Here is a 57671-nt window from a genome sequence, read left to right on the forward strand (position 1 = left end):
TGTGTTGTTCTGTTTGTCAACAACTTTTTTATTTTATTTTGGAAGTTTTTCCAAAATGAGGTTGTCCGCTGTAAGATTATGTCACATCTTGCGGTCAGCTTGACTATAATATCATCTGTCTCTTTTTCTGTCAACTCTTTTTTTATATTTTTTCATCTAAAAAATTTGCAGCCTGATTTAAATGCATTCATACACTTAAATCAGGCTGTAATCACTTCACTGCTTTTTACTTCAGTATCGCATCCATCGCATCTTTTACTGATCTGACACCGGTCAGGCGGATTCCTTTCGGTACAGTTCCACTATCTTTCATGGAATCCAGGCTGACCTGTGGCAGGATACATTCATTAAATCCTAGTTTTTTCGCTTCTGTCACACGCTGCTCTGCCATGCTGACTGCACGCACTTCCCCACTCAGACCCACTTCTCCGAAACAGATTGTCTTTTCATCGATCGGTCTTTCACGGTAGCTTGAGATGATAGCAAGTACAATTCCTAAATCGATTGCCGGCTCATTCATTTTTACGCCGCCTGCAATATTAACATAAGCATCACAGTCTCCCAGTTTTAATCCCAGCCTTTTTTCAAGCACAGCCATCAGGAGATTTACCCTGTTAAAATCTGTACCTGCTGCAGTTCTCCGCGGAATGCCAAAATTACTGTGGCAGACTAACGCCTGTACCTCCACCAGAATCGGTCTGGTTCCTTCCATGGAACATGCAACCACAGAACCGGATGCACCTTCCGGTTTTCCACTCAGCATATATTCTGAAGGATTTTCCACTTCCATCAGTCCGTTCTGCCTCATTTCAAACACTCCGATTTCATTTGTTGAACCAAATCTGTTTTTGACGCCGCGCAGAATACGGTATGCCGCATGTCTGTCCCCTTCAAAATAAAGTACGGTATCCACCATATGTTCTAACACTCTTGGTCCTGCAACCACTCCTTCTTTTGTCACGTGACCAACGATAAAAATGGAAATCCCCATTCCCTTTGCGATCTGCATAAATACTCCCGTAGACTCACGCACCTGTGATACGCTGCCCGGCGCAGAGGAAACTTCCTCATTATACATAGTCTGTATGGAATCTATGATCACGATCTGCGGTTTTTCCCTGTCGATCACAGCCTTGATCGTGTCTAAGTTCGTTTCACATAAAAGTGTCAGCGAATCACCAAAGGTTCCGATACGTTCTGCCCTTATCTTGATCTGCTGCAGAGATTCCTCTCCTGATATATATAATACACGCACACCTTTCTCTGATAAATTCCGGCATACCTGTAAAAGCAGCGTTGATTTACCGATTCCCGGATCACCGCCTACCAGTACTAAAGAGCCCTGCACGATCCCACCTCCAAGCACACGGTCAAGTTCTTTCATGTCTGTCGACATACGCTTATCCTGTGTCATCTCGATCTGCGAGAGCGGAACTGTCTTCGCTTCCGTTGTTTTTGCTGCTACCCTGCCGCCTTTTGCTGCACTTTTTTTGTCGATCGTCTCTTCAACAAATGTATTCCATTCCCTGCATGCCGGGCACTGCCCCATCCATTTCGATGATTCGTAGCCACACTCCTGGCAAAAAAATACGGTTGTTTTTCCCTTTGGCATATTTCTTCTCCATCTCTTTTTATTGCTTATCAGTATACTTACTTTTGCAGTAAAAAGCAATGTTGATGATAAGGTTATTTTTTTACTTTGATCTTTACTGCAGAACTCTGAGTTTTAAAGTCTGCAAGCAATGCATTTTTACCATTTACAACTACTTTGTAATAGTATGTCTTTTTCTTCTTTGCTTTCTTATCTGCAAAAGTTGTTTTCTTTGTGGTTCCGATCAGCGTATATTTACCGTTCATTTTTTCTGCACGGTAGATCTGATATGTTTTTGCGCCTTTCACCTTATTGTAAGAAACTGTAACGGTTCCCTTTTTGTTGTTTTTCAGTTTTGCAGCAATTTTCACACCATACAGAATGGATGCAGGTTTACCGGAAGCATACTGGGTACCGCTTCCATAAGACATATAAGAAGCTATTCTTGTTCCCTTTTCTCCATATGCACAGACGGTATAGTAATAGGTCACTCCACTTTTCAACTGCGCCCTATCATATGCCGTTGTCTTTGTGACAGAACCGGTCTCTCCATAATAATCCGTATAACAAGCCTCATTTTCGTATCCTGTATCATCATTGGAATCTTTTGCGATCAGATTTCCTGACACTGCATATAGTTTTTCATCTGAGTTATATACCGGCATTGATATGGAACGGTATACTTTATAATATTTTGCACCTTTTACCTTTTTCCAGGTAATTTTTACTGCTTTCTTTTTCGTATCATAAACAGCTTTAATGGACTTTGCTGCCGCAAGTGAAGTAGATTCTTTTTCTGCTGTCCATTCGCTGTATATTTTTTTTGAGGTATAGGCTCTTACCGATACGTTTACATATTCCCCACCTGCTAACCCTTTGATGGTATATTTATTTTTCTTTGCCGTAACCACTTTCGGTGTAGCTGTTTTTTTCCGTCCATATTTATCATATATTACATATCTGACCTGATAACCTGCTGCAAACTTGTCTGCATCCCATTTTGCATTTACATTCTTTCCTTTATTCGTAAGAACTACATTTTTTGGTGCTTCTAACTGCATTTCAACACTCGCTGATCTGGAAATATATTTTAATGCTTTTCCATCCTTATAATATGCATTTACAATATAAGTATATTTCTCACCGGATTTTAGTTTTTTATCCGTATAACTTGTTGTTTTTGCATTTGTGATCGTTTTTACCAGTTCATATTTTGAGTTATATACATTGTTGGCAGAGTTTCCTGAATTTAAGGAGTTTTTAACTTCCGTCACATCCTTGTCAAGCTCAGAAGTTCTGTAAATCTCATATTTCGTTGCAAAAGAGACTTTTGTCCAGATAAGTTTTGCTGAATTTTTTGAACTTTTTACAACCTTTAATTCAATGTTATTTACACGGCTGGTACTTGCTGTAATGTTCTTATATTCACTGTAACTTTTTATTTTTCTGTCCGGATCATAATAATAAGAACGGATTTTATAAGTATATTTTGTATTTTGCTTTAAGTTCTGATCCGTATAGATACGGTCTGTAATCGTTGCTATTTTTTTATATTTCTTACCAGACAAACGATAAATCTCGTATCCTGTATTATTTCCTTTATCAAAAGATAATTTTATGCTGTTTTTTCCGGCTTTTGTGTATACATATGGCACACTTACTTTTTCGGTGCAGCTTACCATATTTGAAGCCGCACTCATTGCCATATAATAAGTCATTCCAACAGACATATCTTTATATATTTCATTTTTCTGATTATCTGTTATCTTTATTTTCTGGTTTATTGTATATACCGGTTTCTTCTGTACCTTGTAAAGTGAACTGTCTGTATCATACGTGTGTGCAACAAATGTATATTTTACTCCCGGCTTTAATGAACTGAAACTGTATGCGCCATAACTTCCTGTTGCTTTATAAGCATGTACATAACTTTTTATCTCTTTCCTCTGAAGTTCTGTCAAAATATCTTCTAAATAAAGTTTTTTCTGTGCCCCGTTACCATCCGTATAATATCCATACGCACTCAAAAGCTCATAATTATAGTATGCCGGTATCTTACCGTCTTCAAAAGCATAAATGATCACATCTGCATCTACCGGCGTCCATGAGAGCTGCCATCTTTGTCCATTTTCCGTCTTTTCTATCTTCAGATTTTTTACGACTGGTATGTTTCCATTTACATTACATGTTACGTTTGCTGCTTCTGAATAACTTCCGTCAGAATAATACCCATCTTCCGTGGCTCCTAATCTGACGCAGAAATAGTTATACGGTAATGCTGATTTTACTGTAAAATCACAATACGGTTTCACTGCATAGGTATAGTCTGTTTCAAAAGAATCATTTTCTCCCTTTGTATTGACATATGCATCATACAGCGAACCACCATGTTTGTAAAACTGTAAAAAACTGTCTGCATTTGTGATATTTAATGGTTTGCTGCTTTGTATATAAAACAACTGGTAATTACTTGCACCATTCTGTGGATTCCAGGAAACCGTTATTTTTTTGCCATTTACTGATGCCTTTACACCGGTTACTGCCGACAACTGTTTTACAACTTCATTCTTATAAGTATAAACATCTGACCACTGACCATACATGTCTGCTACATATTTCGTCTGTTTTGATTCTACAATGTATCTGCTGTTATCATCCCAGTTCTTATATTCTGCTTTCTTTATGTCCGTAACTTCATGGTAATATACGGCACGCACTTTTACATTTACCTGCTGTCCCTGGGAAAGGACAACATATGGAATTATTTCGTGATCTGACGGTGTCATTGCATGCAGTTTTCCTTCCGAAGCATCCAGAAACAGACCTGACATGCCGTAAACATTCGTATTGCCATCGCAGATCACCTCATATCCGACTTTCATCAGATCTCCGGCTTTATTTTTGAGTGTCGCCTTATCATTTGTAATCTCATTCCAGCTTATCTTTACATTTGATTTTTCAAATGAAATTTCATATCCTCTGCCTGCATATACAATATATTTATATGTTTTTGACTTTGAATCATATTTTCTAATAGATTGTAATTTTTTATAAAAGTGACCATTATAATTATAATAAATCACTTTATCGCCATCTTTTACCGCATAGCGGTCTATTACATTCTGACATTCTTCGTCCGAATCACACATACCGATCTCCGTAATCTCATCACCTTCCGTTATGTAATGATAACCGGTTCTATCGCATGTCTGCATATACAGATACGTCTTTCCATTGACCTTATACATACCATATGCATCTTTATACTGCTCTGTATTTCCTTTTATTATGGTCTCCGCCTTATAATACAGTCTTACGAATCCATCAATATCCGTGCTGCCACACTGTCCATAATAGTCATTGCCATACTTATATAATCCTACTGTCTTATCCCATAAACTGCTTCTTTTGACTATTTTATAATCAACTCTCTCATCCGGCGTACCTGCCACGATCACGCCATTCTGAAACTGATTTGCATAAACATATCTCAACAGCTTCCCGGACTGTGTGGTCAGGGTATAACAATTTCTTTCTCCGCTTACATTGATGACCTTTGACGGCTTATCGATTGCAGCCCGTTCTTCTTCTTCGGTTTCTTTTTCAGTTTCCTGTTCCGTTTCTGTCTCAGTCTCAATTTCCACAGATTCCGTCTCGTCATTATTCTCCGTATCTTCTGTTGTTTCTGTGTTATTCACGGTCTCAGTTGTTCCCTCAGTTTCCGTCTCGTCAACTTTTTCTGTTATCTCTGTAACTTCTGATACTTCTGCTGCCTCGCTCTCTTTCGTCTGCCCGTTGTCATTTTCCACAGACTCACTGTCTGCTTCACTTTCTGTCTGTTCCGTAGCCCCGACAGCTTCCATCGCATCTTCTGTCTGTGCTGCGGTTTCTGTGACTGTCTGTGGCACTACAGCAGCCCACACTGATGCACCATCTCCTATCGTCAGCGTTAGCGCCATCGCAAATGCCGCCATACGTTTCCAGCCCGTGAGCTTTTTTCTTTTCATAACCTTTTTCTCCTTCTAATTTATTACGCGTAATCACGCGCATTTTTTATGTTACTTTAACAGTTTTTGGCAGTCAATCGTACTTTCGTACCTGAGCGTACACACAACAATACGATACAGACTCTGTGGTCATTTTATGTAACAGGGAATTTCAACGAAATTTCCTATTACATAAAAAAAGAAGCTTACATGCCGCTTTGACACATAAGCCTCTTTTGATTTCATTTTCCGTTTCTAACACTTTGTAACTTTCACATCTACCGGATGGTCACCAAGCTCTACACTTAAACTTAATTTGCCGCCAAGATTGGTCTTCATCTTTCCTGCATCAGCACCATCGATCGTGATGTCGTACTCTGCCTCATCCTCAAGTTCCACTGTAATCTGTGCATCTCCCGGTCCCTCTACCTGAAATGTCAGGCCTGTATCTGTTGCATTCAGATTCATGACAGCCGTTCCCGGAACAGATTCATACACGAACATGCCATTGCGCTCTAACTTTGTGATCTCGGAAAATGTCTTCACTTTGTAGACATCTCCCTGATGCTCAAAATTATCAAGTTTCGCCTTTGCACCTAATGTGTAATCCCCAAAACTGATCGTTCCATCTGCTTCTGAACGAATTAATTCGCTGATCGTTGCCATTTTTTCCTCCTGTGATAAAATAGTTTTCTCTTTATCGTAAAATTTTGTGCCCTTATTATATAATATCCATGTTACGATTTCCAGTGCTTTCCCGGATATTTCAGTAAAAATTTATTTTGTTTCGAACACGATCTTTTCTTTGTGAATTGTCACGGTCACATCCATGTCTTTTTTCACTTTTCCAGATAAAATTTCTTCCGCCAGCTCATCCTCAATATCATTCTGAATCTGACGACGCAGCGGTCTTGCACCATATTTCGGGTTGTATGCCTTATTTACGATATACTTCTTAACGCTGCCACGTACGGTAAGGTGGATTCCCATCTGTTTTTCACAGCGTTCTGTAAGTTCTTTTAACATCAGGGTAACAATCTGCTCCATATCATCTTTATTCAATGAACGGAATACAATTGTCTCGTCAATACGATTCAAAAACTCCGGTTTAAAAATACGGCGCACCTCTTCCATAACACTGTTTTTCATCCGGTCGTAATTCTGTTTTTCATCATCTGAAGCTGCAAATCCAAGTTTTTTCGGCTCAACGATCGCCTGTGCTCCGGCATTTGAAGTCATAATGATGATCGTATTTTTAAAATCTACCTTGCGTCCCTGTGAATCTGTAATATGTCCATCATCAAGTACCTGAAGCAGAATATTAAATACATCCGGATGTGCCTTCTCGATCTCATCGAACAGGATCACAGAATATGGATTCCGGCGCACTTTTTCACTGAGCTGTCCGCCCTCCTCATGTCCTACATATCCTGGCGGTGATCCGATCATCTTTGATACACTGTGTTTTTCCATATATTCTGACATGTCAACGCGGATCATGGACTCTTCACTGCCAAACACCGCTTCCGCAAGTGCCTTTGATATCTCTGTTTTTCCGACACCGGTCGGTCCTAAAAACAGGAATGAACCAATCGGGCGCTTCGGATCCTTTAATCCTACACGGCCTCTGCGCACTGCTTTTGCCACCGCACTTACTGCATCCTCCTGACCGATGACACGTTTGTGTAAAGTAGCCTCTAATTTTCTTAAGCGCGCAGCCTCCCCTTCGGCAATTTTTCTCACCGGGATTTTTGTCCATCCGGATACCACATCTGCAATATCGTCTTCTGTCACTTTTAACTTTTTACTGCGGCCATCTTTCTTTGCCTTTGTCTGTATTTTGGTAAGCTGTTCTTCACACTCTTCTTTTTCATGTTTCTTCTGCTTTGCACCTTCCACATCACCGTCATGTAAAAATTCCAGCATTTCCTCTTCTAACATGTTAATGCGGTGTCGCAGTTCCACAACTTCTTCCGGTCTTCCACCTGCACGCAGACGTACTTTTGCTGCCGCCTCATCCATAAGATCGATTGCTTTATCCGGCAGGAAACGGTCGTTAATATAACGTGCCGACAGGCGAACTGCTGCTGATACTGCCTCATCCGTGATTTTTACCTGATGATGCTTTTCATACTGATCCCGCAGTCCCTCTAAGATCTGCACTGCCTCTTCTTCTGTTGGTTCTTCCACTGTAACCGGCTGGAATCTGCGCTCTAATGCAGCATCTTTTTCAATGTATTTGCGGTATTCATCAATCGTTGTTGCACCGATCAGCTGCAGTTCTCCACGTGCAAGTGCCGGTTTTAAAATATTAGATGCATCTATCGCACCTTCCGCTCCACCTGCCCCGATGATCGTATGCAGTTCATCGATAAAGAGCAGGATATTACCTGCTGCCCTTACTTCCTGAAGTACTTTTTTAATGCGTTCCTCAAACTCTCCACGATACTTTGAACCTGCAACGATCCCGGACATATCAAGGGATACAACTCTCTTTCCAGCAACGGTGTCCGGAACCATTCCGGTTGTGATACGCTCTGCAATTCCCTCAACGATCGCTGTCTTTCCTACTCCCGGTTCACCGATCAGGCAAGGGTTATTTTTTGTTCTTCTGCTTAGGATCTGTATTACACGGTCGATTTCGTCCTGTCTGCCAACCAGCGGATCTAATGCCCCCTCGGCTGCTAATGCAGTCAGATCTCTGGAGTACTGATTTAGTACCGGTGTATCCGATGCAGTTTTCTTCACCGGTTTTCCATTCATGAAATCTTCTTTATACAGGCTTGCATCTTCTCCCATGGCAATCAGGATATCCACATACATTTTCTGGATATTGACTGCTAACGTATTTAAAAGTCTCGATGCCACACACTCCGTCTCTTTCATCATTGCGATCAGAATATGCTCCGTTCCGATCTCCTCTGAATGAAAACGCGCTGCCTCTCTGGCTGCACCTTCTAACACCTGCAATACTCTTGGTGAATATTCTTTTGCCTCTGCCGTCAACACCTGTGCGTCCGGCGCAATGAGTTCTTCGATCAGCTGCATGACTTTGTCAAGCTCGACACCATTTTCAGTTAACACCTGTGCAGCAACACCTGTTCCTTCCTTTAAAAGTCCGATCAGGATATGTTCCGTTCCAATATAGTGGTGATGCAGTGATTTCGACATTTTTGAAGCCAGATCAATTGCTTTTTTTGCCTTTGTTGTATATCGTATCTGCATAGTCTCTCCATTCTGTTTCTATTTATAAATCATTTAAATCGATGATCTCTAAATCATCATCTTCCTCTTCTTCTCTCGGAATATGTTTTTTCTCCGGAGTATGTTTTCTTTCCGGCTGCTCTTTTCTCTCCGGGCGGTGTTTCTCCTCCGGCTGCTCTTTTTTCTCCGAACGGCGTTTCTCCTCCGGCTGCTCTTTTTTCTCCGGGCGGTGTTTCTCCTCCGGCTGCTCTTTTTTCTCCGGACGTTTCTTCTCTACCGGTGAGAACTCCTCATCATCATCCCAGTCCTCATCTTCAAGATCATCCGACATACCCCTTCCGAATAATCCTGCATGTACTTTGTGGATCTTTGACACGCCGATTTCGTTTTCTGTCTCGTCATCGTCCCTGTCTTCTGTTTCATCTGCCGTTTTTGTTTTTCTATGGAAGAAGCATCTTCTTTCCGGTTCAATATCATTTTCTTCTTCCATACTGCTGTTTTCTTCGAAATCAGCATCCTCTTGCTGCTCCTGATTCTCTACTTTCTTTGCAGATTTCCAGTCCCAGTCATCCTGATCTTCTTCATCATCCCAGTCATCTCTTTTGCTTCCTCTTAATAAGAGATTAACAATAATCACGACGAGTACTGCGATCACAAATGCCATGATTCCCATCATATTTCTGGAAAAGGATTTTTCCTTCGCATACTGTTCTGAGAGGTCATTGTATTCCTGCTGAAGATATTCCATATTATAAGTATCATCTTCTTCTGCTGTCTCAGTCTCCGCATTCTGTCCGTCCGTTCCATCTGCCGGCTGGTCTGTCGTCTGTCCATCTGACGGCTGATCTGCGGTCTGTCCATCCGCTGACTGGTCTGTCGTCTGTCCATCTGACGGCTGATCTGTGGTCTGCCCGTCCGTTCCATCTGCTGGCTGGTCTGTCGTCTGCCCGTCTGCTGCCTGTCCTTCTTCTCTTGTCAGCGTGATCGTATACTGGGCAAGTGCCCCGTTCTGTGCCTTTACGACAACTTTTATCGTATTGGTACCAACCTGAAGATTGTCATTTCCTGTGATCGACTGCACCGTCGCAAATTCATTGACCGGTGTCGCCGTCACCGTAACGCTTGTAACATCATTTGGTACGGTAGCTGTATATTGTACTGTCTTTCCTGTAAAATCCGGGGATAATGTTCCCGCAGAAAGTGATAAAACTTCCAGCGAATTATCCGCGGAAAGTGTTGTCTGTGCAGCAGCCACCTGAATCCCGGCAGCTTTTATATCTGTCGCAGGCTCTGCCACAATGCAGCCAATGCAGAAAAGTGCAGCGATAATTGCTATTTTTCTCTTCATTTGCTTCACACTCCCTTTATTACCATCATCACTATGGAATTATATGAGATATTCGAAAAAGCGTCAACCTCAAACTCCTTCATTGTCAAATTCAGGAATAAAACTTTCCTCAGCTGTCTCTCCATCCTGGATAAAACCATTTTCTATTCCTATATCAATCGCAAAATCGACAACTTCATTATATTCACGTTCCGTAATCCTTCGGTTTAATTCCGGATATTTTTTTACATTGGAAAGCGGCGTGAACTGATGCATGATACTGATATATATTTCATTGCCATAAGTTTCATGCAGATATGATAAAACTGCTTTGGAGTCTTTCGTACATCCCGGCAGAATCAGATGACGCACGATCGTCCCCCGCTTCATCAGAGAATCTTCCCCATTTTCAAAAACAGCTTCTCCCGTCTGACGCACCATCTCCTTTATCGCCTCCTTTGCCACAGAAGGATAATCCGGTGCATGGGAATATTTTGCACTTAAAGCGGCATCCTGATACTTAAAATCCGGAAGATAGATATCCACAATTCCCTCCAGAGAACGGATCGTATCCACATTTTCATAACTGCTTGTGTTATAAACTATCGGAATTGTTAAATTCTGGTCTCTGGCAAGCTCCACTGCTTTTATGATCTGTGGTGCAAACTGTCCCGGTGTTACAAGATTAATATTATTTGCGCCTTTCTCCTGAAGTTCCAGAAAAATTTCACACAGACGTGCGGTACTTATGACTTTCCCCGCCGTACCATTTGCAATATTTTCATTCTGGCAGAATACACAGTGCAGCGCGCAGCCCGAAAAAAAGACCGCCCCGGAACCTTTTTCACCCGATATACATGGTTCTTCCCAAAAATGCAGTGCGGCACGTGCCACCTTGATCTCATCTGTCTGTCCACAGATCCCGCGTTCTTTCGCTTCTCTGTTTACAGCACACATTCTAGGACACAATGTACATATTTTCATAGTATAACATCACTCTTTCTATTTAAATTAATGATTGCGCAACCGTGTCTTTTTTTGTATGATAGACATTGCAAAAAGAAGATCAAACACAAAGGAGTTTTTCTTATGAGTCCAAAAAACTGTATGGTAGCACAGTCAGGCGGTCCTACCGTTGCGATCAATGCCAGCCTTGCCGGTGTGATCGACGGTGTGATGCGTTCTGATATGTATGACACGGTTTATGGTTCCTTAAACGGAATCACAGGTATTTTAAACAATGATTTGATGAATCTTTCTGAATTAATGCAGCAGAATCCGGAATATCTCGACCGCTTAAAAGTCACTCCGGCAATGTATCTTGGCTCCTGCCGTTACAAACTGCCGAATTATTTAGATGATGATTCTTCCTATGTATTCATTTTCAAACAGTTTGAAACTTACCATATTGATGCATTCTTTTATATTGGCGGCAATGATTCCATGGACACCGTTTTAAAGCTCTCTGAATACGGTAAGCGGATCGGCAGCCCGGTGCGTATCATCGGTATTCCAAAAACCATCGACAATGATCTCTGCGAAACAGACCATACACCTGGATTTGGTTCTGCTGCAAAATATATCGCATCTTCTCTTTTAGAGATCGCACATGACACATTTATCTATGCAGTCAAGAGTGTGACAATCGTCGAGATCATGGGACGTGATGCCGGATGGCTGACTGCTGCATCTGCACTCGCAAGAAACGGTTATAATACAGCACCTCATCTGATTTATCTCCCGGAGGTTCCATTTGATAAAGAAGATTTTTTACTGGATGTAAAGCGTATGCTTTTTGAGCGTAACAACGTGATCGTTGCCGTATCCGAAGGTATCCGTGATGCTTCCGGCAACTATATCAGTGCTTCTGAGAGTTCTGTTGACACGTTCGGGCACAGCCAGTTAAGCGGCGCCGGAAAAACGCTTGAATTTTTAGTCAAGGAAAAACTTGGTGTCAAAGTCCGTTCCGTAGAAGTCAACGTATTACAGCGCTGCGCAGCACATCTCGCTTCAAAGACTGATCTTGATGAGGCATTTGCTCTCGGCAGAAAAGCTGTTGCACTTTCCGAAGAAGGGGTTACCGCTTCCATGGTAACAATGCGCCGTATCTCCGATGCTCCGTACGAAATCGCCTATGAGCATGCCGAGATCCGCCACATTGCAAATGAGGCAAAATCAATTCCGAGAGAATGGATCAACGATGCAGGCAATGATGTCACACAGCCACTGATCGATTACCTTTCACCTCTCATACTCGGTGAAGTTCCGGTAAAATACGAAAGCGGTATCCCTGTCTATATGGATGTCAGTCATTTAGCAAAACATCAATAAATTTACCGATCTCAACCCACGCTCTTTTAGATTCCGGCAGCATTTTTGCTGCCATCTGAAAGATGTGGAACATTCCTTCATAAATACTGATTCTTACTTTTACTCCCTGTTCTCTGGCTTTTGCAGCCACATCCACAGAATCCGAGAGCAGCATTTCATAAGAGCCGACCTGTATCAGCATCGGCGGAAATCCCCTGAAATCTCCATACAAAGGTGAAATATAAGCATTTAACGGATCGTTGTCTCCGATATAATCCTTATTATAGATAAGGCTGTCCCTTGTTTTTCCAAACAGAGGATCCTTCTCATAGTTTGTCTCATAAGACTCTCCACGCGCAGCAAGATCTGTCCAGGGTGACATCGCTACGATCCCGCATGGAAGCTGTTTTCCCTTATCTTTTAAATAATGACATAACGCCATTGCAAGACCACCCCCTGCAGAATCGCCCGCGATGATGATCTGCTCAGAAAACCACCCCTGCTCCAACAGATAACAATATGCTGCATAGGCATCCTCTAAAGCTGCCGGATACGGATGCTCCGGTGCCACACGGTAATCAGGGGTCAGCACGCTCATTCCATGACTGACTTCACAGTATAGTCCTGCGAACATGCGGTATGCATTCCGCATTGCTCCAACATATCCCCCTCCATGAAGCTGTAAAATGACCTTTTCTGTATTTGGATTTTCTTTTGACTGCAAATATTCCATGGAAAAGTTGTCCATTCCGATCACTTCTAATGAAAAACAGTCCGGGCATTTCCATGGCGGTTCAGAATCTCCGATCTTTTTTCTTAATTCTCCGTTTTTTATCTTCTTCCCAATCAGGTGATCATTTGTCACATGGGCGATCAGGTCCCTCATGACTTTTCCCCTGATGCTCGCTTCGTTTTCTCTCATCCGATTGCTCCTGTTCTTTTTATTCTAAATATAACTCAGCGGACATGAAATCTTCGTTTCAGTTCCACCCTTGCCCTGCGGTCTCCGATGATCAGTGTTCCAAGAAACAGAAACAGGGAAAACGCAAATGCGATCAGTGCAAAAAGCTGTGCCGTCACGATACCGGTAAAAATCAGTATTACCGGAACAATGCTGCATAAGATCATAAAAATCTGCCACATCATATAGCTCTGCCAGTTTCTGCGGTTTACGATCATACAGATGATAATACCAACATCGACTAAAATGATCGCCGACGGCAATGCATAATTGACAGACCATCCGCGGTAGCCGACCAGAAAATCGATTGCGATCACGATCAGTATCGCCATCAGCGTGAGTACCGTGATCTTGGCACGGTAACCTGTTTTTCCAAGGATTGCAAAGCGGATCAGCATATATCCGTAAAAGAATCCAAGCCCCGTGATCGCACTCCATGCAATCTGTGACTCGGTGACCACATTGATATAAATGAGCAGCACCTCAACCAAAAGTGCACAAAACAGATAGATTTTACTGATCATTGTCATTTTCCGGGTGTGCACTCTCACATCCGGGTACATATTCTCCACTTCACCTGTGTATTCTAACACGGATCCGCAGAGTGGACAGCGCTCTGTTTCATCTGATATTTCCACATTACAATTTCTGCATTTACTCATAATTTACTCCATTACTCTTTATTTCTACCGCAATCCCGTCCGAGGCTATTTTCCGGAAAAATCCACGCTGCACAGACGCATCGACAAGATCATAACTGAAACTGAATACAAGTGTATCCCCGTAAGAGCAGATCGTTCCTTTCAGATGCTGCCCCTTTGACATGGCAAGAAATGCATGAAACATTTCCACATAAGGGCGGTACTCTTCTGCCACGGAAATATTGCCGATATTTGTGATCGTCGCAGTATTGGCAAGTGCAGAAGTTGTATATACATACTTCATTGCAAGGTTTTTCAGGAAAAGCGGCACAACTCTTGCAATCAGCAGTTTTTCATTGGAAACGTTATAGGAAAACAGCTTTTCAAGATTTTCCCGGTTGATCTGGCTTCGCAGGCTTTCTTTCACGATTTCAGCCACCTCTGCAAACGTATAGGTCTCTTTGGTCGGATGAAATTCTGCGGACACCATGACAAAAAAGTTTTTCGTGGTAATAGAATTAAAATACGGCCGCAGATTAACCGGCACCGCAACACGGATCGGACACTTTGACGGCATGCCGTGCAGACATTCTGTATAAACGCTCCAGATGTACACACTTACCAGATATTCGTTGATACTGATTCCCATCGCATGACAGACCCTTTTCAACTCCGGTATTTTCATATAACCGTGCATCACGCCGAACTCGCCTGGTCTTAACTTTTCTCCACGGATCAGATATGCCTTTTTTGTCTGGTATCCTTTTGCGGAACTTTTTTTGTAATTTTTTAAGAAACTGTCTTCCCGGTTCAAAGACGTATCAACACTTAATGAATCTCCCAGCTTTTCCTGCAGGTCTTTATGTGCCAGACGCAGATACTGGTAAGTCAGCTCTTTTAAGAAATTGATTCCTCCCATTCCATCCGTCAAAACATGGAATACTTCCAGATTGATCCTGCATTTATAATAGGTCACACGGAACATATAACTGCGGTTTTTATTCTGCTGGATATATCTGCATGGAAAATTGTTCTCCATGCGAACCTTTGGCGCCGCTTTTCCGTTTTCCTCAAAATAATACCAGAACACCCCCTGCCGCAGTCTTAAGTTAAACCCGTCAAACTTCGGAAGCACCATATCAAGTGCCCTCTGCAGTAATTCCGGATTGATCTCCTCTTTCAGTGTAACACTGATCCTGTACACATTGCTCATGCTCTCCCCGGCAATGACCGGAAAAAGGTGTGCTGTATTATCAAGTCTGTCCCAACGGATATCACGGTTTGTCGGAACTCCTTTATTCTGTTTTTTCATATATTCCTCGCTTCTGCATACTCTGCATGCCGTTTTAATTTCTATTTTGTCTGTCCTTAGCCGGCTTATAAAATATGCAATCTATTGTATACAATTATAAAATAACATCACATAAAATACAAGTTTTGGCATATTGAAATTCTCTGATATATTTCTGTAATTTTTCTTATTTATTTCTTAAATTTACGATTGTATAAAATTTTTCTACATATTATAATATTTTTGTAACATTTATAAAATACTTATAAAAATGGAGGATTCACTTATGAAAATTTTCAAACGAACAGCAAGCTTGTTCTTAGCTTTCTGTCTCTGCGCCGGAATGCTCTTACTGCAGCCGCAGTCAACAGTATCCGCAGCCACCACAACCACACCAACCACCAAAGTACTGCGTATATACAGCAGATCACAGAGTAATTCAGATATCCATATCAATTTACCAAAAGGTAAAGTCTGCTATGTAAAAAATATCAAGACAAACAGCAAAAATCTGATTGCCAAAAACACCCGCTACTATACCAGCACTTCCACAGACGAATATACAAATCCTTACGCAGAAATCGGTCTTTATGCAAAGAAAGAAGGTACATACAAAGTAACCTACAACATCTGTGATAAAGCAGGTAAAAAACTTTCTTCCGGTAAAGTAACCGTATATGCAAAAAATGACTCACCGGTTAAATCTGCCAAGTTTGCAAACAAAGAAATTAACAGTGCTCTTACAGGCAAATCATCCGGCAAATTAAGCATCAGAATGAACAAAGGGTATAAGCTGAAAAAAATTACCGTTGCCACCTACGATAAGTCAGGTAAGGAAGTTGTTAAAAATTTCAAAAACAACAGTACATTAAAACTTGGTCAATATGCCTATATCAGCAGGAATACTTACTCTGACAGTTCCAGTTATTATACTTCACTTGCTGCCCGGACCACAATCACCGTCACTTATGTTGACAAATATACAAAACAGAAATGTCAGCTTGTTTATATAATCAGGCGTCTTGCAAAATAATCCAACAGGAGGAATATTTAATATGAAATCAATGAAACAGATTGTCTGCACCATTCTTACACTTTGCCTGTGTGTCGGATTATTCATGATCCCTTCCACTCCGGTATCCGCTGCAACCACACCAAGTGTGTCAAAAAATGTCGATGTTTACTATTATCCAAGCTACCCTGATGTCAATGATTATGCCATTAGTGTAAATCTTGGAACATACGGAAAAAACATTAAAAATATAAAAACAAACAGTAAAAATCTGAAAGCAAAATTAACAAGCCTGAATCTGAATACCACTCAGAACACTGGCTATATCGGTGTCTATGCAAAGAAAACCGGTAATTACAAAGTTACTTTTGATGTATACAATGCCAAAAACAAAAAAGTAAAATCACTCTCTGTAAAGGTAAGGGTACTAAGCGCAGTCTCTTCCAACAATTATCCTTTCAAGAGTTTAACTTTCGATGGGAAATATTATGATTATTCGACTCTTTACACCAAAGATTCTGTCAAGATCAATGTAAAAATGAACAAAGGATATAAATTAAAGAAAATTGAATACAGAACTTACAGTAAACCAACAGTAACCTATTCAACTTCTACCAGTAAATCCATCTCAAATACAGAGAAAACCACAAAAACCGCAAACGGAAAAGCTATTAAATTAGGACGTTATGCAAGCTATTCCGGATACAGCTATGTATATGAATCTACATACTCCCCTGATTATAATTATGAATCACATAATATGTATACAAGCCTGCTTGCGCCAACGACTGTAACAATTACTTATCAGGACAAGAAAAAACAGATCCGAACCATAAGCTATACACTCTTCCGTGTTGCAGATGATGTAAAATAGAAGGCTGTATTCTTTACAGATATATACTTATTATTACACCAAAAAGCGAGAAAACCATCAAAAACTGGTTTCCTCGCTTTTTGTTCTATCATATCAGAATATTGTTTGTATTCTTTTCTATCTCTCTAACGGATATTTCTCTGTCAGGGATTTTACGATTGCACGCGCTTTATCAGCTGCCGGTTCACCCTCCTTGATCATCATGGCGATCGCCTCTGCGATCTGATCCATATCCTCTGTATTAAGTCCACGGGAAGTAACTGCCGGTGTTCCAAGACGTACACCGCTTGTTACGAACGGAGATTTCGGATCGTTTGGGATCGTGTTCTTGTTGCAGGTGATATTGACAGAATCGAGAAGTTTCTCCACTGCCTTTCCTGTCTGATCATAATTGGTCAGATCAACTAACATCAAATGGTTGTCTGTACCGCCGGATACGATCTTAATATCCCTGCTTAACAATCCCTTGCAGAGTGCCTGCGCATTATCGATGATATTCTGCTGGTAAACTTTAAATTCCGGCTGAAGCGCTTCTTTAAAGCAGACAGCCTTTGCTGCGATCACATGCATCAGAGGTCCACCTTGGATTCCAGGGAAAATAGCTTTATTAAAGTTATATTTGTCCGCGATCTCCTGACTGGATAAGATCATACCTCCACGCGGTCCACGCAGCGTCTTATGAGTTGTAGTCGTAACAACATGCGCATACGGTATTGGGCTTGGATGAAGTCCTGCTGCAACAAGTCCTGCGATGTGTGCCATATCCACCATCAGGACTGCTCCGCATGCATCTGCGATCTCACGGAATCTCTTAAAGTCGATGGTTCTCGCATAAGCACTTGCACCTGCGATGATCATCTTCGGCTTGCACTCCATTGCGATCTCTTCTACTTTATCATAATCGATAAATCCCTCATCATTGACACCGTAAGGTACAATATGGAAATACGTACCGGAAAAGTTCACTGGGCTTCCGTGTGTCAAATGTCCGCCATGGTCTAAATTCATTCCCATCACTGTGTCACCCGGTTTTAAGATGGCAAACTGTACAGCCATATTCGCCTGTGCACCTGAATGTGGCTGTACGTTCGCATACTCACATCCAAAAAGCTCTTTCGCACGCTCTCTTGCAAGCTCCTCCACTACATCCACACATTCGCATCCACCGTAATATCTTTTTCCCGGATAACCCTCTGCATATTTATTCGTAAGAACGCTTCCCATTGCTGACATTACTGCCTTGCTCACCCAGTTCTCAGATGCGATCAGCTCAATATGGCTGTTCTGACGCTCAAATTCATCGGTAATGGCATTTGCCACTTCCATATCAACTGCCTGAATATCTTCCAGTGTATACATAATTGGTAATACTCCCTTCCTTTGCTGTTTGATCAATGTGTCTTTCTACCAAAAACACTTGTCTTTTATTTCTGTTTATCATTATATATGACTTCCCTTTTTTTGGCAATTCCAAATACCACAGCAGTTATATCAAATAATTATAAATGGTATAAGCCCTGTCGATAAAGCAGGATTGCTGCCACGATCTGCAAAGCCAGGATCAACGGCATTCCTATGACAAAATACCAGTGTCTCGTCTTATGGTGGAACACATACATTCCAGCCCATGTTCCGATACTGCCTCCTAAAATGCTGACCAGAAAAAGCATTCTCTCTGAAATACGCCACCGGTGCATTTTCGCACGTCTTTTATCATCTCCCATGATAAGGAATCCAGCCAGATTTAAAAATACCAGATAAGCTGTAATCGTTTCCATGATTTTCTCCTCTCACAAAAAAACCCCGGCAAAACTACCGGGGCTTTCATTCATAACAACAGTTTTTATTCTGTTACCTTATTTTTACCTACATGAATCTTCATCACATACCACAACTCTGTTGCAATACAGATAGATGAATAAGCACCGCAGATAAGACCTGCCATCAGAGGAAGTGCAAATTCACGGATGCTGGTCACACCGAGGATGAACAGCATAAATACCATAACAAAAGTCGTCCAGGAAGTATTGATGCTTCGTGACAACGTCTGTGTCAGGCTTCGGTTTGCAATTTCCATCAGAGACTCTTTCGTCTGCTTGCCATGTTTTGCTGCAAGGTTCTCACGGATACGGTCAAAGATAACGATCGTATCGTTGACGGAATAACCAATGATCGTCAGCATACATGCGATAAAGGTATTTCCGACAGAAATACGCATCAGGGCATATACGGTAAGTACGACTAAAACGTCATGAACCAGGGCAATGATCGCACTTGCACCAAAACGGATATCTTTGAAACGGAACCAGATATAGATCAACATGCAGATTGTTGAAATGATCACCGCTTTAAATGCATCCGCACGCATCTCGCCACTGACTGTGGAACTGATACTCTGGAATGTGATCGTAGATTCATCCACATCAAAATTGTCTGCAAGTGTTTGGTTCAATGTATCACGTTCTTCCTTAGACAAAGTTCTTGTCTTAATCGTGATCTGTGTTGTTCCCTCCACTTTGTTTGCCTGAATATTGCTGTCTCCGGTCACTTCTTTTACAGCCGGGATAATGTCTTTCTCAATGTCCTCAATGGTATATTCTTTACCAAAATCAGCAGTGGTGGAAGTTCCTCCCATGAAATCAAGTCCATAATTTAAGGAATTCTGACCGGATGCTTTATGTACTCCCATACCAATGAATCCGGCAGCAATAATTGCAAGAGAGATTCCAAAGAACACATATCTCTTCTGCAGGAAATTAATAGTCTTTCTCTCTTTGGCACGTCCGTAGAATTTCTCATCTCTAAGTCCTAACCAGTAGAAAGCATAAAGAATCCATCTTGTCACAACAAGTGCTGTAAACATGGAAAGGATAATACCGATCATAAGTGTATAAGCAAATCCTTTTACAGTACCGGAACCTAATGACATCAATACGACAGATGCGATCAAGGTTGTGATGTTACCATCTAAGATTGCGGACATTGCCTTATGGAAACCGGTTTTCATTGCAGTAATAACTGACTTATCAGCTGCGATCTCCTCACGGATACGTGCGAAGATGATAACGTTGGCATCTACCGCCATACCGATACTTAAGATGATACCGGCAATACCAGGTAATGTTAATGTGATTTCAAATAAGTATAAGGTTGCGATCACAAGTGCTGTATAGATCGCAAGTGCTAAAGTTGCTGCAACACCCGGAACTGCATATACGATGATCATAAAGATCATAACGATCACAAGACCGATCGCTGCCGCTTTTAAACTGGAGGAGATTGCCTGGCTTCCAAGCTGTGCCCCTACCACGCTGGACTCTAACTCTGATAACTGCAGGGAAAGAGAACCGATACGGATCTGTGTCGCTAAAGTCTGTGCCTCTTCAAAAGTACTCTGACCGGAAATCTGTGCTGTACCTCCGGTAATTGCCTCCTGTACGGTAGGATAACTGATGATCTCTCCATCATATACGATTGGAAGTGCTTTTCCGACATTTTCAGATGTAACATCTCCGAAAGTCTTTGCACCCTCATCCGTCAGGGTAAGCTGTACAACGTACTGTTTGTTACCATACTGGTCTGTGGTTGTTGCAGCCTGTGCATCTGCTACCTGATCACCTGTCATAAATACGGTACCATCAGAAAGCTGGAACTCTAAGGAACCCGGATTACCCAGTTCCTCTAATATCTTGCTCGCATCTGTAACACCAGGGATCTCAACGGCAATACGGTCATCTCCGACCTGATATACAGAAGCCTCTGTACTGTAACTTTCCACACGCTTCTGGAGTTTGTAGATCGTATCACTCATATCTTCTGCGCTTGGATTTTCATCCATGACCTGATAGGTAATCGATACACCACCGGACAGATCAAGTCCAAGCGGAATACTCATTTCCTCCCCAATACCGGTCGATGAAAGAATAATAGATGCATAATAGGCAAGTCCCGCAAATGCAGCGAGAATCGCAACTAATATGACTGCTGCTTTACTCTTTTTCATTTTCTTTTTCCTTCCTGTTTCTTTTTTATTCACAATCGGCTTCGGCAGCCTTGATCATGATTGCACATTCAATACGTTTTTTCTGCAGTTCACATCCGATATCATATGCTCCGCAGATATCACCGCTGAAATTATACGCATTTGCTGCACATCCGCCGCTGCAGTAGAACCTGGCAAAACATTTTCTGCATTTTTCTTTTGCATAGACGTTGCAGCACTTAAATTCATCACGGATCTCTGTATTTTTAATCCCATCATCCACATTGCCGAGCAGGAACTTCTCATTGCCTACAAACTGATGGCACGGATAAAAATCACCCCAAGGCGTTACCGCAAGGTACTCGGTTCCCGAACCACAGCCGGACAGACGTTTTGCCACACACGGACCACCTTCAAGATCGATCATAAAATGGAAGAAATTAAAATCATCTCCCTCTTTGTGACGTCTTACCATCTCTGCAGCAAGCTTGTCATATTCCTCAAACAGCTGTGGAAGATCTTCCTCTGTGATCGCATACGGTTCACTCGGTTCTGCAACTACTGGCTCCACGGAGATCTGTTTGAAACCAAGATCGGCAAGATGAAGTACATCTGCTGCAAAATCAGGATTGTAGTGTGTGAATGTACCACGCACATAATATTTGTCCTGATGTCTGCTCTCTGCAAATTTCTGGAACTTTGGAACGATCAGATCATAACTTCCTGCCCCTTTGCGGAACGGACGCATCTTATCATGAACTTCCTTTCTTCCATCGATACTTAAGACCACATTTGCCATCTCTTTATTACAGAATTCCATGATCTCGTCATTTAAAAGCACACCATTTGTGGTCAGTGTAAAACGGAAATTCTTGTCATGCAGCTTTTCCTGCTCTCTTCCATAAGCAACTAAGTCTTTTACGACCTGCCAGTTCATAAGCGGCTCGCCGCCAAAGAAATCCACCTCAAGATTTCGTCTGTTACCTGAATTGGCAATTAAGAAATCCAGTGCTTTCTTTCCAACTTCAAAGGACATCAGTGCCCTTCTTCCATGGTACTCTCCCTCCTCAGCAAAGCAGTACTGACATGCCAGGTTGCAGTCATGTGCAATATGCAGGCAGAGTGCCTTGACAACCGTCGGGCGTTTTTTGAAATCCATGATATAGTTTTCGTAAGTGTCCTTTGTAAAAAGCGACTCCTCATCGATCAATGTCTGGACTTCATCGATTGCTTCCTCCACTTCCTCTTTGCCGTATTTTCCGGACAGTGCAGATACGATCTCATCCCTTGCATACGATTCCGGCTGGCTCTGATCGATCATCTCAATGACATCATAAGTCACGTCATCCACCACATGAATCGCTCCGCTGTTTACATCTAAAACAATATCATAGCCGTTGTTCTTATACTGATGAACCACTATAATATTTCCTCTCTTTCTATCTGATTTTACAGCAAAACATTTAAAGTTTTCTGCAAATCAATGTATTTTTTTCAAGTATTACGGCATTTTAATGTTGCCGATAAAACGTACAAATGACCGCACGCTATGCGAACGGTCGTTTGCAGATTTCACTTATATCCGACCGTATGATTTTCATCGTTGTATCACACAGTCATTTTGTATCATGCCATGATGGCATATCCGGCACTCATATGCACAATTTTTACCATGCTATGCATGCCCGGCTGTACCAGTTCAAATCTTATTTGTGCTCGCAGCTCTGGTTTCCTACTGTACAGGATGTCTTGCATGCAGACTGGCAGGATGTCTGGCACTCGCCGCAGCCACCTTTTTTGATTGTGTTCTGTAATCTCTTGGTATTTAATGTCTTTACATGTTTCATGATGCTTCTCTCCTTTTTTGTAATTTCCGCACACATGGGATACGCCATTTGCCCGCTCCCCGTAATACTATGTATTTATTCGCTTTCGCGCGGAGCTCTGTTAACTTATACAGTATAACATAACTTTTTTCATATGGGAAGTTTTTTTTATACGTTATCCTTCGGCAATATGATATTAAAGATAATCGCCACAATGGCTGCCGGCACAATGCCGGAACCGCCAAAGATCAGCTGGATTCCCTGCGGCAGATGTGCAAGGATACCGCTGCTGGATCCAATTCCGTAACCGAGCCCTAATGCAACGGAAACGATCGTGATATTGCGCATTGTCATCGGCTCTTTTGTGATGAGCTGGATTCCACTGATCACGATGGATGAAAACATCATAACAGCCGCTCCGCCAAGTACACTCTGCGGCATGATCGAGATCAGCGCAGCAAGTTTCGGAAATAAACCGCAGAGGATCAAGAATACGGCTCCGGATGCAAGTGCCATACGGTTTACAATCTTTGTCATTGTGACAAGTCCTACATTCTGGCTGAAAGAAGTATTTGGCAGTACACCAAAAAGTGCAGCAAGGGAAGAACCGATTCCGTCACAGATAACACCACCGGAAAGTTCTTTATCCGTTGCTTCTCTGTCCATTCCACCTTCCATAACGCCGGAGATATCTCCAACCGTCTCAACTGCGGTAACAATAAACATGATCAAAACCGGTATGATCGCTCTCCAGTCAAATACCAGTTTGACCGGCATTAATTTCGGAACGGAAAACCACGCTGCATCCGCAACTTTATCCCAGTTTAATACCCAGGCTTTTGTATATTCCACACCGTCTGCATTGATCCCTGTTGTTGGCAGAACCAGCCCCATGACTGCTGCAATAATATAGCCTGCCACGATACCGATCAGAATTGATGAAGCGCTCGCCATGCCTTTCATCCAGTGTTTGACTGCTACGATGATCAGTAAAACGGCTGCACCAAGCAGTAAATTTTCAACAGAGCCAAAGTCATTTGCCGTATTGCCGCCGCCAAAAGAATTGACCCCAACTGCGATCAGGGATAATCCGATCGACAATACGACCGTTCCTGTAACAACCGCAGGGAAAAATCTGCGGAGCGGCTTTAACAGAAATCCAAGGATTCCCTCAAACAGACCACCAATGACGGATGCACACATAATGGCTCCATATGCAAGGATTCCTCCTCCCATTACCTGAACCACACTGTTAAACACACCGATAAATCCGGAACTCGTTCCCATGATGATCGGTACCTTTCCACCAACCGGTCCGATCGCAAATAACTGGATCAGTGTCACGATCCCGGCGATCAGCATCGCATTCTGCAGCAGATCGACCTGCAGACTGCCGAACTCCTCACCTGCAATACCACATGCCCCTGAGATGATCAGGATCGGTGTCAGGTTTCCCACAAACATTGCCAGCACATGCTGTAATCCTAGCGGGATTGCCTTTTTCAGTGGGAGTTTTCCGTAAAACTCGTACTCTGCTCCCTGTCTCTTCTGTCTTTCCATGTCTTCCTCCTCGTGCGTATCTTTTTCTGCATGAAACATTGATAATTTTTTTCATTCATGCACATTTTCTTTGAGTATAGCACGCCGCTGATATTCTGCGCAAGTCCTGTCTATATGCTAATTGGCACACTGACAGTAACCACTAACTTATCATTCCGCCCGCCATCCCGGATGCCGCACATAGAATAAATGTTGTCGCCACTTTCGGCAGTTCCATGGAGACTCCCTGTTTAACCAGCACTGATATCAGGAATAAAATGCAAAAATAAATGGCTCCCGCTGCAAATCCCCATAAAAATTTCTGTGTTTTCATGATCTTTCCCATGAAAAATCCACCGATCACTCCGGAGACGATATAAATGACAACGATTCCCACCTTTACTGCCGATTCACTCAGATCAAACTTATATAACAGTGCAGCCAACAGTAACAGGAACAGGCAGCTTAAAAGGAACATGACCAGCACGGACACCAATACCGCAGTGACCGGATTGTTTTTTGCATCTCTTGTTTTCATTTTTGACTGTATATTCATTGACCACTCCACAGGTTTTCGATTCTGTTTCACTATATGAAAAAAACGCAAAAGCTATGCTTTTTTTACATGCTTTTGCGTTTTTTATTTTTATGATCCACCTTTTGCTGACTCTATCTTACAGATATGCAATACTATAAGCTGCCTTGAATGTTCCGCCCTGCGGCAGCATGTTTTCGTAGTCGCGCTGCTGCAATGTGCCGGTAAAATCTGTGGCATCGCATCTTCCGTACCATGGTTCAATGCAGACGAAAGGTGCATTTTTTCCTTCCGGTGACCATACTGCAAATAGTGGAGTGTCAAATTTTACGGTTACATACGGGATGCCCTCACGGTCAAGCAGGGAAACCTCTCCGGTCTGTTTTCCTTCGACCATGTAAGTGCACTCATCAAAGAATCCTTCCGTAAATGTCACGCAGCCATCTTTCAGTGCCAGGACTTTATCCTCCATCACCGCCATACCGTCCGGTGTGTTTCCATGATGATGAATAGTATCTGCCAGGCCGCCAAATTTGAGACCATATCCGGTTTTATTTTCCTCTCCGTGAACCGGGCAGTTGAATGCCGGATGTGCACCGATGGAAAAATATAATTCTTTTGTGTCGGTGTTTTCCACAGTCCAGTTTACTTTCACCTCGTTTTTGCACAATTCATAACCAATGTGCAGCGCAAAATGAAATGGATATTTTTCACAGGTTTCCGCAGTATCGGTCAGTACAAATGAGATGTTTTCTTCCGTCTGTGCCTCTAATGTAAACTCCATATCTCTTGCAAATCCGTGCTGTCCCATCGTATAAGTTTTTCCGTCATAACGGTATTCTTTGTTTTTCGGCGCACCGACAAACGGAAATAATACAGGGGACGTTCTGCCCCAGTACTTTTTATCACCACACCACATATATTCAAAGTTATCTGATTTTCTTTTTACAGATTTGATCTCTGCTCCAAATGAGTCAATCTCCACTTTTAAATTTTCATTTTCCAACGTATATCTCATATCTGTCTCCTCTTCATACAGGCATTTCATTTCTCATCTGCCTGTCACTGCTCATTTTTCATTGCTGTTACATTATAACCTAACTTTTCCATAAAATCTATCCGGCAATCGTTTTATTTTTCACGCTACATACTGATACATGAATACAAAATGGCAGATGCTTCCAGCCATGACAAACAGATGAAATACTTCATGGGAGCCAAACTGACTGTGCTTCGCGTTGAACACCGGCAGTTTTAATGCATAGATCACACCGCCGACAGTATAGATCAGACCGCCTGCAAGCAGCCACAAAAATGCTGCCTGGGAAAGAGTGGCTAACAGTTCCCGGAATACAAACAGACACACCCATCCCATTGCGATATAGATCACGGATGAAAACCACTTCGGGCAGTTGATCCAGAGCACTTTTATCAGCATTCCTGCCGCCGCAATGCCCCACACTGCCGCAAGCAGCGTATAACCCGACTTCCCGCCAAGTACGATCAGACATACCGGCGTATAAGATCCGGCAATCAGGACAAATATCATCATATGGTCGAGTTTGCGGAATATCTTTAAAATTTTATCCCGGACAACAAGCGAATGGTACACCGTACTTGCACCATAAAGCAGCACCATGCTTCCCATAAACACGGCCATTGCCAGAATCGTTGTATGATTTCCATTCAGCGCAGCCTTGACTAACAACGGCGATGTGGCAAATATTGCCATCATCATAGCTATAAAATGTGTAATGGCGCTTCCCGGTTCACGAATCCCTATCTGTAACATAATATGACCTCCTTTTAGCAAAATAGTATTTATTATTTTTACATGTAGTATTTGTTACTATATCTTTTGTATTTTGATACTACTACTTATTATACATTATGTCAATTATATTTATGCTACATTTTTTCTCAATTTTTGCAGGTTTTTGGGAGGTTTACACAAATTTGCAGAACGCATTTTCCTATGAAGATTCGGATATCAAAAAACTGCCGCCCGCAGAATCTTATTCATCCGGGCGGCAGTCCTCTGTAACTCTATTCTTTTTTATAATTCGCAGTTATTTACGGTTCTTGGGAACGGAATAACATCACGGATGTTAGACATTCCTGTCAAGTACATAACGCAGCGCTCGAAACCGAGTCCGAATCCTGCATGTCTTGCAGAACCATATTTGCGGAGATCCAGATAAAACTGATAATCTTCTTCTTTTAAGCCGAGTTCATTGATTCTTGCAAGAAGTTTATCGTAATCATCCTCTCTCTGGCTTCCTCCGATGATCTCACCGATACCAGGTACCAGACAGTCAACGGCTGCTACGGTCTTTCCGTCATCATTCATCTTCATGTAGAATGCCTTGATCTCCTTCGGGTAATCGGTTACGAATACCGGACGTTTGAAGATCTCCTCGGTCAGATAACGCTCATGCTCCGTCTGAAGATCAGTTCCCCAGGAAACTTTATATTCAAACTTGTCATTGTGTTTCTCTAAGATCTCAACTGCCTCTGTGTATGTCACGCGGGCAAAATCGGAATTTGCCACATGCTGCAAGCGCTCTAAGAGTCCTTTGTCAATGAAGTTGTTGAAAAATGCCATCTCTTCCGGTGCATTCTCCAGTACATAGTTGATGATGTATTTTAACATGCTCTCGGCTAAGATCATGTCATCTTCCAGATCTGCAAATGCGATCTCCGGCTCGATCATCCAGAACTCTGCTGCATGTCTGGTCGTGTTGGAATTTTCTGCACGGAACGTCGGTCCAAATGTGTAGATGTTCTTAAATGCCATCGCATAAGTCTCACCGTTTAACTGTCCGCTTACGGTAAGGTTGGTCGGCTTATTAAAGAAATCTTTGGAATAATCCACGGTTCCGTCCGGATTTTTCGGAAGATTGTTCATATCCAGTGTTGTTACCTGGAACATCTCTCCGGCACCCTCACAGTCGCTTCCTGTAATCAGTGGTGTGTGTACATATACAAAATCTCTCTCCTGGAAAAATTTGTGAATTGCATATGCAATCAGGGAACGTACACGGAAAACTGCCTCAAACGTGTTTGTTCTTGGTCTTAAATGGGAGATCGTTCTTAAATACTCAAAACTGTGTTTCTTTTTCTGCAGCGGATAATCCGGTGTGGAAACACCCTCGATCTCGATTTTCTCTGCCTGGATCTCAAACGGCTGCTTGGTTCCAGGTGTTGCAACAAGCTTACCTGTCACGATGATCGCTGCACCGACATTTAACTTTTCAACATCATCAAAGTTCTCTAAAACATTGGAATATACGACCTGAACCGGTTCGAAAAATGTTCCGTCGTTCACCACGATAAATCCAAAATTTTTGGAGTTACGGATGCTTCGCACCCATCCGCCGATCGTCACGGTCTGATCCACATATTCTTCCTGTTTCCGGAATAAATCCCTTACATTTACCATATCCATAATTGAATCCTCCAATCCCCATCTCTTTGGTCTTCTTTTGGGATATTTATTTGATTAATTTGCTGTTTCTGTCTCGGCAGCGTCGACAGCTTCCTGCGGTTCTGCACTCTCTGTGCCCTCAGTACTCTCTGTCTCCGCCGGAGCTTCCACAGTTACATCCGCATTATCTTTGACAGACTGTAATGCAAGATTATCAACATAGACCTGTCTTAAATATTTTTCACCATAAGCTGCATCACCGTAGCCATAGTTCTTATATAAATCGTCTTCAGATGACAGACTGTTATTGCTCATCAGAGTCTGCACATAAGAAGAAAATCCGTCCTCGTCAAGCTCGGTGCCCTCTTTTGCTGCGATCGCACCTGTGATAAACTCCATGGAAATATTTTTCTCCATGCCTGATTTCCACTCCTGACGCACCTCATCAAGTGTCATGTTGTACTGGCTGCTGACGTAATCCTCAAGTTTGGATGCATCCCCATTACAGTAATTCTGTACATACTGTTTCTCATAATCATTGACACGGGCTGTCAGATAATCTTCCGGGATATCCACTTTACAGTTTTCTAACAGGTACTCCTGCACTGCTGTGTAAGTGTCACTGTCCTTATTGCTGCTGGCCTGATTTTCAAGGAATGATTTAATCTGTGCATACATATCATCTACTGTGTCAGCCTGAAACTGTTTCTGCGCAAAATCGTCATCCACATCATCGAGTGTCATCTCTTTCTGGATTGAGTTGACGGTAAATGTGAATACAACCTGTTTTCCGGCAAGGTCTGCATTGCCATAGTTATCCGGGAATGTCACATCGCTGTCAATAACATCACCGACAGATGCACCTTTCAGATCATCTGTAAAGCCGTCGATAAAGGAGCTTGACTGGCTTCCTGCGGAACAGTTATTGTCCACATCGATATTCTGATCCTCGGCACTTCCATTATCAAATGCCACTCCGTCTAATTTTCCAACATAGTCCACGTTTACGATATCACCATCTCCAACGGTTGTTTTGGTATCATCTGCAACGTAGAACGGTCCGTAATAAGAAAACATCTGCTCAAAATAATCTTTTGCATCCTGGTCATCCACATCATAATCGCCTGTGATCGTAACCGGAACCTTGCTGTAATCACAGAGTGTCACATAATCGGAAGGATCCAGATCATAAGAAGTACTCTCATATTCCACTGTTTCTGTTCCTTCTGCTGTTTCCGTGCTGTTTACTGATTCTGCAGCCTCTGTCCCCTCTGCGGTATCATTCTTCTTCCCGCCGCATCCGAGTGCAGTGACTGCCATCATCGTACAAAGCATTAATACTACTACTTTTTTCTTCATAATTATAATTACCTTTCTAATCCTTTAAGACAAGCTTTTCCGTCTAACTTTAATAACATACCACAATTTCTGCAAAAATAAAAGTATGTTTGACAAAAGTTATCGTATATGATAGTTTTTTGAAAAAGGGGAAGAAACTATGGGAAAAGCACTTATATTAGGAAAAGATACAAAACATCTCGACAAAGATATAGAGTTATGCCGCACAACCAATGAGCGGATCAGTGATCAGGCGGCACAGTTATTGATTGAAAATCAGATTCCATTTACGCGGAGTTTTATTAAGATACCATTTTTTCTGCGCGAAAAATACCGGGGTGCACACCAGTTTTATGTCATCCATACCAACCGCAACCGCTATTCCCAGGCAAGACATACACTCGATCATATGGATTCCGTGTTCCGGCGCAGACTGATCGTGAGTAACTATTAAAAGCCAGATACCCTTTTTCTTATATCTCACAGACTTTATACAGGTAACTATTCCCCTGTTTTCCCACTCTGTCCACGATTTCTAAATCTGTCAGAATCAGAAGCACAGTCTGTGCAAGCGACAACGGAATTTTTGCAGATTTTGAAAAATCTTTCGTAGTAAAAGGTTCCGGCAGGTCAAATGGGATAAACTGCATATAATCTTCCCGTCTCTCAATACAGACTTCCTCCACAAACTGCACCGGGATCCGGTCGTAGCGCTCACTGCCTTTCTTTTTATCTTTGCTCCAGCCGTTTAACAGGCGGTACTCCTCCATATCGATCAGTGCAAACCGAAATCTTAAGTTTTCATTTTTTAAAAACGGACGTATTTTATACAATTCTTTAAATGCCACATACGGATTTCCTTTTTTGGGGGACTTGCGCTTCGGTGACATCTCGCCACTCTCCTCATCGATCCACAAAAGCCATTTGACATGCGGGATCGGATAGACGATCGTGACCGGATAGATTTTTAAGAACGCATCCAGTTTTCTCCGCATAACCTGAAAGGAGCGTGTCTGTATCTCAATGATCTCGGTCCCCGTAAAAATGTCCGCCACAAAATTTTCGATTGGGATTTCGTGCATATCCGTATCCGGCGCATAATAATTTTTCAAAACGGCATGTACCGTTTTCTCTGAGAGCGTCCCGATTCCCTGACGCTCCCTGTTTATCCCGATCACTCTGTTTTTTGCAGCTTCAAACCTCAATTCATCAATACACATGACACACTCCTCTTGCAGAATGAAGTCTTATTTTCTCTCCGGATGCTTCATATCCTTTAAAATATCAAAGCAGTCAAAAGTTCTGAAGTAATCATCCGGTGTCTCTGCACGGCGGATCAGCTGGGTGGAACCATCCTCTTTTAACAATACCTCCGCGGAGCGCAGTTTTCCGTTATAGTTATATCCCATGGAGAAACCATGTGCTCCTGCATCGTGGATCACAAGCAGATCTCCCATATCGATCTTCGGCAGCATACGGTCAATGGCAAATTTATCACAGTTCTCGCAGAGGGAACCTGTCACATCATATTTGTGGTCGCAAGGCTCGTCCTCTTTTCCCATAACGGTGATGTGATGATATGCCCCGTAAATTGCCGGACGCATCAGGTTGACTGCACAGGCATCCACACCGATATACTCTTTATAGGTGTGTTTCTCATGGATTGCTTTCGTCACAAGGCAGCCGTAAGGTGCTAACATGAAACGTCCCATCTCTGTATAAATAGAGATATTTCCAAGTCCTGCCGGAACTAATATCTCCTCAAAAGCTTCCTTGACCCCCTGTCCGATCACGCGGATATCGTTCGGTGTCTGATCCGGTGTATAAGGCACACCGACACCGCCGGAAAGGTTGATAAACTGGATATCACATCCGGTCTTGTCACGCAGTTCCACAACCAGTTCGAACAACTGTCTTGCCAGTTTCGGGTAATATTCATTTGTCACGGTGTTGCTCGCTAAGAATGCATGTACGCCGAAATGTTTTGCGCCTTTTTCTTTTAAGATCTTAAATCCCTCGATGATCTGCTCATGTGTAAAACCATATTTGGCATCACCAGGATTATCCATGATGCCATTGCTCATCTTAAAGACTCCGCCCGGATTATAACGGCAGCTGATCGTCTCAGGAATTTTGCCGATCGTTTTCTCTAAAAAGTCAATGTGGGTAAAATCATCTAAGTTGATGATCGCACCAAGTTCATTGGCAAATTTAAACTCCTCGGCAGGTGTATCGTTTGAGGAAAACATGATGTGCTTTCCGTCAAATCCCTGAGAGTCTGCCAACATCAGTTCTGTTAAGGATGCACAGTCGCAGCCGCAGTCATATTCTTTTAGGATATCAAGGATGTACGGGTTTGGCGTTGCCTTTACCGCAAAATACTCACGAAATCCGGGATTCCAGGAAAATGCTTCCTTGACCGCCTTCGCATTTTCACGGATTCCTTTTTCATCGTAGAGATGAAACGGTGTCGGATATTTTTTTACGATCTCTTCGAGCTGTTCTTTGGTTACAAAAGGTTTCTTCTTCATAATATTCCTCCATTTTATTAAAATACAGCCTGTATCAGCACCATATAAAGCACTGTCCCGACGCCGATACTAAGCAGGTTGTTTCGTTTCCAGACATGAAGCAGTATCACTACTGCCACCGCTATAAACTCCGGTAATCCATATGGATAGGATGTGATACTTACCGCCTTTAAACAATAAATCACCAACATTCCGATGACTGCCGGCGGCAATACTTTTCCAAGATACTGTATCACCGGCGGGATCGGTTTTCCCGGCGGAAAGAATAAAAACGGGCAGAGTCTTGTAAAAAAGATCGTTCCCGCAACTGCTGCAATGATAACAAGTGAACGCGCCACACTAACCGGCATGATGCTCTACCTCCTTTTTCTGGTCTGTTTCTTTATCCAAAAACTTTCTGCACGGAAGCAGGATCAGCATAATACAGATCATGGTCGGCAGAATAAAATTGTCTGCGCCAAAGATCAGAAGACAAACCAGTCCGCATCCAAGTCCGATCCGTACGCTCGGACGGTTTTTTGACTCCATCCACTGCTCCACCATGATCACGACGAACAACGCCGTCATCGCAAAATCAATTCCTGTCGTGTCGATTGGAAGTACTGATCCAAGCAGTGCCCCGATTGCGGAACCGATGATCCAGTAAAGCTGGTCTAACAGTGCGATTGCAAATAAAAACTGTCCTTCTTCCACATCCTTTGGCACCTTCGTGACAAAAAATAAGGAATATGTTTCATCTGTCAGGGAAAAGATCATATACAGACGCTTCTTCCCCATCTTTGCAAAACGTTCTAATAACGACAGACCATAAAAAATATGCCGGATATTTAACATAAACTCCATGAAAATTACCTGTAAAAGACTCACGCCCGGCGCAAAAAAATTCACGGCGAGATACTGTCCACTCCCTGCATAACACAGGACGCTCATCAGTATTGCCCACAGAAAATTATACCCTTTTTCCTGAATCATCACTCCAAAAGCCATACCGATAAACAGATATCCCGTCATGACCGGTATTGTATATGGAAATGCAGCTTTAAACGCTTTTTCATAGGAAGCTTTTTTACTTACTTTGTTTTTTTCTATTTCACAATCCATTTCTTTTTTCTATCCCTGTTACTTTATCACTTTAGCTTGTCGCACTATGTACTCTACAACAATTTTTGTGATACATCAAGACAATTTTCAACAAAAACTTCACTATTGCAAAAACATGTGCTATACTCTTTTTAGTCGCGTTTTACACGAAAAGGAGTTATGAATGAGTATTACCGTTTTAAATTATATGGATCACGCATTAGTCAGCCGCATCAATGAACAGGCTGCAAAGCGTGCCGAAGCTGCAAAACAGTCTAATACGGATGATTTTGCGGCTGCGTTAGCTGACAGTACAAAAGCTTTGGAAAACAGCCAGAATACCTCACAGACCGGTACCACAGGCGCAGATACATCAGGGATATCCGCAGCCCAGACAACTGCATCCTCTGCAAATTCCTATACTTCAGGCGAACTTGACTCTATTTTTGAAGAGGCCGCCAATTCCTATGGTGTTTCTTCTATTATATTAAAATCGATCGCCAAAGCAGAATCCGGCTTCAATCCCTCTGCCGTGAGCAATGCAGGCGCTGTCGGGATCATGCAGTTAATGCCATCTACCGCTGCTGCTCTTGGTGTTTCCAATTCCTATGATGCAAGAGAAAATATCATGGGCGGTGCAAAATATATCAGCCAGTTATTATCCAATTATCAGGGAAATATCTCCCTTGCGCTCGCCGCTTACAATGCCGGCAGCGCGAATGTAGACAAATACGGCGGCATCCCGCCTTTTACCGAGACACAGAATTACGTCAAAAAAGTACTCTCTTATATGGAAGAATTTGGTTCTGCTGTTTCAAATACCGTATCTTCTGTTTCAGATCAGCTTTCTTCTATTTTCAACCTGACCGGAAGTGCGAGAGATGAGGCAAATCAGATGCTTGCTGATTTCTTCTCATCCAAAAATATCAGCAAAGATGCATTAGATATCTTAACTGCTATTTTAAAATTAAAAAATATGATATCTGGTCAGACAACATCAACAGATGTCTCTTCTGCTTTACAGAATACGGATACTACATCATCTGCTGTGGGAAGTACCTCTGAAACCCCATCCGACCGCACTGCAGTCCTTACTTCCATAAATTCTGATTCTGAAACAATTGAAGATATCACAAAAGACATCCCTGTACGCGTGATTCCTTCTGCAGAAACAGATACGGACGAAGATACTGATACTGAAACAAACACAGATATTGATGCAGCTGTCAGCACAGATACTAATGACGATGTCAGTACAGACACTGACAGTGAATCTTAAATATCCTGTTGCCTGCGGATTGCCCGCAGGCAATTTTTATGTCGATCCTATGGATCTCAAAACTTCTGTCTGATCCGTAACTGTTTCATACTTTCCTACATCGTTATGATAATTCTTCAATCTGTCCCTCTAAGTAGTGATTAAATTCTTTCATAAACTGATACACCGTCTTTACATCCTCTGTAGAATAATGGGACAAAAACTCCATATCCCTTTTTTCCCAGCGTTTGTGACGTTTTGCATGTTCCTCAAACAACATTTTTCCTAGATCCGTCAGTTTAAAATAGACTTCTTTTTTGTTCGATTCCAAAGTGTATTTTTCAATCAGACCTTTCGCTAACAGCTTCTTTGTCATTTTGCTGATCGCGCCTCTTGTCATCCCCATATGTTCTGCGATCTTTGTGACATTCGGCAGCTCTAACCTTCCGATATAATCAATACAGTGTGTCTCGGAATATCCATACTCATCGAGACATTTCCCTTCGGTCAGCTTCGAGAGCATGTCCTGCCGCTCTAACATCAGCGCAAGCTCTTTTAACAGAAGTTCCTGCTCTTTCATACATCCACTCCCTTACATAAAAGCAAATATTGTTTCCTTGTCAACAATTACTTCTGTTTTAATATAGCGCAAGTTTGTTTCCTTGTCAACAATGTATGACAAAGATTCTGGGGCAAAAAACAGAGGCGTCAAGATTCTTGTCTCTTGATGCCTCTGATGTTTTTACTGCTTACGCGTCAAAGTGAAATCCTGCCAGTAAAGAGCCCAGGCTGGTGCCTGTGGATTCTGTATCGGTATATTTTTCTAATTCTTCCTCTGCAACACCTTCGGTATCAACCATCTCTTCCTGCAGTGCTTTCATGCTGAGGCTGATCTTATTATCGTTGGTATTGACAACTTTTACTTTTACCTTCTGTCCCTCTTTTAACACTTCGGACGGCTTTTTGATACGGCGCTCACAGATCTGTGAAATATGTACCAGACCACTCAGTCCGTTTCCAAGGTTTATGAATGCACCATATGGCATCAGTGACTCAACAGTTCCTTCCATGACAGTGCCAGGCACGATCATGGAGATCTTGTGGTTACGTTCTTCGGCTTCTGCCTCTCTTGCTACTGCCTTGCCGGATAAAACAAGTTTTTCTTTTTCTGCATCCACAGTGATCACGCGTACCTCGATCTCTTTTCCGATCCACGCGTCAGTATCTTCCACATAGTCAAGTGTGATCTGGGATGCCGGGATAAATGCACGGATGCCTTCCAGATAGGTGACAACGCCGCTCGGTACGCTCTCTTTGATGCGGACTTTGACTGTTGTCTCATCTTCCATCATCTGTTTTAATTTATCCCATGCGAGTATATCGTTCGCTTCCTTTTTGGAAAGTACGATATTTCCGGCACCATCGTCCGTCTGTACCACAGTTGCCTCGATCACATCTCCCTTGTGTACCTGTTCCATGACATTAAAATCAGGATCATTGCTCAGATCAGCAACTTTGATGATTCCCTGCGCATAATATTTTAAATCCAGAGTCACTTCCTCTTCATTTACATCAATGACTGTACCGGAAATGATGTCTCCCTCGTTGATCCTGCGGAAAGAGGCTTCCAGTTCGTCTTTGTAGTCGTCCATTGTTTCCATTTTGTTATCCTCCCATTTGTTAATTCTAATACCTGCAAAACTCATCCACATTTTCTGAAATTGCGAGAGACTGACACATGAAACGAAGGCACGCTTCCGCTGCGTGTCGCTCGCAACGGATACTAAGTGACCAAAATACGGTCACTAAGTACCGGCGGCTCCCCAGCACCTTCTTATTCATTTGTCAGTCTCTCGCAATAGCTCCACATTTTGTTGAGTTTTGCAGAGATCTACATTTTCTAAACGGTATTATAACACACCCGTCCCTAAAACAAAATGACAACTTTGAACAGGTCCCCGTCGACCTCGACGTGGAATTCGCCGCCCTGGGCTTCGGTAAAACTTTTTGCGATCGCAAGACCAAGTCCGGAACCTTCTGTGTTTCTTGAACTGTCGCCACGCACAAATCGTTCCGTGATCTCATCACCGCTGATATGTATTTCCTCAGCAGACATATTTTTTAAGATGATCTCTACAAGGGATGCTTTCTTTCGCACCTCTAAATAAACCCTGCTGCCCTGCATTGCATATTTGACCACATTGACAAAGAGATTTTCAAAAATGCGGTAGGTTTTCTGGTTATCAAGCATTAACAGTACCTTTTCTTCCGGCACATTCCACTTAAGTTCGAGTCCCCGCTCTTTCATCTTATCCACATGTTCAATGCTGACCTGTTTGATCAGGTTTACAACGTCAAGTTCCATCTTATTAAGTACGATATTATTGCTGTTTGCCTTGCTGACTTCAAAAAGATCTTCGATCAGCACCTTAAGGCGCAGTGATTTACGCTCTAAAGTATCAATGTAAGAACGCCTTTCTTCCTCCGTGATGTCTTCTTTTTTCAGCAGTTCAATGTATGTCGTGATGGCAGTGAGCGGTGTTTTTAAGTCATGTGAAACATTTGTGATCAGTTCTGTTTTCATACGCTGGCTCTTTACCTCTTCCTCCACTGCTTTTTTCATACCGGTCTGGATCTGCGCAAGTTCGTCCCGGAACGGATTAAATATGCCAAAATCCCCCTGAATCTCCTGATCAAGATTACCTTCTGCGATCGTCTGCATGGCATCTAACATCGCATGATAATCTTTATTGATCTGCTCATAATGTTTCTTTATAATAAAAAACAGGACGATCGAATAGACAACTAATGCACCGATCCCAAAGAACCAGAACAAGGAACAGGCTGCAAGCACTGCAAAGTTTATAACGACAACTTTTAAGATCAGTTTTGTCGTTTCCTCACTGAAATCAATGTGTGTGATCTCCCCGGAGAGTGTGTTCCACCACTGTCTGATCCGGTTGCCTGTCTTTTTAAACTGTTTTTTTATCCATGGGAAGATCTGATAGACCAGACTGTATCTTTTAACATATTCCCATAGTCCGACTGAAAATACCGGTCTCAGCAGATATGCGGCTGCAAACCACATTGCATAGATCAGCCACAAAGTTCCAACTGCAGTAAGTACGCTGATCACAACATCATAAACCTGTCCACCCATCAGTTCATCTGCCGCATCCGAAAATGAATCAAATCCATATGACCAGATAAGTTCCATAAAGTAATTCTGCAGACACAGTCCGCAGATCACACCTGTGACTCCAAGTTCTGCCGCGTAAGCATGTACCTTTCCATCATTTAAGATATTGCCTCCGGCTTTTTTCCCTGTCATAAAAAACATAAATGCGATCACCGCTACAACAGATGCGCCATACAATGGAAGTGCCCCATTAATTTTATAGGCGGACAGCTTTTCAAAATAATCTTCTTCCTCATCACTGCCAGAATCATAAAGAATATTTTCAGATGCTTTCTCTTTGGAAATACCGATCACAAACTCTATATTTTCCGGTCCTTTGAGCACGGGCATGTCTGTTGGATTAAAATACTCTTCCAGATTAGTTTTTAACAGTTCACTGCGTTCCTGTGCCCCTAATGATTTTACTAAAAGATCGCCGCTATTTTCCCTGTCTGACAGCAGAGGAATTACTTCCATCGCCCCGACTTCATTAAATTTTACCGCAAACAATTCGCTGTAATATTGTGCCAGTTGTTCACTGACATCCTTTTCCTCTCCACCGAGTACGCTCTCTAAATTCTGCGTTGTATTTTTCAGTTTACTTCCATCTTCGGATTCCATGACGCAGTAATCAATCTGGGAACGGATTTTTTCAAACTGACTGCTCCATTCATCCATCACCGACAATACTTCATCATTGGTTACCTGCTCTAATTGTTCCTGTGACTCCCACCTGTCGGTTTCATCCGCTTTTGCATAAGATGCGATATAAAGATCTGTTGCTGACATCTCCGTCTCACTCTTCTGATTCTGATATTCCAGATCGAGCAGATAAAATCCCTCATACAGATTTTTCAGAAACTGTGTCCGAATCTGCGTATCACTGTCTGCACCTGTTTTTGCTGCTTCTGTCTTTTGCATCCAGTCTTTGCTTCTGCGATTGATTCCCGGATAGCATAAAAAATTGATAACTGCTAAAACAAGAAGAACCCCTGCTGTTATCACAATCCCCGCCTTACGGCTGTTTTTCCATTTTATATCCAACGCCCCACACCACCTTTAAATATTTTGGTTCTCTCGGATTGATCTCGATCTTATCCCTGATATTTCTCACATGCACCATAATCGTATCCGTATTGATCGCTTTTTCATTCCAGACACGCTCGTAAATCTCGTCCGCCGAATAAACTCTTCCCGGATTTTTCATCAGAAGTGCTAAGATTTTAAACTCAATCGGTGTCATTTTTACCGGTTTTCCATCCACAAATACTTCTACCGTATCTTCATTCAGCTCAATTCCGCCAATGATATGTACCCTGTCATTTTCCTTTTTCTCCTGACTTTTGTTGTTAAACTTTGTATAACGCCGGATCTGGGAATTGACGCGCGCCATCAATTCTAACGGCGTAAATGGTTTTGTCACATAATCGTCCGCTCCGATGTTCAGCCCGATCACTTTATCTGTCTCCTCTGATTTCGCCGAAAGCATAATTACAGGAAAATCATGATGTTCCCTGAGTTTTAATGTCATTGTTACCCCATCCATACGCGGCATCATGATATCAACGATCGCAAGATGTATCTCCTTACTCTCAATAATCTCTAAACCTTCTATACCATCTGCCGCCTTATAAACGTTATAATTCTGGCTTTTTAAAAATATCTCGATTCCATCACGGATCTCTTTGTCATCTTCTACGATTAAAATATTGTACTGTTCCATTATTTTTGTCTGTGTGAAAGATTTTCACACTTCTCCCCTTTTCTTTCTGTGCCGCAGATATTCCTTTTTGCCACACTTCCTATCAGTATATCATTTACCTTATCAAAATGAAACAAATCTTATGTTATTTCCGGCACACCTGAATTATTTCTGCTCTTACCCTCCTTTGAGTATTATCATACCTTCCGAATGCAAAGAACGCCCGCAGAAAAAAATAAAGATTTTTGAAAGATTCTCTTTATATTTTCCTTATTTCTGCAAAATTCTCTTTTTTTCTCTATATTTTTTGCATTTCACTGATAAGAGTGTTACAATACGAATGTTATTAAATTTTCGAGGAGGTTTACTTATGGACAAGAAAACAACAGGAATCGTTTCCTACATCACGCTTATCGGCTGGCTGATTGCATTCTGCGCCGGTGACAAAGAGGGTGCAAAATTTCATTTAAACCAGTCACTGGTGTTATACCTTGCATCACTGATCAACAGCATTATTATTTCGCGCATTCCGATCTGTGGATGGGCTGTCAGCGGCATTCTCTCCATTGTATTCTTTATTTTCTGGATCATGGGATTAGTATATGCCTGCAAAGATGAAGAAAAAGAGCTTCCACTTTTAGGAAGTATTAAGATTTTAAACTAAGATATTAAAAAAAACATTATTATGTAAAAACCCGGCTTTAAGGTACATGACCCCAAAGCCGGGTTTCTTTTTCTGTGCACAGACCTGCCTGCTAAAACAGGCAGTCTGCTATCTTATACGATTTTCTTATACCTCTACGGTAATTTTGTCTAAGTGCCAGATATCATCTACATATTCCTGGATCGTACGGTCAGATGAGAATTTACCGGCATGTGCGATATTTAAGATTGCACTCTTTGCCCAGCCTTCCTCATCTTTGTATGCTTCCATGACGCGTTTCTGTGCATCTGCATAGGAATGGAAATCTTTTAAGATGAAATAGGTATCTGCAAACTGTGTACACTGTGTATTGAGCAGTGAGTTGTAAAGGTCACGGAACAGCTCAGGATCGTTCGGTGAATAGAATCCGTTGATCAGCTGCATCAATACCTTGCGGATATCCTGATCCGTATTAAAGATCTGCATTGGATCATAATCACGGTTTCTCTCATGCGCAATGACTTCATCGGAACTCATACCGAAAATAAATGCATTTTCTTTACCGACTTCCTCGACGATCTCAACATTGGCACCATCCATCGTTCCGAGTGTCAGTGCACCGTTTAACATGAATTTCATGTTACCGGTTCCGGATGCCTCTTTACTAGCTGTGGAGATCTGCTCGCTGACATCTGCTGCCGCAAAGATCCACTCTGCGATCGATACGCGGTAATCTTCAATAAATACGACTTTGATCTTGCCGTTAATGCTTCTGTCATTGTTGATAACGTCCGCCACATTGTTGATCAGTTTGATCGTAAGTTTTGCGTTCTTGTAGCCTGCTGCTGCCTTTGCACCAAAAATAAAGGTTCTCGGATAGAAATCCATATCCGGGTGCTCTTTTAATTCATTATACAGATACATGACATGTAAAATATTCAGCAACTGACGTTTGTATTCATGCAGACGTTTTACCTGCGCATCAAAGATGGAACGCGGATCTACTTCGATGCCGTTGTGCTCTTTGATGTATTTTGCAAGACGCAGTTTGTTCTGATATTTGATATTCATGAACTCCTGCTGTGCTTTTTTATCGGTTGCATAGATCGCCATCTTCTCAATATGGGAAAGATTTGTGATCCAGTCGTCACCGATATGTTCACTTACCCAGTCTGCAAGAAGCGGATCGCCATGCATCAGGAATCTACGCTGTGTGATTCCATTCGTCTTGTTGTTGAATTTCTGTGGGAACAGCTCATAGAAATCGTGAAGCTGCTCGTTCTTTAAGATCTCCGTGTGAAGTTTTGCCACACCATTTACGGAATATCCTGCTGCGATCGCAAGATGTGCCATTTTTACCTGACCATCGTAAACGATTGCCATACGTGCAACTTTACCGTTATCTCCCGGAAACTCTGCCTGGATCTGTAAAATAAATCTGCGGTTGATCTCCTCAACGATCTGATAGATACGCGGAAGCAGTCTTGAGAAGATCTCGATCGGCCATTTTTCAAGTGCTTCTGCCATGATCGTGTGGTTGGTATATGCACAGGTCTTTGTCGTGATCTCCCATGCCTCATCCCAGCTTAATCCCTCTTCGTCAAGTAAAATACGCATCAGCTCTGCCACTGCAACGGTCGGATGTGTATCATTTAACTGGAATGTCACTTTCTCCGGCAGCTTATGGATATCGTCATGATGCTTTTTGTAACGTGCTAATGCACGCTGTACACTTGCAGATACGAAGAAATACTGCTGTTTTAAACGAAGTTCTTTTCCCGCGATATGGTTATCATTCGGATAAAGTACCTCGACTAAGTTGCGGGCAAGATTTTCCTGCTCCACGGCTTTGTGATAATCACCTTTATCAAAGGAGTCTAATTCAAAGCACTCCATCGGCTCTGCATCCCAGATCATTAAGGTATCTACCACATGATTGCCGTAACCTACGATCGGCATATCATAAGGTACTGCTAAAACAGACTGGTAATTTTCCTGTACGAAACGTGTCTTGCCTTCCTCCGTCACTTCCGCACGGACATAACCGCCGAATTTAACCTCATAGGAATACTCCGGACGACGAAGTTCAAACGGATATCCGTTCTTTAACCAGTTATCCGGCACTTCCACCTGAAAACCGTCTTTGATCTTCTGTTTGAACATTCCGTAACGGTAACGGATACCGCAGCCGTAAGCTGCGTATCCAAGTGTTGCCAGTGATTCCATAAAGCAGGCTGCAAGACGGCCAAGTCCACCGTTTCCAAGTGCCGGATCCGGCTCCTGATCCTCGATCTCATCAAGGTTTAAACCGATCTCCCCGAGTGCCTCTTTTACCTCTTTGTACATTTTTAAATTGATCATGTTGTTGCCAAGCGCACGGCCCATCAAAAATTCCATGGACATATAATAGACCATCTTTGGATCCTGTTTGTCAAACGCTTTCTGTGTGGCAAGCCAGTCATCAATAATGACATCTTTTACCGTGTAGGAAACTGCCTGAAAAATCTCCTGCTGTGAAGCTTCCTCTAATGTTTTGCGGTAAAGATTTTTTACATTTTCCTTTACGTCCTCAATAAATTTTTCCTTGTTGAAAACATTTTCCTTCATCTAGTTTTCTCCTTTTTTGACTCCAAGCAATACTTTTTCCCCATTGATGTTCCATTCCTTGCAGTAAATTCCGTTTTCTCCGGAGTCAAAAGAATCAGCTTCTGCTACAACTTCAGTACCTAAAACATCACCCATGATGTCATTTCCGTACTTATGAAAGATATCGGCTACTTTTTCATCTGCATGATAGTAAATGGAGATTTTATCCATAACCTCAAATCCGGCTTCCTTACGCATTGTCTGGATCTTACTGATCAGCTCACGGACAAATCCTTCCTCTACCAGTTCCGGTGTCAGGTTGGTATCAAGCACAACGGTTACGGTATTATCACCTTCCGTTACATAACCTTCCATCTGTGTCATTGTGATCAGAAGGTCTTCTTCGGATAATTTTACATCATCACTGACTGTCGGCAATGCAAGCACACCGTCTGCTTTTAATTCAGCCATTGCTTTGTTTCCGTCTAACTCTGCAAGTGCTTTCTGGATCTGTCCTAAGAACTTGCCGTATTTCGGTCCGACGGTACGAAGCTGCGGTTTGAAGGTATAGCTTGTGTATGCACTGACATCCTCTGTAAAGTTTACTTTCTTCACATTCAGCTCATCCTCGATGATCTCTACAAAGTACTCAGATAAAACATTCGGTGCTTTGACATACATATTTCCGATTGGCTGGCGGTTCTTGATATTCGCTGAGTTACGGCATGCACGGCCCATAACAACGATCTTTAAGACCTCATCCATATTTTTCTCTAATTCTTTGTCGATCCATGCCTCATTGACAGCCGGGAAGTCGCACAGATGGATACTCTCCGGTGCCTCTGTATTGATGGAACGTACCAGATTCTGATAAATCTCCTCTGTCATGAACGGAATCATCGGTGCGGCAGCTTTGCAGATCTCAACCAATGCAGTATAAAGTGTCATATATGCGTTGATCTTATCCTGCTCCATGCCTTTTGCCCAGAAACGGTCACGGCTTCTTCTGACATACCAGTTACTCATGTCATCCACGAACTCATCAAGTACCTTTGCAGCTTCCGGAATGCGGTAATTTGCAAGGTTCTCATCCGTTCCCTTGATTGCGGAATTCAATTTTGACAGCAGCCACTTATCCATAACGGATAATTTTTCATAATCTAAGGTATATTTTGTTGCATCAAACTGGTCGATGTTTGCATACAGCACGAAGAATGCATAAGTATTCCACAGGGTACCCATGAATTTACGCTGTCCTTCCTGTACCAGCTTGCCACTGAAACGCTTCGGGATCCATGGTGCACTGCTTGTATAGAAATACCAGCGGATCGCATCTGCGCCGTAAGTCTCTAATGCATCAAACGGATCAACCGCATTTCCTTTGGACTTACTCATCTTCTGTCCGTTCTCATCCTGTACATGTCCAAGAACAATGACGTTCTCATACGGAGCTTTATTAAATAACAGGGTGGACTCTGCCATCAGAGAGTAGAACCATCCTCTTGTCTGGTCAACTGCCTCGGAGATAAACTTCGCCGGGAACTGTTTCTCAAAGACGTCTTTATTCTCAAACGGATAATGGTGCTGTGCGAATGGCATTGCTCCGGAATCGAACCAGCAGTCAATAACCTCCGGTACACGGTGCATTTCTTTGCCACAGTCCGGGCATTTGAAGGTAACTGCATCAATATACGGACGATGAAGTTCTACCTTTGCATCCTCCGGATTTCCGCTTCTCTCTGCAAGTTCTGCACGGCTTCCGATGCACTCCTGATGTCCACATTCACACTCCCATACCGGAAGTGGTGTTCCCCAGTAACGGTTACGGGAGATACCCCAGTCCTGGATATTCTCAAGCCAGTCACCGAAACGTCCTTTTCCGATAGAATCCGGGATCCAGTTTACAGTATTGTTGTTGCGGATCAGGTCATCTTTGACTGCAGTCATTTTGATAAACCAGGATTCTCTTGCGTAGTAGATGAGCGGTGTGTCACATCTCCAGCAGTGCGGATATTCATGCTCGAACTTCGGAGCATCGAATAACAGTCCCTTTTCATCGAGATCTTTTAATACCATAGGATCTGCTTTCTTTACAAAAACACCGGCATATGGTGTCTCTTTGGTCAGCTCACCTTTTCCGTCTACAAGCTGTACGAATGGAAGGTCATATTTTCTTCCGACAGCGGCATCATCTTCACCGAATGCAGGTGCGATATGAACGATACCGGTACCGTCTGTCATGGTTACATAGGTGTCACATACAATGTAATGCGCTTTTTTGTGCTGTTTTTCAATAATCTCTTTTGCACAGTCAAATAACGGCTCATACTCTTTGTACTCTAAATCGCTTCCTTTATAAGTCTCTAATACTTCGTATGCCTTTGTTCCCTCTGGTGCATCCTTGTCAAGCAGTTTGCCAAGTACCGTGTCAAGCAGTGCCTCTGCCATATAATAGGTATATCCGTCAACCGCTTTTACTTTGCAGTAAGTCTCTTCCGGGTTCACACAGAGTGCGACGTTAGACGGCAGTGTCCAAGGAGTTGTAGTCCATGCAAGGAAATATGCATCCTCTCCAATTACTTTAAAACGTGCAACTGCAGAGCGCTCTTTGACCGTCTTATAACCCTGCGCAACCTCCTGAGAAGATAACGGGGTACCGCAGCGTGGGCAGTAAGGAACGATTTTGAATCCTTTGTATAAAAGGTTTTTATTCCAGATTTCTTTTAATGCCCACCACTCGGACTCAATAAAATTGTCATCGTAAGTAACATATGGATTGTCCATATCAGCCCAGAAACCAACGGTCTTTGAGAAATCTTCCCACATTCCTTTGTATTTCCATACGGATTCCTTACATTTTTTGATGAAAGGCTCCATACCGTATTCTTCGATCTGCTCTTTTCCGTTTAAGCCAAGAAGTTTCTCAACCTCAAGTTCTACCGGGAGTCCATGTGTATCCCAGCCGGCTTTACGCGGAACGAATTTTCCTTTCATGGTCTGGTATCTCGGAATCATATCTTTGATCGTACGGGTCTCCACATGTCCGATGTGCGGCTTGCCGTTTGCAGTTGGCGGGCCGTCATAAAAGGTGTAGGTCTCTCCTTCCTTGCGGTGTTCCATGCTCTTCTTAAAGATGTCATTGTCATTCCAGAACTTCTCGATCTGTTTTTCTCTGTCTACGAAATTCAGATTCGCATCAACTTTCTTATACATTGTTAACCTCCATTGATTTAATAAAGAGTCGCTCGCGACTCTTTCGCGCCCGAGCGGTGCTGTTTACAGCAAACTTCTTCTCCGCGAAGTGCGCATCCCGCCCGGAGGGCTTTTTAATTCATAGGACGTAATTTCCTATGAATTAAAAAAACCCTCGTCCTGTATATAGGACGAGGGCTTAATTACTTCGTGATACCACCTGATATACAAATGTACACGGAACTAATAAACTCCGGATACACGTTCCCTGTAACGCAGGAAATGCGTCAGCGCTTACTCTGTCACGGAAAATCCCAGTCGTGATCTGCCTTGACCATTTCAGACTGCGGCTTGGAAGTGATTTTCATTCAGCAGATACTCGCACCGGTTTCCACCTGCTCCGGCTCTCTGTTGCTTTTCCTGATGAACTACTGTCTTCGTCATTGCCTTTTGCCAAAAATCTAGTCTTTAGTATAGACTCGGAAAGTGAGAATGTCAAGAGGGCTTCATGCTTTTCACAGAGCACGTTTTTTCACATCTGCGATCACGTTTAAAAACCGCTCCTTCATCTGTGCCTCTAACAGTTTTACATCCATGTCGCTGCCCGTACACGGCACAAATCCTCCAGCCATCGATGCGTGGCCGCCGCCATTGCCAATTCCTTTCAGTGCCTCCGCCACAATCTTTCCTGCATCGAGCATACTCTTTTCACTGCGCACGGAAAGTTTGATTCCATCTGACTTTCTCGAATACACGACGGAAAATGACACTTCTTTTAAAGCAAGCATGAAATCGGATATATTTGCAATGACCGGACAATCCTTACCAGTATTGCAGAAACTGATGTCATCATATACTTCAATACTTGAAATCGCACTCGAATATGCCATCAGATCATCAAAACACAGATTACTGTTTTCTAACATATGGATGATCTCATAATCACATTCATCAAACATCCGGTAGAGCATCTCAATATCGAGTTTTGACACTCCACGGCTCAGATTATTGGTATCGATCCGTACACCGTATGTCAGAGTCGTGGCGATTCTTCTATCCATCGGGATATTATTTTCAAAGAAATACTGTGCAACGATCGTCGCACATGCTCCCACTTCCGGCCGGATGTCTTTAAACCGGTATGGAAACTTTTCATTTTCCGGATGATGATCGATGCAGATGATCTCGTCCCCCGTAATGTCAACGATGTTTGAATTACCCTTTTGTGCATCCACAAGGATCACTTCATCCTCATCTGTCAAAATGGTACTAAGATCCTCCACATTCAAAAGTTCGATCTCCATCAGTTCACGCAGCTTGTCGGTACTGTAACGGTCTATTTTTCCTTTATAACAGATCGTGGAAGAAATTCCATTGTGCTTTAACAGCTCCTGGATCCCAAGCGCACTCGCAATGGCATCCGGGTCAGGGAAATTATGCGTCTGGATATACACATGTTTTCGGTTGATCTGTTTTAGTAGTTCTTGTAATTTTGTCATATTAATCCTCTAAAATATGTTTCTGCCACCCGTTTTGTCACAAGTTCTGAAAATGACTGTATTTTATACTGTGCTTCCGGTACGATTCCAAAACCGTATGCGGCATGAATAAATCCAACGCCAGCTTTTCTGCTGGCATCATAATCTCCCTGGATATCACCCACATAGACCGCTTCGTCTAAATGATTCCGGTCTGCCAGAAGTCTGATATTATCACCTTTCTGTAAAAGATTATTTCCGTAACATTCGATATCGGAAAAATAATCCCAGAAATGATAATGATCTAAAAATGCCTCAATGTAACCTTTCTGGCAGTTGCTTACAATGTAAAGTTCATATGTCTTTTTTAATTCTTTGAATGTATCCTCAAGATCCGGATAAAGCACTCCGCCATGTTCTCTTAAATAATCGTTCTCGATCCTGCAGCACTCCGCTAAAAGTGTCTCCTGCTCTTTCTCAGAAATTTCCGGGAATAACAGTTTTGCGATCACATCCATGGTCTTTCCCATAACACCCTTGATATCGGTTTCTGTGAGTGCCTTATTTAACCTTCCATCCTGACGGATCGCTTCATTCCAGGATTCTGCCACATTGGCGGCTGAATCCCAAAGTGTGCCATCCATATCAAAAATAATTCCCTGTTTTTTCATATAAGTCCCCATTCCTGCGTGTAAAAATTCTCATTTTTCACACGATTCTGCTTCATTTATTTTAAATCGTAAACGCTGGCATATTTTTTTTCAAAATAACGCACCAATGGCTCTGCTGATACTTCTTTTCCACACACATTTGCAATCACTTCTTTTGGTGTGCGTGTGCTGCCATACCAGTGGATCTTTTCATTCAGCCACTTTGTGATTTCTTTGATTCTGCCCTCTTTTAAGATCTCATCTACCGGCCCTAACTCTTTTTCAAGCTCCTCTAAGTACATGCCGTCATAGATACTTCCTAACAGATAGCTTGGAAAATAGCCGAAGGAACCATCTGACCAGTGCATATCCTGTAAGATTCCCTCCGCATCATTTGCCGGAGTGATATCTAAATATTCCTTCATTTTCTGATTCCAGAGTTCCGGAAGTTTCGCAACCGGTACATTGTCACGAAAGATTGCCTTCTCCATTTCATAACGCAATATAATATGGAAGCAATAGGTCACCTCATCTGCCTCGGTACGGATCAGGCTGTTTCTGACATGATTGATCTCACGGTAAAACTCATCCAGCGAAATGTCCTTCATCTGCGGCATCAGCTCCTGCACTTTCTCATAGACAGGAATCCAGAAATTCTTATTGCGCCCTAAAATATTCTCATAAAAACGGGATTGGCTCTCATGCACGCCCATATAACGGCAGCTTCCTGCAGCCGTGTTGTCATATTCCGGATTGACATTCTGTTCAAAAATCGCATGACCACCCTCATGGATAGCCGAAAACATGGCAGAAATCGGATCATGTTCATAATAATGATTTGTCACCCGGACATCCTTGGAAGAAAAATTCAGTGTAAAAGGATGCTCTGTCTCTCCTACTGCACCGGCATCTTTGGAAAATCCGATGTAGGAAAGCAAAAGATCCTGCACTTTTCTCTGATCATCCGGATCAAAATAAGCATGGAATTTTGTATCATCCGGCTGTTTTGCGGCAAGTATTTTTTTCACAAGCGGAATCAGCGCTTCCTTTAGTTCACCAAACAGACGGTCAATCGTTGCAGAATCCATTCCCTCTTCATATTTATCTAACAATACATCATAAACTTCTTTGCCCGGATCCGTGTAACCTGCCATTTCTTTGGTAAGTGCAATCATTTTCTCCAGATGCGGTGCAAAAATGGAAAAGTCAGATGCATTTTTTGCATCTTCCCATGCATTTCCGGATTCTGCCTGCTCACGGACCATCACTTTATAACGGTCTTTTGGAATCCGTCTGTCTTTTTCCATATCGCGCTGCATGCGTGTCACGATAAATTTCATGGTATCTGACAGCTGTGCAAATTCTTCCGGTGTCTTTAAGGTCTCTAACATGCCGTAAAGTTCATCCGAAGTCGACATCGCAAAGCTCTCGGTTGAAAAATAAGTCAGTGCATCGATATGTCCTGCCTGCCCCAGTTTTGGTGCACAGGTTCTCATGTCCCAGTAAAGAAGCGTATTGATATGTTCATATTTTTTCATTTTATCGAGATACTGCTCGAATTGTTCTAATGTTTTACTCATAGTCGTCCTCCATTTTCAGAACGACGCCGGTCTGGCGTGTTACATTCCGTTCTTTCTGTTCCATATTAACACAGGACACCTGACCTGTCACTTATTTTTAGTATAACCAAAAACACCACGAACATGCGATTTTGCATGTCCATGGTGTTTTTCATAACAATCAGTCTGCCCGTAGTGCGTGCAATCTGTTTTTTCATCGGAAACCCTGACGCAACTACTTATTTTACCTCTACTGTCCAGCCATATTTATCCGGCAGTTTGCCCCACTGGATTCCGGTTAAGGTATCATATAATTTCTGTGTCAGCTCACCGATCTTGAAATCGTTGATCGTTACAACATCATCTTTGTAGCGGAGTTCTCCGACAGGGGAGATGACTGCTGCAGTACCTGTTCCGAATACTTCCTCAAGTGTGCCATCATGTCCGGCTTTCATCAGATCGTCTACGGAAAGTCTGGTCTCATTTACTTTATAACCCCAGTCTCTTAACAGATGGATCATGGAATCTCTTGTGACACCCGGAAGAACAGTTCCCTCGATCGGTGCTGTGTAGATCTCGCCTGCGATCTTGAACATGATGTTCATGGTTCCAACTTCCTCTACATATTTCCGATGTTCACCATCTAACCAGAGTACCTGGGAATATCCCATCTTCTCTGCTTTAACCTGTCCTAAAATAGAACCTGCGTAGTTACCACCGCATTTTGTAAATCCGGTACCACCTTTTACGGCACGAACCAGTTCATCCTCAACTAAGATCTTAACCGGGTTGATTCCCTCTGCATAATAAGCGCCAACCGGGCAGCAGATAATCATAAACTTATAAGCAGATGCCATATGTACGCCGAGTGCAGCTTCTGTTGCAAACATAAACGGACGGATGTAAAGAGATGTCTCCGGCTCTGATGGAACCCAGTCCTCTTCTACCTTTACCAGTGCTTTTACCGCCTCAACAAACATATCAACCGGGAGCTCCGGCATGCAGAGTCTTGCGTTAGAGTTGATCATTCTCTTTGCGTTCATCTCCGGACGGAATAACTGGATCTTACCCTCTGCAGTACGGTATGCTTTCATACCCTCGAATGTTTCCTGTGCATAATGTAACGTTACACATGCCGGATCCATGGTGATCGGTCCTTCCGGAACGATTCTTGCATCTTTCCAGCCCTCTTCTTTTGTCCAGTCCATAACAAACATATAGTCTGTCATATATTTTCCAAATCCAAGATGTTTCTGATCTGGTTTTTCCTTTAAATGTTCTCTTTTTTCAAATCTGATATCCATAACATATGCCTCCGACTCTCTATCGTTTTTTTCTGACCCTCATTATGATACTTTCTTTTTTGAGTGTCAAGATTATTCCAAAGGCTTATATTCATCATTACTTAAACTCATAATAATATTTATTTTTTATAATCATGCGTTATGATGCTGTCATAAAATCATCCCGTAATTTTTGCCTTTGAAATGTACTAGTTCTGCTCTGCAATTACCTTTTTTAAAGGAATCCAGATAATAAATGCCAGCACACTTCCGATTACTGCTGTGATAAGCTGTGTCACGGAAAATGTTGTCTGGAACACTGCCATCTTTGGAACCATTGCTTCCGGAAGCAGGGACGGAATCAGAACCAGTGCAATCACGACTCCCATAAATAATGCCTTTACAATGCTGCCGGCTGCCATACCTGCGATCAGACCTGCATTGCCTTTGATTTTCTTTGCAATCAGACTAACTGCAACTACAAGAATGATATTTCCGATCATAACGCATGGGATGATCGCCGGGATCGCTGACATGATCGGGCTTCCTGTAATCAGGAATGATGTGACCGGTGTGATCACAGATAAAATAATTCCGCATGCCATTCCTGCACCCAGTGCCGCAATGATCAGACATGCATTGATGATCGGTCCTGTGATGTACACACTTGTGTTTTTAAAGAACTGGCTCACGATACAGATTGCCAGTAACACTGCTGTTGTTGTGATTTGTTTCGTTGTGATTTTCATAAATCCTCCTTGTTTTGCGGAGCAAAATGCGACTGCCTTTGCAGGAGCAGAGGATTTTCCTCCTTTGTTTTCCGAAGGAAAATGCGAGCCCGCTGGCGAGCAAAGGATTTTCCTCCTTTGTTTTGTACAATTTTCGCAACCATCATAGTACAACACTTATGAAAAGTCAATTTTCCGTACACGGCTCACTCTGCCCCCGCAAACAACCGCAATTTTCTCTTGTCATTTAAACCAGGGAATTTTATAATAAAACCAACATATAAATATTTCGTATAAATATAAGGAGATTACGTTATGCATACATTTCAACCTATGACAGCAGATATGATGGAATTTGATCCATTTACAAAGATTGGAAAAGAATGGGCGCTGCTCACCGCAGGTTCCAAAGAAAAAGCAAACACCATGACCATAAGCTGGGGCGGTGTCGGTGTCTTATGGGGCAAAAACGTTGCCTTTGTATTTGTCCGCGACTCCAGATACACCAAAGAACTGATCGACAAAAATGAATTCTTTTCTCTCAGCTTTTTATCTGAAAAATACCGTGATGCATTAAATTACTGTGGAAGCCACTCCGGCCGCGACGAAAACGATAAGATCTCAGCAGCCGGTTTAACCCTTACCTCCCGCCACAGCATTCCGTTCATCGATGAGGGAAATATGATCCTGCTGTGTGAGAAAATGTCCGCAACGCGACTGACTGAGGATTCCTTCCTGATGCCAGAGATTGCGCAAAAATGGTATGCAGATCATGATATGCACACGATGTATATTGCGGAGATCATTGATATTCTGGCAAGATAAGAAAAACAGGCAGGTGGGAGTTCATATACGAAAACTCCTGCCTGCCCGTTTTATGTTTTTCAGATATATAATCTCTTAATCATTTTTTGTTCCATACATTCTAAAATACTCATCCGCCTGCTGCATAGATATGTTTAATTTATCCTGCAATCTTTTTATAATACCCTTTTTCGGTATGTTCATTTCGAGACACATTTCTATCATTCCCTCTGCTTTGCCACGAACTTCTCCACGCGCTTCGCTCTCCGCAATTAATTCTTCAATCGCCTGACACATCTCTATCCCCTCCTTTTCCTCTGATATCTTAATTGGTGTCTTCGTGATGGTTTTTATAACTCTGGCTGCATTCATTTCTATACTTTTATGGGTATCTGTCCTCAAAAAATCCAGCAGTTTTTCTTTATTATTAGAGTACTTGATATATCCCATAACCTCTCTCATACTTGTTGAAAATTTGTTCAGTTCTTCTTCCGTAAGTTTTGCCGGATCGATCAGGTGTATCCTGTAGTTCTCCACATAACTTAAAATTTCCATATCCCTTATCGGCATCATTTCATGTAAAGATAACGGTCCGTCCCATTCCTCTGCCCCAAAATGAATCACAAGTGTGATAACTGGTTTAATGTGATCTTCCTTTAAAAATCCCGATAAATATTCTCCACCGGTTTTTCCTGAATAATCTTTTTGGCTCCGTCGGTGCCCTGCCGCTATATCTGACACTTGTTTTCCATATTGTAAGGCATCATAGATAGCGTTTCTGACCGGCATTGCATAATGGACATCTGTCTGATTCTCAACCCCTAATAAAACATACGACATCTTTTCATCCTGTTTGATGACTGCTGCTTTTAAAACATCACGGTATTTTTGCAGTGCATCTTTTTTACCCACTGCCGATGTAGCAGTGTCAACCTCTGTAAGTCCTGCCGGATCGATCACCTTTTTTCCACCATAGATAAGATAATTAAACGCATCTGCAAATATAGCATTCTCCCGCATATACTCTTTTGTTACAATATCAACCGTCCCCATTCATTTCTTCTCCTTTGTTTAATCCGGGAGCAATTCGTGGTTTTCAAGAATTCTCCCTGCTTATATGTGTGAATGATAAAAGCATTGGAAATTCTTAAGTTGAATGTATAACTTTTTATACATTTTTCACTATGATAAAAGAATGGTCTATAACCATGTAGATGATTTCAGAATATCATGCTTTGTCTGGATTTTAGCATACTGTTCTTATAATGTCATTAAAAAGCCGATATTCCAATGATATTTGTAAGTTTTGCACAAAAAATCCAGTGTATAAAAACAGATATAACATACACACACCTTGCTTTTTCCAAAAATCAATGCTACAATATTTTCTGAGTTTTGTTCTAAAAAGTAAATATATGGAGGATTATTTATGAGCCCAGTTACTATTGTATTGCTGGTTATCTTAGCCGTTTTAATCATCGGACTGATTGTCCTTTATTTTCTCGGAAAGAAAGCACAGAAAAAGAAAGCTGAACAGGATGAGCAGCTTGCCGCTGCCGCACAGACCGTATCCATGCTGATTATAGATAAGAAGCGAATGCGCATTACCGAATCCGGTCTTCCGCAGGTTGTGATCGACCAGACACCGAAGATGATGCGCCGTACCAAACTTCCAATCGTAAAAGCAAAGGTTGGACCAAAAGTAATGTCTTTGATCGCCGATGAATCTGTATTTGATTACATACCGGTCAAAAAAGAAGTGAAAGCTACCGTGAGTGGTATCTATATCACAAAAGTTACCGGTGTACGCGGACCTCTTGAAAAACCGGAAGGTAAAAAGAGCTGGAGGACCAAATTAAAAGAAAAAGCAAATCGCGCAAATAAAGAACTCGAAAAAGAAAAAGCTGAACTTGAAAAAGAGAAAAGTAAGAAAAAGAAAAAATAAGTGATGAAACCTGAAAATACCGCAAATGTGAAAATCGCATTTGCGGTATTTTTATCATGAACTACAGTACCCAGCCTGCCGCCTGCATCTGTGTCTCCACCATATGGTGATAGATTCCATCTTTTCCGGACAGCTCATCAGGTGTGCCTTCCTCTGCAACCACACCGTCTTTTAACACAACGATCTTATCTGCGTTTGCAACCGTTCGCATCCGGTGCGCAATGATAAGAACTGTCTTATTCCGGATCAGTTTTGACAATGCCTCCTGGATCAGTGTCTCATTATCTACATCCAGTGATGCGGTCGCCTCATCTAATAAGATAATCGGTGCATCCTTTAAAAACGCCCTTGCGATCGAGATTCTCTGACGTTCTCCGCCAGAGAGTTCTGATCCGTTTTCACCAATCATCGTCTGCCAGCCGTCCGGCAGCTTTTGGGCAAATTCATCACAGTGTGCTAACTTGGCAGCGACAATGACTTCCTCATCCGTCGCATCCTGTCTGCCGATACGGATATTTTCCATAATCGTATTATTAAAAAGTGTGACGTCCTGAAATACAATGGAATACAGTGACATCAGAGTTTCCGGATTGATCTTTGAAATGTCCATGCCTCCAACTGTGATCTTTCCCTTTTCAATGTCCCAGAATCTAGCCGCAAGTCTTGATACGGTCGTCTTTCCACCGCCGGATGGTCCGATCAGTGCCGTCACCTCACCCTGTTTTGCAGTAAATGTTACATCCTTTAATACAGACTCCTTTCTGTCGTAAGAAAATCTCACATTTGAAAATGTAATATCATATCCTTTATGGCTTAACTGATCTGTTCCTGTCTGAATTTCATGGGAGAGGATCTCGTCTAAACGTTCGCTCTGTATATTTGCGCTGATCATTGCCGCTAAATTCTGCAGGGAAATCTGCATCGGATCATAGATTCTTGATACAACAAGCAAAAACATGAAAAATGTCAGTACATCGATACTTCCCTTTGCAAGAAGGATTCCCCCTGTCAGGGCAACCGTTGCAATACCAAGTTTTAAGATCATCTGGGCACTTGCGACAAATACCGCCATGCCAAGTTCTGTCACGATCGCATGTTTCTCGACCGCTTTAATTTTTTTATCCAGACCTTTCATATAATCATCCTGTGCATTGTTGGCGCGGAGATCACGGACCGTCTCAAGTCCTTCCTGAATCCCGTCGGCACAGTCCATTTTCAATTTCATCTGTTTTCTGCTCAGACTGTTTTGTACTTTACCGGAACAGCCAACGATCAGAAATGAAACCGGAAGCACCCACAGCGCCGCTAAAGCCATTCTCCAGTCAAAGAAAAAGAGACTTAATGCCACGAGTGCCGTAGAAATACATGCTCCGATCAGTTCCGGTATCACATGGGAAGAAACCGTCTCCATCGTCGCACAGTCCGCCATGATCGTGCTGGTCAGATCCGACAGATCTTTTTTGCCAAAGAACGAGAGTGGTATTTTTCTCAGTTTTTCCGCGAGTGTGATGCGTCTGACACCACTCTCCACATAAGTTGCAAAAAATGTTGCATTATACTGGATATAGGTAGTAATTGCGATCAATGCCAGACAGATCAGGCTGCCTGCAAGATAAAACCCGCCTCTTCCACCAAGTGTTCCTCCCATATAATCCTTTACCAGAAAATAAAGCATTCCTACCGGAAACATCAGCACAATATCCGATATCGTGACGGAAACAAATGCTTTTATCATATCCTTCGCACCCTGCTCTGAAAGTGCATATTTATGCTGTATTTTTTCTTTGAATGACATTTTTTATTCCCCCACTTTCCAACGAACCGATTTATTGTATGCATCCCCCATATGAGCATACAGTTTCTGTGCTTCTGACAGTTCTTTATGCGTTCCTGACTCCACGATCTCTCCGTCCTTTAACACGCAGATCCGGTCGGCATCCACAACGGAGGACAGACGATGTGCGATCATAATGACCGTTTTTCCTGTGGATAATTTTGAAAATGCCTGCTGCACCTTCGCCTCATTGTCCGGATCAGCAAATGCGGTCGCCTCATCTAAGATCAGGATTGGCGCATTTTTTAACATTGCCCTCGCAATCGAAAGACGCTGTGCTTCACCGCCGGACACATAAGTTCCCTTTGCTCCGATCACCGTATCAATACTATCCGGCAATTTTTCGATAATATCTTCGCACTGTGCATTCTTTAATGCTTCCATAACTTCCTCTCTCGTCGCATCTTTCCTGCCCATGCGGACATTTTCATAAACAGACATCTTCAAAAGTTTACTGTCCTGAAATACAAATGACACCATATCCATAAGCTGTTTCGACGGGATATCACGCACATCCACGCCACCGATCCTGATCTTCCCTTCTGTTGCATCAAAGAAACGTGCGATCAGGCTTGCAAGTGTCGACTTTCCACCACCGGACGGCCCGACAAATGCGACATGTTCGCCCTCTCGGATCTTAAGATTGATGTTATGTAATGCATCTTTTGCGGCATCCTCATAACGGAAAGACACATTTTCAAAAGTAATGGACATATCTTTCGGATCCGCTTTTCCTGCTGCCTCTGTGAGCGGCTTCTTTTCTAAAATACTGTCGATCCTGGTCAGCGCATCCTCAACGATCATCTGGTTTTCACTTGCATACATGATTTTATTTAAAGTGACTGTAATGATCGGAGTGATGATAATATAGAACATCAGATTTAATAAGAACGTGTCGCTCTCCCCGCCTCTGACCACATAAAAAGTAACTGCGATCAGAACAGCAAATGCCGCATTGATGATCGTCGTATAAAAGGTCATCGGAAGTCTTAATTCTTTTGTGTAAGCGATTGTCCATTTTTCATATTTCTTTATCGAGTCGCGAAAACGCTTGAATGAAAATACCGACTGTCCAAATGTTTTTACGACCGGAATGCCGCGGACATATTCCACGGCCTCACTCGACATTTCTTCAAGTGCATTCTGGTACTCTGTCATTTTATCTTTCATGCGCTGCCCGGTCATGCTGCCCATAATTAAAAATGCTGCCACTACCGGGATCAGACTTAGCAGTCCAAGCCGCCAGTCAAACATCAGGAGCAAAACCAGAAGACCGACCGGCGTTGCAATGGCGCCCGCCTGATCCGGTAACTGATGTGCAAGATAGGTCTCTGTCGCTTCACTCGACTCGTTGACAATCTTACGGATCTTACCGC

Annotated in this window: 46 protein-coding genes (1 of these 46 running past the window's edge); 8 read left to right on the forward strand and 38 right to left on the reverse strand. The window is 42.4% G+C overall.

The annotated features are described in order from the left end of the window. Positions 1-226 precede the first annotated feature (226 nt). The 6 genes from radA to DW650_RS11480 all read right to left on the reverse strand — a co-directional run bounded on the left by radA (position 227) and on the right by DW650_RS11480 (position 11065). Positions 227-1612 (reverse strand): DNA repair protein RadA, encoded by a 1386-nt coding sequence (gene radA, locus DW650_RS11455; protein ID WP_118209980.1) that lies wholly within the window; start codon positions 1610-1612, stop codon positions 227-229. A gap of 74 nt (positions 1613-1686) precedes the next feature. Next, on the reverse strand, positions 1687-5598 hold the full coding sequence (locus tag DW650_RS11460; protein WP_118209981.1) for a fibronectin type III domain-containing protein: 3912 nt from the start codon (positions 5596-5598) through the stop codon (positions 1687-1689). A 234-nt stretch (positions 5599-5832) separates the two neighbouring features. Continuing rightward, the gene (locus DW650_RS11465) at positions 5833-6243 is read right to left on the reverse strand and encodes an endosialidase (RefSeq protein ID WP_118209982.1); all 411 of its coding nucleotides are present in this window, start codon (positions 6241-6243) and stop codon (positions 5833-5835) included. A gap of 111 nt (positions 6244-6354) precedes the next feature. Further along, complete coding sequence (locus DW650_RS11470; RefSeq protein ID WP_118209983.1) at positions 6355-8802, reverse strand: ATP-dependent Clp protease ATP-binding subunit; 2448 nt, start codon at positions 8800-8802, stop codon at positions 6355-6357. A gap of 22 nt (positions 8803-8824) precedes the next feature. Next, positions 8825-10129: a cadherin-like beta sandwich domain-containing protein gene (locus DW650_RS11475; RefSeq protein ID WP_118209984.1), complete on the reverse strand. Its 1305-nt coding sequence runs from the start codon at positions 10127-10129 to the stop codon at positions 8825-8827. A gap of 69 nt (positions 10130-10198) precedes the next feature. Next, on the reverse strand, positions 10199-11065 hold the full coding sequence (locus DW650_RS11480) for a 4Fe-4S cluster-binding domain-containing protein (RefSeq protein ID WP_117921099.1): 867 nt from the start codon (positions 11063-11065) through the stop codon (positions 10199-10201). Between the two features lie 132 nt (positions 11066-11197). Between DW650_RS11480 and DW650_RS11485 the strand changes: the two genes are divergently transcribed. Next, the gene (locus DW650_RS11485) at positions 11198-12439 is read left to right on the forward strand and encodes a 6-phosphofructokinase (RefSeq protein ID WP_118209985.1); all 1242 of its coding nucleotides are present in this window, start codon (positions 11198-11200) and stop codon (positions 12437-12439) included. Here DW650_RS11485 and DW650_RS11490 read toward each other — a convergent pair. Genes DW650_RS11490 through DW650_RS11500 form a run of 3 tightly spaced genes read right to left on the reverse strand, consistent with a single transcriptional unit; the run spans position 12414 to position 15332 of the window. Beyond that, a complete protein-coding gene (locus tag DW650_RS11490) occupies positions 12414-13340 on the reverse strand; it encodes an alpha/beta hydrolase (protein ID WP_118209986.1) in 927 nt (308 codons plus the stop codon). The genes DW650_RS11485 and DW650_RS11490 overlap by 26 nt on opposite strands. A 35-nt stretch (positions 13341-13375) precedes the next feature. After that, positions 13376-14041, reverse strand: coding sequence for a DUF6320 domain-containing protein (locus DW650_RS11495; RefSeq protein ID WP_006856445.1), 666 nt, complete (start codon positions 14039-14041; stop codon positions 13376-13378). Then, positions 14034-15332: a hypothetical protein gene (locus DW650_RS11500; protein WP_243102941.1), complete on the reverse strand. Its 1299-nt coding sequence runs from the start codon at positions 15330-15332 to the stop codon at positions 14034-14036. The genes DW650_RS11495 and DW650_RS11500 overlap by 8 nt, the downstream gene beginning before the upstream one ends. 265 nt (positions 15333-15597) lie before the next feature. On the opposite strand from DW650_RS11500, the gene DW650_RS11505 reads away from it, so the two are divergent. Together DW650_RS11505 and DW650_RS11510 are read left to right on the forward strand one after the other, a co-directional pair. Beyond that, on the forward strand, positions 15598-16344 hold the full coding sequence (locus DW650_RS11505; protein ID WP_118209988.1) for a hypothetical protein: 747 nt from the start codon (positions 15598-15600) through the stop codon (positions 16342-16344). Between the two features lie 22 nt (positions 16345-16366). Then, positions 16367-17197, forward strand: coding sequence for a hypothetical protein (locus DW650_RS11510; RefSeq protein ID WP_117921093.1), 831 nt, complete (start codon positions 16367-16369; stop codon positions 17195-17197). Positions 17198-17314: 117 nt separating this feature from the next. Here the strand turns inward: DW650_RS11510 and glyA are convergent, their stop codons facing one another. The 11 genes from glyA to DW650_RS11565 all read right to left on the reverse strand — a co-directional run bounded on the left by glyA (position 17315) and on the right by DW650_RS11565 (position 29865). Continuing rightward, a complete protein-coding gene (glyA, locus tag DW650_RS11515; RefSeq protein ID WP_006856449.1) occupies positions 17315-18556 on the reverse strand; it encodes a serine hydroxymethyltransferase in 1242 nt (413 codons plus the stop codon). A 140-nt stretch (positions 18557-18696) separates the two neighbouring features. Further along, the gene (locus DW650_RS11520) at positions 18697-18975 is read right to left on the reverse strand and encodes a DUF1294 domain-containing protein (protein WP_118209989.1); all 279 of its coding nucleotides are present in this window, start codon (positions 18973-18975) and stop codon (positions 18697-18699) included. A gap of 65 nt (positions 18976-19040) precedes the next feature. Continuing rightward, positions 19041-21200, reverse strand: coding sequence for a protein translocase subunit SecD (gene secD / locus DW650_RS11525; RefSeq protein ID WP_118209990.1), 2160 nt, complete (start codon positions 21198-21200; stop codon positions 19041-19043). A 25-nt stretch (positions 21201-21225) separates the two neighbouring features. Beyond that, on the reverse strand, positions 21226-22599 hold the full coding sequence (gene scfB / locus DW650_RS11530; RefSeq protein WP_118209991.1) for a thioether cross-link-forming SCIFF peptide maturase: 1374 nt from the start codon (positions 22597-22599) through the stop codon (positions 21226-21228). A 286-nt stretch (positions 22600-22885) separates the two neighbouring features. Then, positions 22886-23026: a six-cysteine ranthipeptide SCIFF gene (scfA, locus tag DW650_RS11535; protein WP_044998835.1), complete on the reverse strand. Its 141-nt coding sequence runs from the start codon at positions 23024-23026 to the stop codon at positions 22886-22888. 147 nt (positions 23027-23173) lie between these two features. Continuing rightward, positions 23174-24565 (reverse strand): uracil-xanthine permease family protein, encoded by a 1392-nt coding sequence (locus tag DW650_RS11540; protein ID WP_199654270.1) that lies wholly within the window; start codon positions 24563-24565, stop codon positions 23174-23176. 142 nt (positions 24566-24707) lie between these two features. Then, a complete protein-coding gene (locus DW650_RS11545; protein ID WP_006856482.1) occupies positions 24708-25100 on the reverse strand; it encodes a TIGR04086 family membrane protein in 393 nt (130 codons plus the stop codon). 118 nt (positions 25101-25218) lie between these two features. Then, positions 25219-26097: an aldose 1-epimerase family protein gene (locus tag DW650_RS11550; RefSeq protein ID WP_242655514.1), complete on the reverse strand. Its 879-nt coding sequence runs from the start codon at positions 26095-26097 to the stop codon at positions 25219-25221. Between the two features lie 120 nt (positions 26098-26217). After that, positions 26218-26871 carry a PAQR family membrane homeostasis protein TrhA gene (gene trhA / locus DW650_RS11555; protein ID WP_006856484.1) on the reverse strand — a complete coding sequence of 218 codons (654 nt, stop codon included), beginning with the start codon at positions 26869-26871 and terminating at the stop codon, positions 26218-26220. A gap of 264 nt (positions 26872-27135) precedes the next feature. After that, positions 27136-28527, reverse strand: coding sequence for an asparagine--tRNA ligase (asnS, locus tag DW650_RS11560; RefSeq protein ID WP_015559349.1), 1392 nt, complete (start codon positions 28525-28527; stop codon positions 27136-27138). Between the two features lie 54 nt (positions 28528-28581). After that, positions 28582-29865, reverse strand: a complete 1284-nt coding sequence (locus tag DW650_RS11565; protein WP_118209993.1) for a trigger factor — start codon at positions 29863-29865, stop codon at positions 28582-28584. 139 nt (positions 29866-30004) lie between these two features. Here DW650_RS11565 and DW650_RS11570 point away from each other — a divergent pair, with 139 nt between their 5' ends. Further along, positions 30005-30298 carry a hypothetical protein gene (locus tag DW650_RS11570; RefSeq protein WP_006856490.1) on the forward strand — a complete coding sequence of 98 codons (294 nt, stop codon included), beginning with the start codon at positions 30005-30007 and terminating at the stop codon, positions 30296-30298. Positions 30299-30317: 19 nt separating this feature from the next. On the opposite strand, the gene DW650_RS11575 is transcribed toward DW650_RS11570, so the two are convergent. Genes DW650_RS11575 through DW650_RS11590 form a run of 4 tightly spaced genes read right to left on the reverse strand, consistent with a single transcriptional unit; the run spans position 30318 to position 33476 of the window. Then, complete coding sequence (locus tag DW650_RS11575; protein WP_118209994.1) at positions 30318-31064, reverse strand: hypothetical protein; 747 nt, start codon at positions 31062-31064, stop codon at positions 30318-30320. Positions 31065-31091: 27 nt separating this feature from the next. Further along, complete coding sequence (locus DW650_RS11580; RefSeq protein ID WP_015520098.1) at positions 31092-32375, reverse strand: diaminopimelate decarboxylase; 1284 nt, start codon at positions 32373-32375, stop codon at positions 31092-31094. 17 nt (positions 32376-32392) lie between these two features. After that, a complete protein-coding gene (locus DW650_RS11585; protein ID WP_006856494.1) occupies positions 32393-32725 on the reverse strand; it encodes a branched-chain amino acid transporter permease in 333 nt (110 codons plus the stop codon). Next, positions 32715-33476, reverse strand: coding sequence for an AzlC family ABC transporter permease (locus tag DW650_RS11590; protein ID WP_006856495.1), 762 nt, complete (start codon positions 33474-33476; stop codon positions 32715-32717). The genes DW650_RS11585 and DW650_RS11590 overlap by 11 nt, the downstream gene beginning before the upstream one ends. A gap of 163 nt (positions 33477-33639) precedes the next feature. On the opposite strand from DW650_RS11590, the gene DW650_RS11595 reads away from it, so the two are divergent. Continuing rightward, positions 33640-34734: a lytic transglycosylase domain-containing protein gene (locus DW650_RS11595; RefSeq protein WP_006856496.1), complete on the forward strand. Its 1095-nt coding sequence runs from the start codon at positions 33640-33642 to the stop codon at positions 34732-34734. Between the two features lie 103 nt (positions 34735-34837). On the opposite strand, the gene DW650_RS11600 is transcribed toward DW650_RS11595, so the two are convergent. The 4 genes from DW650_RS11600 to DW650_RS11615 form a co-directional block, all read right to left on the reverse strand. Further along, entirely contained in the window at positions 34838-35293 is a 456-nt protein-coding gene (locus DW650_RS11600) for a MarR family transcriptional regulator (RefSeq protein ID WP_006856497.1), read from the reverse strand. A 169-nt stretch (positions 35294-35462) separates the two neighbouring features. Then, the gene (locus DW650_RS11605; protein WP_118209995.1) at positions 35463-36374 is read right to left on the reverse strand and encodes a S1 RNA-binding domain-containing protein; all 912 of its coding nucleotides are present in this window, start codon (positions 36372-36374) and stop codon (positions 35463-35465) included. A 266-nt stretch (positions 36375-36640) separates the two neighbouring features. Continuing rightward, complete coding sequence (locus DW650_RS11610) at positions 36641-38935, reverse strand: sensor histidine kinase (RefSeq protein ID WP_118209996.1); 2295 nt, start codon at positions 38933-38935, stop codon at positions 36641-36643. Then, positions 38907-39614, reverse strand: a complete 708-nt coding sequence (locus DW650_RS11615) for a response regulator transcription factor (RefSeq protein ID WP_015520092.1) — start codon at positions 39612-39614, stop codon at positions 38907-38909. Before DW650_RS11615 ends, DW650_RS11610 begins: the two co-directional genes overlap by 29 nt. Before the next feature lie 349 nt (positions 39615-39963). Between DW650_RS11615 and DW650_RS11620 the strand changes: the two genes are divergently transcribed. Then, the gene (locus tag DW650_RS11620; RefSeq protein ID WP_015559342.1) at positions 39964-40257 is read left to right on the forward strand and encodes a DUF4870 domain-containing protein; all 294 of its coding nucleotides are present in this window, start codon (positions 39964-39966) and stop codon (positions 40255-40257) included. Between the two features lie 126 nt (positions 40258-40383). On the opposite strand, the gene DW650_RS11625 is transcribed toward DW650_RS11620, so the two are convergent. The 7 genes from DW650_RS11625 to DW650_RS11655 all read right to left on the reverse strand — a co-directional run bounded on the left by DW650_RS11625 (position 40384) and on the right by DW650_RS11655 (position 51733). Then, positions 40384-42843, reverse strand: coding sequence for a glycogen/starch/alpha-glucan phosphorylase (locus DW650_RS11625; RefSeq protein WP_118209997.1), 2460 nt, complete (start codon positions 42841-42843; stop codon positions 40384-40386). Then, positions 42844-46035, reverse strand: a complete 3192-nt coding sequence (gene ileS, locus DW650_RS11630) for an isoleucine--tRNA ligase (RefSeq protein ID WP_118209998.1) — start codon at positions 46033-46035, stop codon at positions 42844-42846. It abuts the gene before it with no gap. A 494-nt stretch (positions 46036-46529) separates the two neighbouring features. Next, entirely contained in the window at positions 46530-47513 is a 984-nt protein-coding gene (locus DW650_RS11635) for a DHH family phosphoesterase (RefSeq protein ID WP_118209999.1), read from the reverse strand. Continuing rightward, complete coding sequence (locus DW650_RS11640) at positions 47510-48163, reverse strand: HAD family hydrolase (RefSeq protein WP_015559338.1); 654 nt, start codon at positions 48161-48163, stop codon at positions 47510-47512. Before DW650_RS11640 ends, DW650_RS11635 begins: the two co-directional genes overlap by 4 nt. Before the next feature lie 56 nt (positions 48164-48219). Continuing rightward, on the reverse strand, positions 48220-49722 hold the full coding sequence (locus DW650_RS11645; RefSeq protein WP_118210000.1) for a carboxypeptidase M32: 1503 nt from the start codon (positions 49720-49722) through the stop codon (positions 48220-48222). A gap of 218 nt (positions 49723-49940) precedes the next feature. Next, a complete protein-coding gene (locus DW650_RS11650; RefSeq protein WP_015559336.1) occupies positions 49941-51005 on the reverse strand; it encodes a branched-chain amino acid aminotransferase in 1065 nt (354 codons plus the stop codon). A gap of 188 nt (positions 51006-51193) precedes the next feature. Next, entirely contained in the window at positions 51194-51733 is a 540-nt protein-coding gene (locus tag DW650_RS11655) for an ECF transporter S component (protein ID WP_015559335.1), read from the reverse strand. A gap of 294 nt (positions 51734-52027) precedes the next feature. Between DW650_RS11655 and DW650_RS11660 the strand changes: the two genes are divergently transcribed. Then, the gene (locus DW650_RS11660) at positions 52028-52537 is read left to right on the forward strand and encodes a flavin reductase family protein (protein ID WP_015559334.1); all 510 of its coding nucleotides are present in this window, start codon (positions 52028-52030) and stop codon (positions 52535-52537) included. A gap of 75 nt (positions 52538-52612) precedes the next feature. On the opposite strand, the gene DW650_RS11665 is transcribed toward DW650_RS11660, so the two are convergent. Continuing rightward, the gene (locus tag DW650_RS11665) at positions 52613-53569 is read right to left on the reverse strand and encodes an Rpn family recombination-promoting nuclease/putative transposase (protein WP_118210001.1); all 957 of its coding nucleotides are present in this window, start codon (positions 53567-53569) and stop codon (positions 52613-52615) included. Positions 53570-53945: 376 nt separating this feature from the next. Between DW650_RS11665 and DW650_RS11670 the strand changes: the two genes are divergently transcribed. Beyond that, positions 53946-54461, forward strand: a complete 516-nt coding sequence (locus DW650_RS11670) for a hypothetical protein (protein ID WP_015520078.1) — start codon at positions 53946-53948, stop codon at positions 54459-54461. Between the two features lie 61 nt (positions 54462-54522). On the opposite strand, the gene DW650_RS11675 is transcribed toward DW650_RS11670, so the two are convergent. Continuing rightward, positions 54523-56256, reverse strand: coding sequence for an ABC transporter ATP-binding protein (locus DW650_RS11675; RefSeq protein WP_006858176.1), 1734 nt, complete (start codon positions 56254-56256; stop codon positions 54523-54525). Between the two features lie 3 nt (positions 56257-56259). Continuing rightward, positions 56260-57671: the 3' portion of an ABC transporter ATP-binding protein gene (locus DW650_RS11680; protein WP_006858181.1), read on the reverse strand. Its footprint extends 373 nt past the window's final position; the window shows 1412 of its 1785 coding nt (coding positions 374-1785); its start codon lies beyond the right edge, outside the window; the stop codon is at positions 56260-56262.

The sequence above is a fragment of the Roseburia sp. AM23-20 genome, from assembly GCF_003470905.1.
GTDB classification, from domain to species: domain Bacteria; phylum Bacillota; class Clostridia; order Lachnospirales; family Lachnospiraceae; genus Roseburia; species Roseburia rectibacter.

Excerpts from the sequence above, each read along its gene's own strand:
- radA (WP_118209980.1), bottom strand. The coding sequence starts at position 1,612 with ATGCCAAAGGGAAAAACAACCGTATTTTTTTGCCAGGAGTGTGGCTAC.
- DW650_RS11460 (WP_118209981.1), bottom strand. The coding sequence starts at position 5,598 with ATGAAAAGAAAAAAGCTCACGGGCTGGAAACGTATGGCGGCATTTGCG.
- DW650_RS11465 (WP_118209982.1), bottom strand. The coding sequence starts at position 6,243 with ATGGCAACGATCAGCGAATTAATTCGTTCAGAAGCAGATGGAACGATC.
- DW650_RS11470 (WP_118209983.1), bottom strand. The coding sequence starts at position 8,802 with ATGCAGATACGATATACAACAAAGGCAAAAAAAGCAATTGATCTGGCT.
- DW650_RS11475 (WP_118209984.1), bottom strand. The coding sequence starts at position 10,129 with ATGAAGAGAAAAATAGCAATTATCGCTGCACTTTTCTGCATTGGCTGC.
- DW650_RS11480 (WP_117921099.1), bottom strand. The coding sequence starts at position 11,065 with ATGTGTGCTGTAAACAGAGAAGCGAAAGAACGCGGGATCTGTGGACAG.
- DW650_RS11485 (WP_118209985.1), top strand. The coding sequence starts at position 11,198 with ATGAGTCCAAAAAACTGTATGGTAGCACAGTCAGGCGGTCCTACCGTT.
- DW650_RS11490 (WP_118209986.1), bottom strand. The coding sequence starts at position 13,340 with ATGAGAGAAAACGAAGCGAGCATCAGGGGAAAAGTCATGAGGGACCTG.
- DW650_RS11495 (WP_006856445.1), bottom strand. The coding sequence starts at position 14,041 with ATGAGTAAATGCAGAAATTGTAATGTGGAAATATCAGATGAAACAGAG.
- DW650_RS11500 (WP_243102941.1), bottom strand. The coding sequence starts at position 15,332 with ATGAAAAAACAGAATAAAGGAGTTCCGACAAACCGTGATATCCGTTGG.
- DW650_RS11505 (WP_118209988.1), top strand. The coding sequence starts at position 15,598 with ATGAAAATTTTCAAACGAACAGCAAGCTTGTTCTTAGCTTTCTGTCTC.
- DW650_RS11510 (WP_117921093.1), top strand. The coding sequence starts at position 16,367 with ATGAAATCAATGAAACAGATTGTCTGCACCATTCTTACACTTTGCCTG.
- glyA (WP_006856449.1), bottom strand. The coding sequence starts at position 18,556 with ATGTATACACTGGAAGATATTCAGGCAGTTGATATGGAAGTGGCAAAT.
- DW650_RS11520 (WP_118209989.1), bottom strand. The coding sequence starts at position 18,975 with ATGGAAACGATTACAGCTTATCTGGTATTTTTAAATCTGGCTGGATTC.
- secD (WP_118209990.1), bottom strand. The coding sequence starts at position 21,200 with ATGAAAAAGAGTAAAGCAGCAGTCATATTAGTTGCGATTCTCGCTGCA.
- scfA (WP_044998835.1), bottom strand. The coding sequence starts at position 23,026 with ATGAAACATGTAAAGACATTAAATACCAAGAGATTACAGAACACAATC.
- DW650_RS11540 (WP_199654270.1), bottom strand. The coding sequence starts at position 24,565 with ATGGAAAGACAGAAGAGACAGGGAGCAGAGTACGAGTTTTACGGAAAA.
- DW650_RS11545 (WP_006856482.1), bottom strand. The coding sequence starts at position 25,100 with ATGAATATACAGTCAAAAATGAAAACAAGAGATGCAAAAAACAATCCG.
- DW650_RS11550 (WP_242655514.1), bottom strand. The coding sequence starts at position 26,097 with ATGAGATATACGTTGGAAAATGAAAATTTAAAAGTGGAGATTGACTCA.
- trhA (WP_006856484.1), bottom strand. The coding sequence starts at position 26,871 with ATGTTACAGATAGGGATTCGTGAACCGGGAAGCGCCATTACACATTTT.
- asnS (WP_015559349.1), bottom strand. The coding sequence starts at position 28,527 with ATGGATATGGTAAATGTAAGGGATTTATTCCGGAAACAGGAAGAATAT.
- DW650_RS11565 (WP_118209993.1), bottom strand. The coding sequence starts at position 29,865 with ATGAAGAAAAAAGTAGTAGTATTAATGCTTTGTACGATGATGGCAGTC.
- DW650_RS11570 (WP_006856490.1), top strand. The coding sequence starts at position 30,005 with ATGGGAAAAGCACTTATATTAGGAAAAGATACAAAACATCTCGACAAA.
- DW650_RS11575 (WP_118209994.1), bottom strand. The coding sequence starts at position 31,064 with ATGTGTATTGATGAATTGAGGTTTGAAGCTGCAAAAAACAGAGTGATC.
- DW650_RS11580 (WP_015520098.1), bottom strand. The coding sequence starts at position 32,375 with ATGAAGAAGAAACCTTTTGTAACCAAAGAACAGCTCGAAGAGATCGTA.
- DW650_RS11585 (WP_006856494.1), bottom strand. The coding sequence starts at position 32,725 with ATGCCGGTTAGTGTGGCGCGTTCACTTGTTATCATTGCAGCAGTTGCG.
- DW650_RS11590 (WP_006856495.1), bottom strand. The coding sequence starts at position 33,476 with ATGGATTGTGAAATAGAAAAAAACAAAGTAAGTAAAAAAGCTTCCTAT.
- DW650_RS11595 (WP_006856496.1), top strand. The coding sequence starts at position 33,640 with ATGAGTATTACCGTTTTAAATTATATGGATCACGCATTAGTCAGCCGC.
- DW650_RS11600 (WP_006856497.1), bottom strand. The coding sequence starts at position 35,293 with ATGAAAGAGCAGGAACTTCTGTTAAAAGAGCTTGCGCTGATGTTAGAG.
- DW650_RS11605 (WP_118209995.1), bottom strand. The coding sequence starts at position 36,374 with ATGGAAACAATGGACGACTACAAAGACGAACTGGAAGCCTCTTTCCGC.
- DW650_RS11615 (WP_015520092.1), bottom strand. The coding sequence starts at position 39,614 with ATGGAACAGTACAATATTTTAATCGTAGAAGATGACAAAGAGATCCGT.
- DW650_RS11620 (WP_015559342.1), top strand. The coding sequence starts at position 39,964 with ATGGACAAGAAAACAACAGGAATCGTTTCCTACATCACGCTTATCGGC.
- DW650_RS11625 (WP_118209997.1), bottom strand. The coding sequence starts at position 42,843 with ATGAAGGAAAATGTTTTCAACAAGGAAAAATTTATTGAGGACGTAAAG.
- ileS (WP_118209998.1), bottom strand. The coding sequence starts at position 46,035 with ATGTATAAGAAAGTTGATGCGAATCTGAATTTCGTAGACAGAGAAAAA.
- DW650_RS11635 (WP_118209999.1), bottom strand. The coding sequence starts at position 47,513 with ATGACAAAATTACAAGAACTACTAAAACAGATCAACCGAAAACATGTG.
- DW650_RS11640 (WP_015559338.1), bottom strand. The coding sequence starts at position 48,163 with ATGAAAAAACAGGGAATTATTTTTGATATGGATGGCACACTTTGGGAT.
- DW650_RS11645 (WP_118210000.1), bottom strand. The coding sequence starts at position 49,722 with ATGAGTAAAACATTAGAACAATTCGAGCAGTATCTCGATAAAATGAAA.
- DW650_RS11650 (WP_015559336.1), bottom strand. The coding sequence starts at position 51,005 with ATGGATATCAGATTTGAAAAAAGAGAACATTTAAAGGAAAAACCAGAT.
- DW650_RS11655 (WP_015559335.1), bottom strand. The coding sequence starts at position 51,733 with ATGAAAATCACAACGAAACAAATCACAACAACAGCAGTGTTACTGGCA.
- DW650_RS11660 (WP_015559334.1), top strand. The coding sequence starts at position 52,028 with ATGCATACATTTCAACCTATGACAGCAGATATGATGGAATTTGATCCA.
- DW650_RS11665 (WP_118210001.1), bottom strand. The coding sequence starts at position 53,569 with ATGGGGACGGTTGATATTGTAACAAAAGAGTATATGCGGGAGAATGCT.
- DW650_RS11670 (WP_015520078.1), top strand. The coding sequence starts at position 53,946 with ATGAGCCCAGTTACTATTGTATTGCTGGTTATCTTAGCCGTTTTAATC.
- DW650_RS11675 (WP_006858176.1), bottom strand. The coding sequence starts at position 56,256 with ATGTCATTCAAAGAAAAAATACAGCATAAATATGCACTTTCAGAGCAG.